The 52,992-nt window shown below is 38.7% G+C and carries 40 protein-coding genes; 24 read left to right on the top strand and 16 right to left on the bottom strand.

The annotated features are described in order from the left end of the window. The 6 genes from kdsB to KO495_RS02010 all read left to right on the top strand — a co-directional run. The coding region (gene kdsB / locus KO495_RS02035) for a 3-deoxy-manno-octulosonate cytidylyltransferase (protein ID WP_215978738.1) at positions 1-473 on the top strand (473 nt) is incomplete at its 5' end. Positions 474-537: 64 nt separating this feature from the next. Beyond that, the gene (locus tag KO495_RS02030) at positions 538-1,689 is read left to right on the top strand and encodes a cupin domain-containing protein (protein ID WP_215978737.1); all 1,152 of its coding nucleotides are present in this window, start codon (positions 538-540) and stop codon (positions 1,687-1,689) included. A 145-nt stretch (positions 1,690-1,834) separates the two neighbouring features. Next, positions 1,835-2,137: a hypothetical protein gene (locus KO495_RS02025; protein ID WP_215978736.1), complete on the top strand. Its 303-nt coding sequence runs from the start codon at positions 1,835-1,837 to the stop codon at positions 2,135-2,137. 98 nt (positions 2,138-2,235) lie between these two features. Beyond that, complete coding sequence (locus tag KO495_RS02020; protein ID WP_215978735.1) at positions 2,236-2,688, top strand: hypothetical protein; 453 nt, start codon at positions 2,236-2,238, stop codon at positions 2,686-2,688. Between the two features lie 115 nt (positions 2,689-2,803). After that, positions 2,804-3,367: a DUF4124 domain-containing protein gene (locus KO495_RS02015; protein ID WP_215978734.1), complete on the top strand. Its 564-nt coding sequence runs from the start codon at positions 2,804-2,806 to the stop codon at positions 3,365-3,367. A gap of 161 nt (positions 3,368-3,528) precedes the next feature. Further along, entirely contained in the window at positions 3,529-4,560 is a 1,032-nt protein-coding gene (locus tag KO495_RS02010; RefSeq protein ID WP_215978733.1) for a sel1 repeat family protein, read from the top strand. Positions 4,561-4,644: 84 nt separating this feature from the next. On the opposite strand, the gene KO495_RS02005 is transcribed toward KO495_RS02010, so the two are convergent. Next, a complete protein-coding gene (locus tag KO495_RS02005; RefSeq protein ID WP_215978732.1) occupies positions 4,645-7,833 on the bottom strand; it encodes an HD domain-containing phosphohydrolase in 3,189 nt (1,062 codons plus the stop codon). A 176-nt stretch (positions 7,834-8,009) separates the two neighbouring features. On the opposite strand from KO495_RS02005, the gene KO495_RS02000 reads away from it, so the two are divergent. Next, positions 8,010-8,723 carry a pseudouridine synthase gene (locus KO495_RS02000; RefSeq protein ID WP_215978731.1) on the top strand — a complete coding sequence of 238 codons (714 nt, stop codon included), beginning with the start codon at positions 8,010-8,012 and terminating at the stop codon, positions 8,721-8,723. Positions 8,724-8,757: 34 nt separating this feature from the next. On the opposite strand, the gene KO495_RS01995 is transcribed toward KO495_RS02000, so the two are convergent. The 3 genes from KO495_RS01995 to mfd are packed head-to-tail and all read right to left on the bottom strand — an operon-like array spanning position 8,758 to position 14,333. Continuing rightward, on the bottom strand, positions 8,758-9,054 hold the full coding sequence (locus KO495_RS01995) for a DUF1244 domain-containing protein (RefSeq protein ID WP_215978730.1): 297 nt from the start codon (positions 9,052-9,054) through the stop codon (positions 8,758-8,760). A gap of 50 nt (positions 9,055-9,104) precedes the next feature. Further along, positions 9,105-10,682, bottom strand: a complete 1,578-nt coding sequence (locus KO495_RS01990; RefSeq protein WP_215978729.1) for a CsiV family protein — start codon at positions 10,680-10,682, stop codon at positions 9,105-9,107. Between the two features lie 60 nt (positions 10,683-10,742). Further along, the gene (gene mfd / locus KO495_RS01985; RefSeq protein ID WP_215978728.1) at positions 10,743-14,333 is read right to left on the bottom strand and encodes a transcription-repair coupling factor; all 3,591 of its coding nucleotides are present in this window, start codon (positions 14,331-14,333) and stop codon (positions 10,743-10,745) included. Between the two features lie 195 nt (positions 14,334-14,528). Between mfd and KO495_RS01980 the strand changes: the two genes are divergently transcribed. From KO495_RS01980 to KO495_RS01950, 7 genes are all read left to right on the top strand, one after another. Continuing rightward, positions 14,529-14,918, top strand: coding sequence for a hypothetical protein (locus KO495_RS01980; protein WP_215978727.1), 390 nt, complete (start codon positions 14,529-14,531; stop codon positions 14,916-14,918). A 57-nt stretch (positions 14,919-14,975) separates the two neighbouring features. Continuing rightward, entirely contained in the window at positions 14,976-16,352 is a 1,377-nt protein-coding gene (locus tag KO495_RS01975; RefSeq protein WP_215978726.1) for a class II fumarate hydratase, read from the top strand. A 221-nt stretch (positions 16,353-16,573) separates the two neighbouring features. Continuing rightward, positions 16,574-18,274 (top strand): S41 family peptidase, encoded by a 1,701-nt coding sequence (locus KO495_RS01970; protein ID WP_215978725.1) that lies wholly within the window; start codon positions 16,574-16,576, stop codon positions 18,272-18,274. Then, positions 18,261-18,650, top strand: coding sequence for a hypothetical protein (locus tag KO495_RS01965; protein WP_215978724.1), 390 nt, complete (start codon positions 18,261-18,263; stop codon positions 18,648-18,650). Before KO495_RS01970 ends, KO495_RS01965 begins: the two co-directional genes overlap by 14 nt. 241 nt (positions 18,651-18,891) lie before the next feature. After that, complete coding sequence (locus tag KO495_RS01960; RefSeq protein WP_215978723.1) at positions 18,892-19,980, top strand: efflux RND transporter periplasmic adaptor subunit; 1,089 nt, start codon at positions 18,892-18,894, stop codon at positions 19,978-19,980. A gap of 9 nt (positions 19,981-19,989) precedes the next feature. Then, positions 19,990-23,094, top strand: coding sequence for an efflux RND transporter permease subunit (locus KO495_RS01955; protein WP_215978722.1), 3,105 nt, complete (start codon positions 19,990-19,992; stop codon positions 23,092-23,094). 79 nt (positions 23,095-23,173) lie between these two features. After that, entirely contained in the window at positions 23,174-23,752 is a 579-nt protein-coding gene (locus tag KO495_RS01950; protein ID WP_215978721.1) for a TlpA disulfide reductase family protein, read from the top strand. A gap of 174 nt (positions 23,753-23,926) precedes the next feature. On the opposite strand, the gene KO495_RS01945 is transcribed toward KO495_RS01950, so the two are convergent. Further along, complete coding sequence (locus tag KO495_RS01945; protein WP_215978720.1) at positions 23,927-26,836, bottom strand: Ig-like domain-containing protein; 2,910 nt, start codon at positions 26,834-26,836, stop codon at positions 23,927-23,929. Positions 26,837-27,029: 193 nt separating this feature from the next. After that, positions 27,030-27,320 carry a metal ABC transporter permease gene (locus KO495_RS01940; RefSeq protein WP_215978739.1) on the bottom strand — a complete coding sequence of 97 codons (291 nt, stop codon included), beginning with the start codon at positions 27,318-27,320 and terminating at the stop codon, positions 27,030-27,032. A 435-nt stretch (positions 27,321-27,755) separates the two neighbouring features. Here KO495_RS01940 and KO495_RS01935 point away from each other — a divergent pair, with 435 nt between their 5' ends. The 7 genes from KO495_RS01935 (at position 27,756) to galE (ending at position 35,477) form a co-directional block, all read left to right on the top strand. Beyond that, positions 27,756-28,103 carry a ComEA family DNA-binding protein gene (locus tag KO495_RS01935; RefSeq protein WP_215978719.1) on the top strand — a complete coding sequence of 116 codons (348 nt, stop codon included), beginning with the start codon at positions 27,756-27,758 and terminating at the stop codon, positions 28,101-28,103. Positions 28,104-28,344: 241 nt separating this feature from the next. Next, a complete protein-coding gene (cysD, locus tag KO495_RS01930) occupies positions 28,345-29,244 on the top strand; it encodes a sulfate adenylyltransferase subunit CysD (protein WP_215978718.1) in 900 nt (299 codons plus the stop codon). Positions 29,245-29,372: 128 nt separating this feature from the next. Next, positions 29,373-30,773, top strand: a complete 1,401-nt coding sequence (gene cysN / locus KO495_RS01925) for a sulfate adenylyltransferase subunit CysN (RefSeq protein ID WP_215978717.1) — start codon at positions 29,373-29,375, stop codon at positions 30,771-30,773. 124 nt (positions 30,774-30,897) lie between these two features. Then, positions 30,898-32,625 carry an SLC13 family permease gene (locus KO495_RS01920; RefSeq protein ID WP_215978716.1) on the top strand — a complete coding sequence of 576 codons (1,728 nt, stop codon included), beginning with the start codon at positions 30,898-30,900 and terminating at the stop codon, positions 32,623-32,625. 75 nt (positions 32,626-32,700) lie between these two features. Beyond that, positions 32,701-33,327: an adenylyl-sulfate kinase gene (cysC, locus tag KO495_RS01915; RefSeq protein WP_252738753.1), complete on the top strand. Its 627-nt coding sequence runs from the start codon at positions 32,701-32,703 to the stop codon at positions 33,325-33,327. 4 nt (positions 33,328-33,331) lie between these two features. Further along, complete coding sequence (locus tag KO495_RS01910; RefSeq protein WP_215978714.1) at positions 33,332-34,324, top strand: DHH family phosphoesterase; 993 nt, start codon at positions 33,332-33,334, stop codon at positions 34,322-34,324. Positions 34,325-34,466: 142 nt separating this feature from the next. Next, positions 34,467-35,477 carry a UDP-glucose 4-epimerase GalE gene (gene galE, locus KO495_RS01905; protein WP_215978713.1) on the top strand — a complete coding sequence of 337 codons (1,011 nt, stop codon included), beginning with the start codon at positions 34,467-34,469 and terminating at the stop codon, positions 35,475-35,477. Positions 35,478-35,611: 134 nt separating this feature from the next. On the opposite strand, the gene KO495_RS01900 is transcribed toward galE, so the two are convergent. Beyond that, positions 35,612-36,835 carry an HDOD domain-containing protein gene (locus KO495_RS01900; protein ID WP_215978712.1) on the bottom strand — a complete coding sequence of 408 codons (1,224 nt, stop codon included), beginning with the start codon at positions 36,833-36,835 and terminating at the stop codon, positions 35,612-35,614. 247 nt (positions 36,836-37,082) lie between these two features. Here KO495_RS01900 and putP point away from each other — a divergent pair, with 247 nt between their 5' ends. Next, positions 37,083-38,573, top strand: a complete 1,491-nt coding sequence (putP, locus tag KO495_RS01895) for a sodium/proline symporter PutP (protein WP_215978711.1) — start codon at positions 37,083-37,085, stop codon at positions 38,571-38,573. A gap of 227 nt (positions 38,574-38,800) precedes the next feature. Here the strand turns inward: putP and KO495_RS01890 are convergent, their stop codons facing one another. The 9 genes from KO495_RS01890 to KO495_RS01850 all read right to left on the bottom strand — a co-directional run bounded on the left by KO495_RS01890 (position 38,801) and on the right by KO495_RS01850 (position 48,923). Continuing rightward, a complete protein-coding gene (locus tag KO495_RS01890) occupies positions 38,801-39,421 on the bottom strand; it encodes a PEP-CTERM sorting domain-containing protein (protein ID WP_215978710.1) in 621 nt (206 codons plus the stop codon). Between the two features lie 384 nt (positions 39,422-39,805). Continuing rightward, the gene (locus KO495_RS01885; protein ID WP_215978709.1) at positions 39,806-40,531 is read right to left on the bottom strand and encodes a DUF3379 family protein; all 726 of its coding nucleotides are present in this window, start codon (positions 40,529-40,531) and stop codon (positions 39,806-39,808) included. Then, positions 40,524-41,039, bottom strand: a complete 516-nt coding sequence (locus KO495_RS01880; protein ID WP_215978708.1) for a sigma-70 family RNA polymerase sigma factor — start codon at positions 41,037-41,039, stop codon at positions 40,524-40,526. The genes KO495_RS01885 and KO495_RS01880 overlap by 8 nt, the downstream gene beginning before the upstream one ends. A gap of 295 nt (positions 41,040-41,334) precedes the next feature. Beyond that, positions 41,335-43,104 (bottom strand): BatD family protein, encoded by a 1,770-nt coding sequence (locus KO495_RS01875; RefSeq protein WP_215978707.1) that lies wholly within the window; start codon positions 43,102-43,104, stop codon positions 41,335-41,337. A 47-nt stretch (positions 43,105-43,151) separates the two neighbouring features. Further along, the gene (locus tag KO495_RS01870) at positions 43,152-45,293 is read right to left on the bottom strand and encodes a VWA domain-containing protein (RefSeq protein ID WP_215978706.1); all 2,142 of its coding nucleotides are present in this window, start codon (positions 45,291-45,293) and stop codon (positions 43,152-43,154) included. A gap of 2 nt (positions 45,294-45,295) precedes the next feature. Further along, positions 45,296-46,351: a VWA domain-containing protein gene (locus tag KO495_RS01865; RefSeq protein ID WP_215978705.1), complete on the bottom strand. Its 1,056-nt coding sequence runs from the start codon at positions 46,349-46,351 to the stop codon at positions 45,296-45,298. Beyond that, on the bottom strand, positions 46,348-46,896 hold the full coding sequence (locus KO495_RS01860; RefSeq protein WP_215978704.1) for a DUF4381 domain-containing protein: 549 nt from the start codon (positions 46,894-46,896) through the stop codon (positions 46,348-46,350). The genes KO495_RS01865 and KO495_RS01860 overlap by 4 nt, the downstream gene beginning before the upstream one ends. Further along, positions 46,896-47,906 carry a DUF58 domain-containing protein gene (locus KO495_RS01855; RefSeq protein ID WP_215978703.1) on the bottom strand — a complete coding sequence of 337 codons (1,011 nt, stop codon included), beginning with the start codon at positions 47,904-47,906 and terminating at the stop codon, positions 46,896-46,898. The genes KO495_RS01860 and KO495_RS01855 overlap by 1 nt, the downstream gene beginning before the upstream one ends. A 42-nt stretch (positions 47,907-47,948) precedes the next feature. Continuing rightward, a complete protein-coding gene (locus tag KO495_RS01850) occupies positions 47,949-48,923 on the bottom strand; it encodes a MoxR family ATPase (RefSeq protein WP_215978702.1) in 975 nt (324 codons plus the stop codon). Positions 48,924-49,232: 309 nt separating this feature from the next. Between KO495_RS01850 and fadI the strand changes: the two genes are divergently transcribed. Both fadI and fadJ read left to right on the top strand, forming a co-directional pair. Next, positions 49,233-50,540, top strand: a complete 1,308-nt coding sequence (gene fadI, locus KO495_RS01845) for an acetyl-CoA C-acyltransferase FadI (RefSeq protein ID WP_215978701.1) — start codon at positions 49,233-49,235, stop codon at positions 50,538-50,540. Next, positions 50,540-52,819 (top strand): fatty acid oxidation complex subunit alpha FadJ, encoded by a 2,280-nt coding sequence (gene fadJ / locus KO495_RS01840; RefSeq protein ID WP_215978700.1) that lies wholly within the window; start codon positions 50,540-50,542, stop codon positions 52,817-52,819. Before fadI ends, fadJ begins: the two co-directional genes overlap by 1 nt. Positions 52,820-52,992 lie beyond the last annotated feature (173 nt).

The following is a 52,992-nucleotide window of genomic DNA, read 5'->3' as shown; positions in this document are numbered from 1 at the left end:
TTGCTCAGGTTGCTAATAATTTAGCGAACCAAAAGCAAAGTGGACAAGTAGCACGCATGTCGACACTAGCGATTAATATTACTACGGTTGAAGAGGCGTTTAACCCTAATGCGGTTAAAGTGTTAACGGATAAAGACGGTTACGCTTTATATTTTTCACGTGCGACTATTCCTTATGATCGCGAGCGTTTTTTAACAAGTACGGCCAATACTAATAAAAATATCACAGCGATAGGCGATTTTTATCTACGTCATGTTGGTATTTATGCTTACCGCGCTGCTTTTATTAAAGATTATGTGAGTTGGCCTGCAAGTGCCTTAGAGCAAATCGAAGCGTTAGAGCAATTACGTGTGCTTTATCAAGGTGAAAAAATACATGTTGCCGTCGCTAATCGTCATGTTCCGGTAGAAGGCGTTGATACCCCTGAAGATTTAGCAAAAGCAAGAGCTTATGCTGCTACGTTAACGACATAACTGAGCGAAATCGCATAGCTAATTCCCGACAACATTTACCTGGCAATATTGATAAGAGAAAATTATGTACACAGTAAATTTAAATAACATGACTCAACAAGAGTTTCTAGACAAATACTGGCAAAAAAAACCAGTAATTATTCGCCAAGGCTTTAAGAACTTTCAAGATCCTATTTGCGCAGATGAAGTTGCAGGTTTAGCCATGGAAGCAGAGGTTGAGTCTCGCTTAGTACATAAAGAGGGCGATAAATGGCAAGCGGCTTTTGGCCCTTTTGAAAGCTATGAACACCTAGGCAGTGAAAATTGGTCTTTGGTTGTGCAAGCATTAGATAATTTCTCAGAAGAAGCGGCTGAAATGATTGAGGCTTTTCGCTTTTTACCGCATTGGCGCTTAGATGATTTAATGGCAAGTTTTGCCACTCCTGGTGGTAGTGTTGGTCCTCATATGGATAATTACGATGTATTTATTTGTCAAGGCTCAGGCAAGCGTCGCTGGCGTGTTGGCGATCGTGGTGAGCATGTTGAGTTTGCAGCACATGAATCATTGCTTCATGTAGAGCCTTTCGACGCCATTATTGATGAGGTGTTAGAAGCGGGTGATATCGTTTATATTCCGCCAGGTTTTCCTCATGAAGGTGTTTCACTAGACACCTCAATGAGCTTCTCAATAGGTTTTAGGGCTAATTCTGGCGTTAGCTTGATGAGCGCCTTTGCTGACCATTTAATTGATAATGATTTAGGTAAAGCGTTATTAACCGACCCAGATCGCCAAGTGGTAAAGCATAGCGGTGAAATATCGAATAACGATTTTGAAAGCCTTAAGGGACAGCTGCAAGGTTTGCTCGATAATAAAGATGTACTGAAAGGCTTTTTAGGTAACTTTTTAACGGCAGCTAAACACGAATTAGATATTATGCTACCTGATGAGCCGTTTGACTTAACTGAGGTAAGTAACTTATTAACAAGCCATGCGATTAAACGTCTTGGCGGTTTACGTGCTTTTTATTTTGAAGATACCGTTGAGCAAGGCACTTGCTATATTAATGGCACTGAACTTGAGTTTTGCCAAGATATTGCTCCAGGTGTCAAACTCTTGTGTAATCAAAGCATGATTTTTCCTGATGATTTAGGTGACATGGCATATAACGCGGCTTTTGTTGAATTAGTCGCATTATTGCTAAACCAAGGCTATTGGTATTTAGCCGAAGCAGAGTAGCTCAGGTTATTTAACCTATTTATTTAAAAATCAGGCTTTGGCCTGATTTTTTCTTTAAGGAATTTAGTTTATGCAGGTCTTTTATAATCTTTTTTTTTCTTGTAAGGTACTGTTGTTACTTAGCTTTATATTAGCTTCTTTTGATGTGAAATCTATTAATAACGAGCAAGATGTTGAAGTAAATAAAAAAGTAGAGTCAAAAACTCGCGATATTAGTCATCTTATGAGCAAAAGTGTTTTTATGTCTTACCAAGATGTTGCTGACTTTATTGAGCACTCGCCTAAAGTAACCGTTATTGTACCGGCAGCAGCGCAAGATAAAGCTGAATACGGCAACAATGTAATGAAATCATTAACGGGTACTGATTGTGATCGCGATGGAAAAATGGACGACAATAAAACTTGTAATGCAGTTTATTTAAAACTTTGGCTAAAGTATGGACGTTAATGAACTTATCATGCTCATTAACGTCAGAATCATCATTAAGTGATACTTGTACAATATAACTCAATAACTAATCCCTCTTTTAAGGTTAAGGAATAAAAATGAAAAGAACCACCACCGTTATTATGCTCATTGCTAGTTTATGTTTTGCGCCTTTGGCATCGGCTAATGCGCAAAACTCAGTTAATAACTTAGGTACTTGCATGATCGATAGCTTAAATGGCAAAGAGCGTAAGCAATTAGCACAGTGGATTTTCTTTGCGATGGCGGCTCATCCAGAAATCAAGACCTATTCAAATGTTAGTACGAAAGACTTAGCTGATAGTGATGAAAAAATAGGGGGCTTAATCACTCGTTTATTAACCGTTAATTGTCCAGAGCAATTAAAGTTAGCTAATGCGGCTGATCCACTAGCCTTACAAAAGTCGTTTGAATTAGTAGGGCAGGTTGCTATGCAAGAGCTCATGACCAATGCACAAGTTATGTCAGCACTCACCGGGTATACACAACATACCGATATTGAGAAAATTAACCAGGCGTTAATGAGTAACTAGTTTTAAGGAGCTAAGTTTTAAGTAACTAAGCTTTACCCAATAAGTTTTGGCTAAATTATAAAAAGGACTCTGGATAATTATGGGCGTTAATTTGTTTTGTATACGCAGTATCTTTATGGCGCTATTAGCCGTTATAGCGTTTAGCACCGAGGCACAATCAGTATTTAAGTGTACAGTTGATGGTGTAACCACATTTAGTCAAACCCCTTGTGATGACCAATATGAAACGATTGATGTTGATGTTTCTTCAGGTACTCCAGAGCATCAGAGTTCTTCTGCGCGCACCGAGCAACTATGTTTAGATGTTGTTTTAGCAAAAGTAGGTAGCATCCACCCAGAGTCGGCTCGAGTGACTAAAAGTGAAACGCAATGGCTGACGGATAAAAGTGGTGCTCGACAGGTTATGACTTTATATATTTATGATGAAGGCGAAGCACAGCAGTATTATCATGAGCAGGAAAGCCGCGCTAATACTGTCGCTGGGGTTGAAACAAATAATACCAGAGCAGTTAACCATGAAAATTCGACGAAAAGCCTGTCTTATTCTCCTGTTGCTAACCGTAAAAATAACAATGCAGAGCCGTTAGAAAATGAAAAGCGCTATAGCGCTAAACCATACCAATGTTTTCTTAATCACGATGGAACAGCACCCAGTAAAATTCAATACTTAGTGCTATAAACGATACGATAAACAGTACAATAAAGAACGCAACACACAATTCAATCAACAGTGTAGTAATTTTTAATTAACATACTGATTATATAAATAAAGCCATTGTTAATTTCTTAAATAAATTATAGGGTAGTAATACAAATAGTTGATATCAAGGATAGATCTCAATGCTTATAAAAAAATTACTGTCTTATTTTAGGAGTGAGCGCAACATTCCCCAGCATAGCGGCACTAGCCCCAATACAGAAGGGTCAGGTAATGAAAATATTTATCACCTTGGCTGTCAACAAAATAATATAGCGGCTAATGAGAGTGTTTGTGAGGGGGGGGTATCCAAGCACTCATTAACATCTCAACTGTTACTGTTATTTATTATTATTGGTATTAGTTATTTTGCTTACGTGAAATACTCTGCTTATCAAGATGAAAAAAAACAAACCCTCGCAGTGATAGCATCACCAAAAATAAATGATATCTACTTTATCGATTTTAGAAAACTAGGTGATGAAGTCAGTAGTCGACTTAGACCAACAGAAAAATATCGTATTGCGAAAGTGGTTGATATTACCGGTAATATTGTAACTCTCTTGTACGGTGTTTTTTATTACCAAAGACAGCACGCCGCCGTTAATAGTATTCATTATGGTCAACTACGTTATGCAGAATACTTTGAAACTAAGCGTTACGATATACCTCATCAAGAAATACTGGCTATGCATGAAAGTGAGGCCCTTTATTTAGCAAAAAGGCCTGTGCGAAATAAACTCTACGGTAACTTTGTTAGCCCCATAAAATATAAGTCCACTAACAGCTTATTTATACTTGGCAAAAAAGAAAATAGCCGAGGTGAAGGGTTTCTACAGCAAAGGTATGATGAACTCAGTGGCGAGAATGCTTTCGATGCTTTTCAACAATCCGCTAATTTGGGCTATCCACCAGGGCAAGTTAACTTAGCAACCATGTATATTAATGGTAATTTTGTTAAGCAAGACTTCACACAAGCGCTTTATTGGCTTAAAACCGCTTCATTACAGTCATACAAACCGGCTATTCTTAAATACGGTATTATTTGTAAGCAATTACCAAACTGTAATGTTTTTAATTTTTACCAAGATTTAGAGCGTTTTGGCGTTAATATTAAAGTAAGAGAGCTTGAGGTATCATCACAAAACTTAGTTAACTCGCCAAAAGATCATTAATAGCAGACTAATAGTTAACCCGAGTTTAGGTTAATTACTCCAATCAAAAGCACACGCAGCGAAATCTGGAATATAGACAATTATTTATCGTAAATACTTGTCTATATTCACCTCATCGATTTGTTCTGGCTCCATGAATTTATTAGCGTATTCTCTATAAACACCAGATGTTAAAAACAGCTCAAATAAGTCATGATCTATGTGTTGATCTAACGCAAACTTATGCAGTATATCAATTGAAACACTTAATGATTTGGCTTTTTTATAAGGTCTATCGGCTGCGGTGAGTGCCTCAAAAATATCAGCAATAACTAAAACACGCTCAGGAATCGATAAATCCTCAGCAGTCAGTTTTCTTGGATAACCAGTACCAATGAGAGTTTCATGATGGGTTGATGCATAACGAGGGACATTAGCTAGCTCTGGCGGGAAAGGTAGCTGTTCTAACATTTTAATAGTCCCAATAATATGTTCATTAATTTTATAACGATCTTCTGCAGTTAAAGTACCTCGTGAAATCGATAAGTTATATAACTCTCCTAAATTATACTGATTTTCAGGTACCGCCATTTTAATGCCTAAGTGCTTATCGTACGTTGGGGTAAGAGTTCTAGTCGTTATATGTTCAGCTTTGTCGTTAAGTAGATTTTCTCTCACGGGGAGTGTACTTTTAGCTCTTGGAGAAATTGTTGCTAAATGCTCTTCCTCAACGGGAGATAGCCCTATGCGATCATCAAAGTTTCGCTGCCAAGTGATAGTTGATAATTGCTTGAGCCGCTCAACTTTATCATCGCTCATAAACTCCCCACCAACATTTGATGTGGCAATAAAGGTAAAGTCGTTTTGTAGTGTATTTTGTTGCTCAAGCAACTTAGCATTGAGCTGCTCTTTATTGTCAGGGGACTCGATTAATGCTTGATAATAGCGTATTTCTGCATCTCGCCATAACACCTCAAAGCGCATTCTAACTTCATGAATACGATTGTATATACACTCAAGCTTTGAGCCTTTATCAACAATATGCTCAGGCGTTATTATTTTCCCGCAATCGTGTAACCAAGCGGCAATTTTAAATTCGCGATATTGTGCTGGTGTTTCAAAATTAAAGCTATTGAATACTGAGCCTGTATCAGCAGCTGCTGCGTCAGCAAGCATAAACCCTAGCTCAGGTACTCTATTACAGTGTCCGCCAGTATAAGGAGACTTTTCATCAATAGTATTAGCAATAAGTTGAATAAATGAGTCCATCAGCTCTTCTTGCTTTTTTTCGTGCTCTTTAATTGCGCTTGCCATATCCACTAATGAAAGTGCTAATGCATCAATCTCCTTAATATGACTAACCACACGATTAACCTGATCATATTGGCGATTTTTAATCTTGTCATTTTCAATGGCGAGTATTTTAATCGGGTGAACGATTGGACTAGAAAAAAACCAGCTAATAGGCAAAATCAACAATAAACACAGGGTAGTAATAATGATCGATACTTTTACTTTATCAATGCTTGAGGCAAAAATAGTAGTACTAGGTACTATAATCGCTAAAAATTCAGTTTCAGCCTGGTTAACCGGCATTAAATAAATAAAGCTATCAACCTCTTTAATTGTAATAGGTAATAGTTTGCCAAAAGTTTCAGGCTCTTTGGCTAATTGTAATAACTCAGCATAAGGCACAACCGCTAGTTCCGAGCTTGTTGAGTTAATGGCATCGAGACTGAGCCACTTCTGAGCGAGTGCTAATTTTTGTTCGGGTGTTATTGCTGCGATGGCGCGGTTGATAATGGCCATTAATGCTGTTTCAGAGTGTTTTAAAACAAAATGCAATGAGGGAGTTACCGTGGCAGGTAAAAAGTTAATATTCTGATGATATTGAATATTATTAATAAAGAATTGCTTTTGAATATAACGGAAAACGGCTTCGTTATCTAAGCCTGCGAACACCTCATTACGTGATACCGCATTTAACACTGCTTTAGTTGAAGGGTATAGAACAATTTCAATATTAGGGAAATACTGCTCTATCGTTCTGATAATTGACCAGCCATCTGGTATGGCTAATTTTTTGCCATTTAACTGCGCTATATTGTTAATTACAGCGTTGTTTTCTGATGTAATAATAGCAAAAGGAAGCTCAAGAAAACTTGAGGAGAGTAGTCCTTTTTTTTGGTTAATAGGGTTATTAAAAACAGGTTGTAATATATCAATACTACCACTTTCAAAGCCGTAGACTAATTCAGGCCAAGTAAAGCCATTAACATACTCAAAGTTTAAACCTGTCATTTGGTTTATTAAGGTTAAGGCGTCAATACTATAACCGTAAGGGGTTCCCGCTATAGAAAAATCGACAGGTGCCCAGTCAAATTCGTTAGAAACTTTTAAGGAGGGGGTATTGTTAATCAGTATTTTTTCTTCAGGAGTGAGTGTTATCTTAGGTGAATTTTTTAAAGCATTTTGTGTTTGTTTTTTTTGATTACTAGCGATTATCTCGCCCGTTTTTTGAAATAAATAAATTTCTTTATCGCTAACCCCTGTGTTATTGAGTCCTTGCTCAGTTAAGTACTCTTCAAACGACGACAGAGCAATATCTATGGCAAAGACTGTTTCTGTATTAGGGATCTTTGCTGAGTAAGTTTGCCCTGGAGCTTGCAAATTTTGAAATAAATATGGCTCTGTTTTTGATACTTTTCCCGTTTTTGCATCTTGATACCATAAACGAGATCTTACATCATAATCGCTTGGCTCCTCAGTGATGGCTCTAGAGCTTAAGTCGCTATGTAGATAGTTAAGTCGCCTTTTTCTTTGGTGATTAACATCTGAAACAGTAACGAGCACCCAACGATCTTCTGGTAGCGCATTAAATTGTGAGCGAATAATAGGGCTAGCGTTTAAATTAACCAACTCATAAAAGTCACCATTGCCAAAACCAAGGTACACCGCATAGAAAGTATTGTTATTTTTTAACATTTCGATGAACATTGAAAGAGTTGAACTACTCGCAGCGTTGCCATTTACTAAATCAGTAAATTGAGCAAACATTCGAGTAACATCTTCCGCTCTTTGGTCTACTGCATGTAAGTGCTGAGTAGTATTTTGACTGGTTAATGAAAAGAGCTGGCTCGCTGACTCGGTCGCCATATTTTTACTAAAATGATATTGCAAACTAATGGCAATGGTTGCTGTAACTATGGTGGCTAAGATAAAAATACTAACGACAGTGAATCTTATGGTGTGTTTTTGTATTCTCTTTAAGCGTGATAGCTTAAATAAACGCATAGTTAGTCCTTTATGTATAAGGTTAAATGCAGGCACATTAATAAGTTAGCCTACATAATCGATAATTAACAGTTTCCCTGAATATTATTTTGTGGTTTATTTTTGCCTTATTGTTGCTTGTTTGGCGTTATTACGGATAATGTCGGTTTATTCTTACTAGAGGGCAATGCAAACCTATGCGTCTTGATAAATTTATTTGTAAAAGCACTGAGTTAACAAGAACAGAAGCAAAAAAACTACTGAAAAGTGGTGAGGTGCGAGTAAATGGCGAGATTGCAAAAAATGCAGCAATGCAGGTTCATGAGAATAATACTATTACCATTGATGGCAATATACTAACCGCACGTAGCTCGCGTTATATTATGCTCCATAAAGTCGCGGATACTATTTGTTCAAATGTCGATGAGATTTACCCGTCTGTACTACATTATGTTGAAGTAGATAAAGCGTTTGATTTACATATTGCCGGACGTCTTGATGCTGATACTACAGGTTTAGTATTACTCACTGATGATGGACGCTGGTCACATAATGTGATTTCTCCAAAGAAAGATTGTCCGAAAACCTATCGAGTATGGCTAAGAAACCCAATCAGTGAGGAAAAGTACCCCGAATTGGTCGCGCACTTTACCCAAGGTATTCAGCTACAAGGTGAAGCTAATTTAACAAAGCCCGCTATTTTGCAATTAGTTAATGAGAATGAAACAGCACAAGAAGTTTTACTCACTATTACTGAAGGTAAGTACCACCAAGTAAAGCGAATGTTTGCAGCTGTTGGTAATCGTGTCGTTGGTTTGCATCGCGAACAAATTAGCTCACTAACCTTAGGTGATTTAGCGCCAGGGGAGTGGCGCTATTTAACCGCTGAAGAAGTTGCTTTATTCAGTTAACTTGAGCGTGGCTAACAAGCCTCTCTTATTCAGGTTATTTATTTTTTGGTGGATTTAAGGCGTTGAACTTAGCCATTTGCTCTTCAGTAGCAGGCAGTTGATGTTTTTCTTTCCATTGACTATAAGGCATTCCATAAACTTGCTCACGAGCAGTTTCTATATCTACATTTACGCCTAGTTTTTCAGCTTCTGCGACGGTCCACTTACTAAAGCAGTTACGACAAAAACCTGCTAAGTTCATTAGCTCAATATTTTGTACATCTTTTCTGCTATCTAAGTGTGCGAGTAAGCGGCGAAAAACGGCGGCTTGAATTTCAATTTCTTTATCCACAATATTACCTATATTAGTAGTTATTTTTTAGTGAGGCTGTTTTAGTTTTATTAGCGCACAGCTTGAGTAACCGCTTCTGCTTCGGGTTTAGTTGGATCAAAGCGCCTTATTTGCACAACCATACCAATATATGGGTGGTCAAAATAGTGTACTTCTCCAGTGATCACCCGTCTATCTTGACTAAAGTTAGTGACATACGCTTTGCTAAGAGAAGTATCTTGTTTGTTATATGCCGATAGGGTGTTGCTCTGACCGAGAATATTAAAATCAGCCGTAATATATAAGTAATGATCCAAATGTACTTTGAAAAAACCATCTAAAAACCAAGGCTGAAGCGGAGGTGTTACTAAGTTATTTTGCTCTTCAATGTTTAGCTGTTTGCTATTATGACTAGTTTTAGTGATTAAGCTTGAAATAGCCATGTTATCTACGGTATCTAGTTCCGCCATAATAGCGTTAAGTGCTTGGTTCACTTTAGCTTGTGCGAACGTTTGTTCATTAAACTGGCTTGGTTCGCCTTCAGCGTTTGGCTGGGGATTAACAGCAGTACTTAAGTTAACACTGTTAAGTTCATCTCGTGCTTGTTGGTAACGCATTTCGCTATATTTTTTCTGGTACGGCTGAGTTAAGTTTTCACCGGCATAAAACGTCATCGGGATAGAGCTATTGCGCGTAACTGCTATTTGTCGCCAGCCTAAATGCAGTAATGGTCTGAAATTTTTACTCCACCTTAAGCGTTGAGTTATATCGCCTAAACGTAATGCTTCTTTGTTGATTAAATAAGGAGTATCGCTATCGTGCGGGTGTATGCCATCAATTACTCTAGGTACGCTATCAACAGGAAAGCCGTTGTAGTTGAATGCTAGCAGCTGCTCAGCGGGTAATATTGTTTGAAAGTGACTTTGAGGAATTTGACAAAGCTGTTTATTGGTAAACCCTAAATACGAGGTATAGTTTTTAAAAACAGAATTATCAATATGTTGTTCGGCTTGAGCAACTAAGTCAGCCACTTTAGCTAACTCGGCTACTGTTAAGTTATCATCACTATTATTTGTGGTATCGTTAACTTCCGCTTCGTTAACTTCCACCTCGCTAACTTGAATCTTGTTTAAGGTGTCATTACTGGTAATAAAAGTATTGTTGTCTGTTTCCAGAGCACTGAGCGCTTCATCACCTTGGAATAAGCTTTCTTGCTGCTCAATATCTTTGAGTGATTTAATTGGCATTAATTCGGGCAATGTAATGGCTTGAGTAAGCGGCATTTGTTGGTTAATACTTTCACTTAACTTTAATGTGCTCAGCGCTGCATTTTGGTTAAACATTGATGATTGGCTAAGCGGTACATTATTTGAGTGGCAATAAGGAAGCTGTTGCTTTAAAGCGGATATATCTGGCTGTAAATAAGGCGTTAGTAAATCAAACGAACGTGCATAATTTGGTAGCTCAGTATTAACAAATTGCTCTTTAATTAAGCTTTTATCACCAAGTTGTTTAAATAAAATGACTTCTACTTCAAACCAACGTGGCGCTTTTTCACTTTGCGCATAGGCCGGTAAACCGATAGCGGTTAGCCCAGCGCTAAGCGCCAATGAAGCAAGGGCTGAATTTAGCGATAATTTAGTTTTCATTAAAAGTAGCACCTATTATGGTTAGTCAAAGTAAAGCTTATGTCGATTGCGTTGCACATATTAGCTTGATAGCTCACTGAGTATATTTGTCACTAATGTAAAGCGAGCTTGAGCGTCTTCATTCGCGCGAATGAACTTTAATTTATTTGCCCCTGCCATTTTATAAACCGCAGGCTGTTTTTGGATTAACGCGATAATTTTCATTGGCTCTACTTGCGTGTTATCACTAAATTCTATTGAGCCGCCACTAGCACTTGCTTCAATACGTGAAATACCAATATTTTGAGCTTTTAAGCGCAGTTTAGCAATATGTATTAAATTCTTTGTTGGTTGCGGCAATAAACCAAAGCGATCAATGAGTTCAACTTGAATGTCGTCTAACTCTCTTTTGCTCTTACAGCTAGCAATGCGCTTGTATAAGCTTAAGCGTAAACTAACATCAAAAATATAATCATCAGGTAATAATGCCGGTACTCGTAGCTCTATTTCGGTTTGTGCTGACATTACTTGGTCTAAGGTTAACTGTTTGCCTTCTTTTAAAGCTGCAACTGCTTGGTCAAGCATTTCCATGTATAAGCTAAAGCCTACTTGGCTCATGGAACCACTTTGGTCTTCACCCAGTAGCTCACCGGCACCACGAATTTCTAAATCGTGTGTGGCCAAGGTAAAGCCAGCGCCTAAATCTTCAAGGGAGGCAATAGCTTCTAAGCGCTTTTTCGCATCTTTGGTCATGCGCTTTTCATGCGGTGTCAGTAAATAAGCATAAGCCTGATGATGAGAGCGACCAACACGACCTCTAAGTTGATGTAATTGCGCCAAACCTAAATGATCGGCACGCTCCATAATAATGGTATTAGCATTGGGTACATCAATGCCTGTTTCAATAATAGTGGTACAAACGATGACATTAAAGCGTTGATGATAAAAATCACTCATAATGCGCTCGAGTTCACGTTCACGCATTTGGCCATGTGCCGTAACTACTCGTGCCTCAGGTACTAAGGTTTGAATCGCCGCGGCAGTTTTCTCAATGGTATCGACATTGTTATGTAAAAAATAAACTTGTCCGCCGCGTAAAGTCTCACGCAAAATAGCTTCACGAATAAGCGCTTCATCATGCTCTCTAACAAAGGTTTTTACCGCAAGACGTTTGGCTGGCGGTGTGGCAATAATAGATAGGTCGCGCATGCCGCCCATGGCCATATTTAAGGTTCGCGGTATCGGGGTCGCCGTTAGCGTTAAAATATCGACATTACTACGCAATTGTTTGATTTTTTCTTTTTGTTTAACACCAAAACGGTGTTCTTCATCAACGACTAATAATCCTAAATCTTTATATTTAATGCTATTTTGTAATAGCTTATGAGTGCCAATTAAAACGTCTACTTGTCCTGACTCAACGCGAGTTACAATTTCTTTTTGCTCTTTAGGCGTTTTAAAGCGAGAAAGCACTTCAATACTTACTGGCCAGTTGGCAAATCGGTCTTTAAAGTTTTCATAATGCTGCTGAGCAAGTAGGGTGGTTGGTACCAAAATAGCGACTTGCTTATTGTCGTTTACTGCCACAAAAGCTGCGCGCATTGCGACTTCTGTTTTACCAAAACCGACATCGCCACACACTAATCGGTCCATGGTTTTATGCGATAACATATCACTGACCACGGCGTTAATCGCTTGCTTTTGATCGAAAGTTTCTTCAAAACCAAAGCTATCACAAAATGCTTGGTAGTCTTGTTTATCACGTTTAAAGGTATAGCCATGGTTACTAGCACGTTTAGCATATATATCGAGCAATTCAGCGGCAACATCGCGTACTTTTTCTGCGGCTTTTTGTTTCGCCTTACTCCACGTATCAGTGCCAAGTTTATGTAAAGGAGCATTATCACTATCGCTACCCGAATAACGACCAATTAAGTGTAGGGAAGCTACCGGCACATAAAGTTTGGCTTCGCTGGCATAACTAAGTACTAAAAACTCGGTAGTAATGCCGCCATTTTCTATGGTTTGTAAACCTAAATAGCGGCCTATGCCGTGTTCAATATGAACAACAGGTTGTCCTATAGAAAGCTCGGCAAGATTTTTAAATAGTGCGTCTGCTTGTAAGTCTTGTGCTTTACTGCGGCGTCTAGCTTGTGATACATGATCGCCTAATAACTCTGCCTCAGTTACTAGCGCAATGGCATTTTTTACGCTGCTACCTTTTGCTTGAAAGGTAAAGCCTTGATTTAAGCGATTAACCGTGATGCCTAGGTTTTCATTAGAGTTAACAAAGTCATCAATAGAGTTAAACTGCGCGGGTTTAATGTTATCGCGCTCAAGTAACTCTAAAACACTTTCTCGTCGGCCTTGGCTTTGCGCGATAAAAAGCACTTTGCTGGGAGTTTCTTTGCTACTAATAAAGTGGTTAATGAGTTCAAATGGCTGTTTAAGTTTATGGTTAACGGTTAAGTCGGGCAGAGGAAGTACGTCAAAGCAAATATCGCTGCTTTTACTTTTACTCAGCTCAGCGTCAATATCAAGAGCAGCCTGTTTAGTAATGTTTTCAATGGTGATGCGATCAAAAGGTTTTAGCGCGCTATACAGATCGTCCGTATCTAAAAATAAATGTTTCGGAGGAAGTAACGGTCGCGTTGGATCATAACGCCTGTTTTCATAGCGATATTCAATGTCTAACCAGTACTGTGTTAATGCCGGCTCTATATCGCCACTGACCACAATTAAAGTGTTATCAGTTAAATAGTCACATAACGTACTGGTGCCATAGTCATTATTAGGGCCATTGTCGGTATTTTGGCTGAAAAATAGTGGCAGGTAATACTCAATACCGGGCGGTAAAATTCCATTGCTTACTTGATGATAAATTGATTCTTTGTGAATGTTACCGCTAAACTGTTCACGGTATTGACTACGAAATAGCGCAATACCAGCTTCATCAATTGGAAACTCGTGTGCAGGTAATAAATTGATGGCCGCAACTTTGTCTTTAGAGCGCTGGCTTTCGGGGTCAAATAAACGTATTTCTTCAATTTCGTCGTCAAAAAAGTCTAAACGAAATGGCGCATTGCTGCCCATAGGGTATAAATCTAGAATAGCACCACGGGCTGAAAATTCACCATGCTCCATGACTTGGTCAACACAGCGATAGCCACTAGCTTCAAGGTTTTGTCGTAATTGATGTAGGTCTTTTTTATCGCCTTGCTTCACTATTAAACTATTTTGTTCAATATAACTTTTAGGAGCAAGTTTTTGTACCAAAGTGGTCACGGGCACAATAATAATGCCTTTTTCCATACGTGATAACTGGTATAAGGTTGCTAAACGCTGTGAAATAATATCTTGGTGCGGTGAAAAGTTATCGTAAGGCAAAGTTTCCCAGTCAGGAAATAAATATACGGTTGGTTGACTGGTATCAAGCGCTTTTTTATTACGATCATTAGCATTACGTATTAGCGATTTTAGCTCTTGTTCAAAACGTAACGCTGAAGGCGTGTCATGGGTAATTAATAAAATAGGTGTAGTGGCTGTTTTAGCAGCTTGATAGAGCGCGAGGCTACTACTGCTACCGTAAAGATTTTTCCAATTCTTTTTATCAGGGGTTTTGCCTTTACGCTGCGCTATTATCGGGCTTAACAGGTTACTTACTTTACTCATGACATCCTTACGTTATGCTTAATTAATCGACGCTTTAGTACGATATTATTCGAAATTATCACTATTCTAATTAAGCTCACTGCAAAGCGCTAGTCACAATCGGCTTATTATTCAATTGCCTTATGAATACTATTAAGTTATCGTAATGATAATCATTATTAATGGGGTTTTGTTTTTAAGAGGATGATGGAAAATATGAGGGATAAATCATTCAAGACGCTAACAAGTAGTATCGTTTTTACCCAGTTTGCCGTTCAAACACCAGCAATCAATGCGCTTCGTGAAAAAGTTAGGTTTGCTAGTGATGCGAACAACCCGCAAGTTTTAATGTTTTGGTTAAATGCAGAGCAAGCGTTAGTAGTCAATGCAGATCATTCTTGTCGCCAGTTGTATCAAGCACAATTTTACTTATTACTTGACGCGATCAACGACACCTTATTGCCAGGTCATTGGCGTGCATTGTGCTTAGATAACATATATCAGCCATTATTAGCACTACAGCGCTTGAGTGATTGCACCGATACTAAAAAGCAGTTACGCCATTTATGGTTAGAGTTAAATATTACCCGTCACTATTTTTTATAGCCCATAATTTTATGAACATAATCAAATTATTAGTATTAAATAACATAAGAGAAATTTATGACAACACGTATTGAAAAAGACAGCATGGGTGAACTATTAGTGCCCAAATCCGCTTTGTATGGCGCACAAACACAAAGAGCTGTAAATAACTTCCCAGTGAGTGGTCAGCGTATGCCAGCAGAGTTTATTCGAGCATTATTATTGGTTAAGTCATCGGCAGCAGCGGCAAATATTACATTAGGCTTATTACCTGAGCATATCGGGCAAGCTATTATTGCCTCGGTGAAAAAGCTATTAGTTAGTGATGATTTACTTGAACATTTCCCGGTTGATGTTTTTCAAACTGGCTCTGGGACAAGTTCAAATATGAATGCGAATGAGGTGATTGCACATTTAGCCAGTGAACTCATTGGCGAACCCGTAGGGGCGAATGATCATGTTAACTTTGGTCAAAGCAGTAATGATGTCATTCCCAGCAGTATTCATATTAGTGCTGCAATTAGTGTTGAAAAAAAATTATTACCCGCATTAGAGCTGTTAAAGCAAACCATTGAAGTAAAAGCACAAGAGCTTGATTGTTATGTGAAAACGGGGCGAACTCATTTAATGGATGCTATGCCAGTACGCTTTAGTCAGAGTTTACTCAGTTGGGCTAGTCAAATAGAACAAAATATTAGCTTGTTACAGAGCTTACAACCCAAACTACAGTTGCTGGCGCAAGGCGGCACTGCGGTTGGTACCGGCATTAACGCTCATATTGAGTTTGCCGATGAATTTGCACGCCAGCTAAGCCGAAATACAGGCTTGCATTTTAGAGCTGCAGATAACTTTTTTGCTCTTATTGGCACGCAAGATACTGCGGTGGCTTTATCGGGGCAATTAAAAAATATTGCGGTGTCAATTATGAAAATTGCTAATGATTTGCGCTGGATGAATTCAGGTCCATTAGCAGGGTTAGGTGAAATAGAGTTAGAAGCACTACAACCAGGCTCGTCAATTATGCCGGGTAAAGTTAATCCGGTTATTCCTGAGGCAGCGGCTATGGTTGCAGCGCAGGTTATTGGTAATGATAGTGCTATTACTATTGGTGGTCAGTCGGGTAACTTTGAGCTGAATGTTATGCTACCGATGATAGCGAATAACTTACTCAGTAGTACTAAACTATTAACCAATATCAGCGTGCTCCTTGCCGAAAAAGCGATAGCGAGCTTTACCGTACGTCCTGAAAACCTCAATGCAGCTTTGGCTAAAAATCCTATTCTAGTGACCGCGCTTAACCCTTTAATCGGTTATGAAAAGGCAGCTGAAATAGCCAAGTTAGCTTATAAAGAAAATCGACCAATTATTGATGTTGCTGCTGAAAACACTGATATATCTCGATCAGAGTTAGCAGTATTGCTCGAACCAACTAAATTAACTTATGGCGGATTATAAGACGAGAAAAACTAAGACTGTAATGAAATGATGACAACGTATAAACGGGCTTTTAATTGGCACTACTTTTATTATTGTTAGTGAATTGTTAATGAATTACTATGAGGTTAATCAACTTGCATGTAGTAATAATATACAATGCTTAATAAGCTAACGGTTTGATTAGTTCAGGTTAGCTCAGTTAGTTATATTTAATTCGTTATTTAAAATGGAAAAAAAATATGTTGTTAAATCAATCACCTCATAGAAGTTCATTGGTACTTTCATTAGCTATATCGTTAGCTTTACTTAGTGGTTGTGGTGGCTCTGGTGGCGGCGAGAGTAACGCGGTAACCAATACCAAAACCACGGTAACAGAAACCACTTGGGTTAAAGGCAACTTTAACTCAGCAAGCTCCTTTGCTGCACGTTGTGAAAATCCGCGCTCTGGTGCTAGTCCAATTACTGGTGAAGCCTACCCCGATAAAGCGGGTAGCGAGTTATTAGAGAAATTTTGGCAACGTAGTTTTACCAATGAAACTTATCTTTGGTACCAAGATGTAATTGATCAAGATCCTAATAATTTCAGTTTAGTTGAGTACTTTGACCAATTAAAAACTATGGAAGTGACTGACTCAGGCGCGTTAAAAGATCAATTTCATTGGATGGAGCCTACCAGTGGTGTTGAAGAACGCTCACAACTTGGTGTTACTTACGGCTACGGCATTAGCTATGATAGACAGCAAACTCAAATTACCCCAAGGAAATGGGTCGTTAAAAATGTTACTCCAGAAACACAAGCGGCATTGCAAGGCGTTTCTCGTGGTTCTACCTTACTTGAAATTGACGGAGCTGACTTTGTTAACGGTACTTCAGAGGCTGAATTAGACGCCATCAATGCTGGCCTATCAAGTCAAGTTGAAGGTGAGGAACATACTTTTAAATTTGCTGATATAAACGGTAGTGAATATGAAGTGACTTTAGCTACAGCGGCTATTAGTGGCATACCTGTGCAAATTGCGAAAACCATTGACACCCCACAAGGCAAAGTCGGTTACTTCCTATTTAATACCTTTGGTAATGCCACTGCTGAAAAAGATCTATTTGATAGTTTTACCCAGTTTAAAGAGGATAATATCACTGACCTAGTGGTTGATTTACGCTATAACGGCGGCGGCTTCTTAGCACTATCTTCACAACTTGCCTATATGGTTGCGGGTAAAGAGGCAACTCAAGGAAAAACCTACGATAGACTCATTTATAACGATAAGTTATCAGCTGATAATAGAAATATTGGTTTTTATGATACCACTATTGATTTAAGACGCTTAATTGGCGGTGATAGCATTATTAGCGCTAACCAACCGTTACCAACTTTAGATTTATCACGTGTTTACGTATTAACTACCGGTTCATCGTGTTCGGCAAGCGAATCTTTTATGAATTCATTAAGAGGTATTGATGTTGAAGTGATTCAAATTGGTGAAACTACCTGTGGTAAGCCTTATGGTTTCGTTAGTGAAGACAACTGTGGTTCAACCTACTTTACCGTGCAGTTTAGAGGTGAAAACCATAAAGGTTTTGGTGACTACGCTGATGGTTTTATACCTGCTACTCTTCCTGAAGCAGGAAAGCTAGCCCAAGTGCAAGGTTGTCCTATTAAAGAAGATTATTTACATGCGCTAGGTGATGAGCAAGAGCTGTTATTATCAAGTGCGCTTTATTATCAAGTAAATAATACCTGTCCAGAAATAATTGAGAGTGTATCGTTACATACGGGAAGTTTGCATGGTGTTGGTGTTTACAATAAGTCACAACAAGTTATTGAAAACTCTGCGGAGCAACGCATTAAGGTTCGCTCACCATTACAAAACGCCATTATTGATGATATCTACTATGATAAATTCCGTAATGTAGGAGCTAAAGCAAATGCTGAAAAATAAAAGCTTACTTTCTAGTGCGGTGTTGGTAGCAGGGTTATCTGCGTGTAGTTCAAACGCGGTTGAGCCAGTACCTGCCATTTTACCTGCCGATAGCAGTGAAGCTCGTGCTGAAATCATTGAGATTGTCAGTAACGCTTTAGGCGGTAAAAAAGTATCTATTGCTCAAGATGTTTTTCAAGAGTCGAGCCGCTTATTACTTGGTCCTAAGCCAGTAACAGCACCAAACGGTGTCACGGTTTATAATTCAAACCCAGCACCCGCGTTAGTGTTTGAATTAATCAAACGAGGTGATAACTGTTTAATCAGACGTCTTGATACCATGGAAACGTGGCCGTTAACTACTCAGTTATGCGTTAAACGCCAAGCTATTAAGTAACTAGTTAACAGAAACAGTGTAAGCTTTTTTTAGTTTACTCTAACAGCAAAAGTCCAAAATATACTGCGTGGCAATGGTGCGCGTTAATGGTTTTGGACTTTTTTTTGTGTATAAATAACTGTTTAAAAAATGTAAGAAGTGATGTTGTTCGCTTGGTGATTGGTTAAATAACTGTCATGATAATAAGCGACTTGAAGAGCATTTTTTATTGAATATTATCAGCTAATTAAAAGGAATAATTATGGCGGCATCAGCTTCGTCTTCGCTTACGTTTATTATTGCATTTTGGGCAATTTCTCAAACCGCTTTAGCAATGTCATCGGGCGACCAACTAACTGACAACAGTCAAAAGGTAACAGTCGCTCAGGCTAGCTCTTTATTATTTTACCCTGAGAAAAAGGCGACAGCCTTGGTTAGTAGTATTAATCATGCAAAAGTTCCAGCACAAATTGCAGCGCAGGTGCTTAGTGTTAATGTGCAGTTAGGTAGCTCAGTTAATCAAGGGCAAGTATTAGTTAACTTAGACTGCCAAGATAAAACTATTTATCTGGCTAAACAAAAATCACAACTTGCAACAACACAAGCTCAGCTACAATTGGCAAAACGTAACTTTGAACGTTCAGTACAGCTGAAAAAAGATGGTCATATTGGCGAAGCAGAGCTAGATGAAAGTGAAATAAAAGTTACTGTTACTCAAGAGCAAGTTAACCAAGTAATACAAGAAAAAAAATCTGCAGAGCTTGCAGTACAACGTTGTCAAGTTGTAGCGCCTTTTAATGGTATGGTTACTGAACGTATGGTCAATGAAGGGGATTATGTCAATACAGGAGACCCCTTAGTTAAAGTGCTCGAGCAAGACAACCTTGAAATAGCAGCGCAAATACCAATTGACCAAATGAAAAGTCTTGCTCAAGCAGGCGCCTATTACTTTATTAACAATGAGAGCAAATACCCGATAAACATTAAGCATGTTGTTAATTTTGTTGCCAGCAATAGCCGCTCGCAAGTGGTTACCTTTACCATAAGCCCGAAAGAGCATGAAGCGATTCTAGCCGGAATGAATGGTATGGTTAGTTGGCAAAGTAAGCGCAGTTACCTACCTGCACACTTGTTGACTCAACGCCATGGTCAATACGGTATTTTTGTGGTTACTAAAAAAGCAGGAACTGAAGTTAATACCGCTAAGTTTATTGCCCTACCTAATGCTCAAGAGGGGCGACCTTTTGAGTTAGTACTTGATAATAATCAAACCGTAATTGTAGATGGCAGACATCGTGTTAATGACGGTATGGCTGTTACTTTTAATAATGCTAAGCAACAGCTTAAGTGAGAATAAAACATGCTAATTCGTTTAATTAAAAATCATGTTTTTACTAACTTAACCTTCGCGTTAGTATTATTAGTTGGCTTTGTTAGTTACCAAAATTTACCACGTGAGCAAGACCCTACGGTGAATTTTAATTGGATTCAAATAACTACTATTCTCCCTGGCGCCTCTGCTGAAGATGTTGAACAAAAAGTAACGTTGCCAATGGAAGAGGCGATAGAAAAGTTACAAGATATGAAGTTTGTCTCGAGTAACTCGCGCGAGAGTATTTCAAGTATTCTTATTCGCTTTCAAGATGTTGGTGATCGTGTTTTTGATAAACGTGTTTCTGACTTACGCCGTGAAATTCAAAATGTTGAAGACAAACTGCCCGTGGAGGTTGAGCGACCACTAATTTTTGAAGTCACCTCATCGAATGCATTCCCCAGTGCAACTGTATTAGTGCATGGCGCAGCAAATGATGAAAATTTACGTGAAAAAGCTCGGGGGGTTGAGCGAGATTTAGCGCGTATTAAAGGGGTAGACCGAGTACAGCCTACCGCGCTTTATGAGCCTGAACTACAAATACGCTTTGATGTAGACAAGCTACAAGCACTTGGCGTTTCCCCTATTGATATTACCGATACCATCCGTTTATTTTTTCAAGATATTTCAGCAGGCTCAGCTAATATAGCTGCTGAACGCTGGCTAGTTAGGGTTGATGGAACGACAGTAGATCCTAATGTTATAGCGCAGCTTCCTATTATTAGTAGCCATTTAACGCAACGAGTGCGTATTGGTGATGTGGCTAATGTTGCTCGCGCTCGAGCAAAAGCTGATAAACTGGTGAGCTATCAAGGCAGACCAGCGGTTATGCTTGCTATTATGAAGCGTGAGAAATCAAATACGTTGGAATTAGTTGAGCGTATTAATACTTATATTACTGAAAAAAACAAAAATGCAGATGGCTTAGCCGTTATTGTCACGTTAGCAGACGATCAAACCCTAATTACTAAAAATGCCTTAAACATCATGCAAACTAACGCTATTTTTGGCTTGCTATTTGTTATGTTAATTACCTGGTTATTTTTAGGTAGCAAAATCTCAATACTTATTACTATCGGTATACCGTTTACATTAGCCGGTACATTTTTTGCCCTCGACCTTTTAGGACAAACTCTTAATACTTCAGTATTTTTAGGTATTGTAATTGCCCTAGGGATGTTAGTTGATGATGCCGTAGTAGTGGTAGAGTCTATTTATAATCGATTGCGCCACGGTGGCAGCAACGCCTTTAAAGCCATTCATGATGGTTTATTTGAAGTCATTGGCCCTGTAACGGCTTCAGTATTAACGACTATGGCGGCTTTTTTACCTTTAATGTTACTGCCGGGTATTTTAGGGCAGTTTATGATGGTAATTCCTATGGTGGTCACCTTGGCACTTGCCATTAGCTTAATTGAAGCTTTTTGGATGTTACCAGGACACATCATGGCAACTAAAATTAACTTTGTTAAGCCTTCAAAAGTACAATTATTACGTCATCAATTTACCCACTGGCTGCGCATTAAATACTGTAAAGGTTTACTTAAAGTCTTACGTAAACCACTGCGCGCTATAATGATGTTGGTATTACTTTTTGTGATGGCTATTGGCGCATTAGTCGCGGGTATGATCAAAGTCGACTTTTTTGCCTCAGATCAACTTCGCCTGTTTTATGTCAACATTGCCATGCCCACTAGTACTTCATTACAAGGTACGCTCAATAAAGTATTAACCATTGAAGATATTGTTAATAAGCACGTGAAAGAAAGTGAAGTTAGAACTGTTGTGAGTTACGCCGGGCAGCAATACACCGAAATGGAACCTTTGTTTGGCGATCATTACGGGCAAATATTAGTGAGCCTTAATCCTGCAGAAAGTGATGATCGCACCGTCGATGAAATTATTGAGTCGATGCGCGCAGAGGTTACCTCAGTTGCCGGTCCAATGAATATAGCCTTTCTAACACTTGCAGGGGGGCCGCCAACGAGTAAGCCGATTAGCGTTAAAGTTAGAGGTAATGACTATAGTGAATTACGACAAGCAACTGATGAACTCGCCAGTTTTATGCGTAAAAATCCTAATTTTATGGATATTAGCGATGATGATAGCGCGGGTCGTTATGGTTTAACGTTAAAGCTTAATAACGATGCTATTTATCGTACCGGAATTCGTCCTGATGTGGTTATGCGCACTATTAAATCGTTAGTTGATGGTGAAATTGCCAGCCAAATTCAACACCAAGGTGACCAAGTGTCAGTGCGAGTTCAATCAGCGAAAGCCCTTAACCATAGCTTTGACAACATTGAAGATGTTTTAGCAATGCAACTGCCCTTAGCTAATGGTAATAAAGTGCCATTAGGTGAGTTGGTTGACATTACTACGGCACAAGTAAAAGGTAACCTACGGCACTATAACTTTAAACGTACTATTACCTTAGAGTCTGATATCAATAAAGCTGAATTAAATACCGTTGCTGCTAATAAGCTATTACAAGATCATTGGCCAACTATTATGGCAAAGTACCCTAATGTTGACTTAGACTTTTCAGGAGAGCTTGATGATATTCAAGAAAGTATGGATGCTATTGGCGTGCTATTCTTATTCGGCTTAGCGTTAATGTACTTAATTTTAGCAACGCAGTTTAGTAGTTATTTTCAGCCGTTAATGATTTTAGCAACAGTGCCAATGGCATTTACGGGCGTAATATTAGGGCTAATTGTTACCAGCAACCCCTTAAGTTTATTTACTATGTATGGCATTGTTGCCTTAGCGGGTATTGCTGTTAATTCGGCTATTGTACTTATTTCAAAAGCCAACAGTAATATAGAGCAGGGGATGAGTTTACTTCATGCCACATTTTACGCGGCAAGAAGACGGATGTTACCTATTATTATTACCACTTTTACCACCGTCGCTGGGCTGTTTTCTCTAGCGACAGGTCTAGGGGGAAGTTCGCTTATTTGGGCGCCAGTTGCCACCTCTATTGTCTGGGGGTTAATGTTCTCAGCGGTACTCTCAATGTTTATCGTGCCAGCGATATATTTACTGTCAATGAAAAAGTCTCATGGTAAGCGACAAGTTAAGGCGGCCTAGGTTGCCTTGGTTTAACGTTTGATAAATTGTATTGAATTGATACTATTAAAAATAATAATAAAATAAGTTGAGTGTAGTGATGAAAACCACCTATAAATTGCTTTGTGTCTTAAGTGCTACGGTACTGTTATCGGCATGCCAAAGTACAGCGCAAGATAACGCGCAGCAAGCTAGCAAGCATGAAGCGACTTCAGCTCAAGCTGATAATCCTTTTATTATTAGCCAGCCTAAAAAGAGTACTAGTAAATACCCTGAGTTTGTCCATTCGGGTGATATTTTGCCGATTCGAGAAATTACCAGCCTCGAGGGAAAAACAATAAGCTTACAACAGGTAGGTAAAAAGAAATTAGTGATTTTATTTGCCTCATGGTGTTCTGACTCAAATCGCTTATTAAAAGCGCTAAATAACTCCCCGCTATTAGCTGACGATACTATTGAAGTGATAGCAATTGCGCGAGAAGAGAATAAGGCAACCGTTAAAGCTTGGCAGCAAGCACATAATATTAAAACGCCATTGGCTGTAGATATTGATCGCGCTATTTATAAAAAGTTCGCCTCGGGCGGCATTCCGCGCATTATTACGGTTGCTGAAAACAACCAAATTATTGAAATGAATTTAGCTGAGGGGAATGAGCAGTTAAGTCAAATTGTTTGGTAACAACATGTTCTTATAACGATTACTTTTAGGTACTGGTATTTATGACGCGTTGTATCTAATGGTTCGTACTTGTATTGGTTGAACTATTAAAACATCTGTTAAGTTTCAAGACTAACAGCTTACTTACCCAATAAGCTGTTAGTCTTTTATTTTCTATAACTTAAAAGGTTCTAACTAATCAGGCTTAACTGAATCAGGAGTAAAGTTATACAAATAATAAATTTTATTACCAGTACTATATGACCGACTACCATCGTTGTTATAAATAATCCCCTTGTATTTTGCCGCGTACCTGCCATTAACTTCACCAATAATTTCAAATACATATTCCGATGACAAAAAGCAATTACTCTGTTGAACATCACAGTAACTAACAGTCATATCGTTTAGTTTGTAGTACTTGAAAATATAGCTGTTACCTTCTAGACTCCAACTGAACTCAGCACCTGTGCTGGAATACCCATCTCTTGTAAATACCTCGTAACCAGTATTATCGTTTTTAAATACTAAAGACCAGTCATAATTTAATTCCAAATCGGCTATTTTAGCGGTGTTATTAGAGAACGTACCTGCATTGTGTTGCCATTGTGGCGGTTTATCGGCGACAAGGTAACTAGAAGACTGAATAAGAATTTCATTATTTTCTACATAGAATGTATCTAGCCCTTGAAATCCTGTAGGAGTAAACGTTTGATAAAATAACACACTAAAATTATCGTCGTAATCTAGTCTTAAGTGATCTTTTTCAAGAGCCCAGTTACCGGTTAAGATTCTATCTAGATCGTCAATATCGGTATCGGTAAATGAGTTATCTTCACTAAGTTTTATTTTGGAGCTTCGCAAAGTAGCGTAACTAGTTTCTGCAATAAAAGTTGGTGTATTCAATAACATCTCTTTGTGTTCAAGTATAAACTCTTGAGGGTGATAATGACGTACCATGTGGTATCGTGCATCATCAGCAGAGTTACACAGAGTATTGTCGACCTCTTGCTTGATCTTGCTTTTTTGTAGATAAACATCATACTGCGGGGTTGAATAAACACGAGTTAAGCTCAGTTTTTTAAGCATGTATCTACTTCGTGTTTTTGTGCCATTAGCACAGTAGTTGTACTCTCTTACAGGAAAAAGATCATCTAGATCATTTGAAGATATTGCTTGTAATGTGATGTCAATACCATTTTCAGTGTGAGTTAGTTCAGTAATCTGTTGTGAGTCATTGTAATCCAAATATCTTCCTTGATTATTTTCACTTAACGTTAATAAAACATTATTATCAAAGCCGATATTGCCCGAGACAGCAAGTCGGTGGCTACCTTGCGTTAGTCTTTTCGGGTAGTGACTTAGTTCCGTATTGTTCATTAGTAAGTTAAAGGCTTGGTGGTATAAATCTGTACTATTTTCACGCCACTTTGCCATTTGTTTACCCATGTCAGGCATTGATTTACTGAATTGATTTACAGTGTTAAAACCAGCAGGCAAAGTTAAACCGTTATCTTGATTAATCAGCTCCATGGTTATTGCCATTTGCAATTGAAAGTGACTATTTGCTTCAAGTTGCGCGGCAGTTAACTCGTTTAACGTGGTTGCTTGTACGCCTTCAAGTACTAAGTCGATTAACTCATATTCAGCAGTCGTTAAGTTAGTAATATGTTGGTTACTAATAACAAGGTTATTGTTACCTGTGGTTTTTTTAAGTGTGCCGCCATCACCTAAATAAGCATACATAGTGAAATTTGGCGCTGCGTCCTCAACTTTAGCAGTAATGATATCTTCATCTTTAAGTGCTGGAAGAGAGACAGTATATTCACCTTGAGTATTAGTGGTTGCATTATATTCATTATCGCCAGAATATACGGTAACGGTTAACCCTGCTTTTTCGTAACCGATAACTTTACCTTCAACGGTAATATCAGCGGAAACGTTAATGGCAATAAAGGCAGAGTCTGAGGCGCCATGAGTATCAACAATCGTATAGCCGAAGCTATCACTTCCTACATAATCAGTGGTTGGTTGATAAACGACTTTTCCATCAACAATGGCAGCGCTACCATGAAGTGGTGATGAAAGTGATTGAATGGTGAAAATGTCACCAACAACATCTTCATCGTTACTTAAAATATCAAGGGTTACTGACTCATTTTTTAATACAACACCATTATCATCATTCGCAATTGGCGGGGTATTGGTAATATCTATAGTTATTGTTGCTTGGCTTGAAGCACCATAAGCATCAATTATCGTGTAGTTAAGAGTTTCTGTGCCAGCAAAGCCGTCGTTAGGGTTATAAACTACCGTATTCTCTTCTATGCTAGCGATGCCATGGCTAGCAGCGTCGAGGCTGGTGACTGATAAATCATCACCAACAGCATCAACATCGTTGGCTAGCACATCAATGCTTACAGCTGTGTTTTGCTGTGAGCTTATTGAATCATCATTAGCGATAGGCTTAACGTTTTCGATTGTTACACCAACAGAGGCGGTTGATTCATCACCAAAGGAGTCACGGACAACATAAGTAAAGGTATCGTTTCCTGAAAAGCCGTTATTTGGCGTGTAAGTTAAGAGCTTACCATCGTGGTTTATTATGCCGTTGCTTGCCGATGATGCACTGGCAATGGTTAATTGATGCCCGCTGATGGAAACGTCGTTAGCTAAAATATCAATAATAACGGCTTTGCTTTGCACTGTTGTCACAACGTCATTTTCAGCCGTTGGCGCTATGCTAGCAATATCTAGGGTTACAGTTGCAGATGAACTTTGTCCTTGGGTATCGGTAATGGTGTAAGTGAAACTGTCATTGCCGATGTAACCTGAATTTGGGGTGTAAGTAATATTGGTTTGGTTATTTTTTATTGCACCGCTTGTTGGAGAACTAACCTCAGTGACGCTAAAGTTATCGCCGTCGGTGTCATTAACGAGAACATCAAGCTCGGTCGAGGCATTCATCGCGACGTTAAAGCTGTCATTGTTGGCTACAGGAGGATTGTTTACTTTAGTTGTAGAGGCTGGTGAAGAGTCACCTCCTCCTCCACAGGCGGCTAACAAGAAAAAACAGCTGAGCGAAAAAATACACTTTAATTTCATGCAGAAATCCATTTATGATAATCAATTATTAGGAGGGCTAACTTTAGGGGGGGCAGCATAACACACAAGGAATATGTTTGTTAATTAAATGTAAATTACTATCTGAAATATTTACAAGTTGTTGGCTTTTGGGTTTCGATACTTAGTAAAAACTTATTCTACTCATTCATAAAAAGCGAACTGTAATAATAGATCATAAGTATGGTTGCGCTTTGCCTCGTTTTCTTTCTAATTGTTTAACAATGAAAGTAACCACAAAAATAAACGTCATTACCATGATGATTGTTGGAGCAGGGGCTCTATCTAGAAAGAAGCTTAAGTAAACACCTACCAGTGCGCTAAAGATCGCGACAATAATCGAGATAAAGAGCATCGTAGAAAAGTGTTTTGTTAATAAAAACGCGATGGCGCCTGGCGCTATAAGTAAAGAGATGACTAAGATTATGCCAACTAACTTCAATGAGGCACAATAGTGAAAGACAATAAGGCGAGTTGTTGCTTAAATGGGGTTACTGCATCACCAGCCACATTTTTTGCTATGTAAGCAATGATGGTAAATGTTGTAACTACAATGATTTTATTCAGCTATATTTGCTTGCACAGAAAAAGTCAGAGAGTTAAATAGAATAAACAAATAAATTAAGCGCAGCATAAGTAGTTGATGGCAATAAGTTGTGGTAGTTCAATTAATGCTAGCATTAAATAAATATAACTTCAGTACAAACGGTAATCATTATTATTTGATGTGATTTAGGCCGTCGACGTTATTTGACAAAATTAATTATCAGCACTAAACCTTAGTAGTGCATTTGATTTTTAGTAAGGTTTTTTAATCATTAAAAACGTATGATTTTTTGTTGAATTAACCAACTTCTCTATTTAAATCAAATGAATTCAAATACTTTAGAAGGAATTAAAGATGAATACTTCATTAAAAGCTTTACTCGCGATTACATTCACAGCGGCTGTTTCTTTCGCTACTCATTATAGCTACGCTCAATCATTAACCGAAACACCACAAAAACAATTAACGAGTAGTGCTGCCACTCAAGCTAAGGGGGCTGAGCATAAAATTCAGGTAGTATCGTTGAACAAGTCGACTTTAGAACAGTTAACTACGCTCAAAGGGGTTGGGCAGAAAAAAGCCCAAGCTATTATTACTTATAGAAAGCAGACTGGTAAGTTTAAGTCTGTAGATGATTTACTTAATGTGAAGGGAATTGGCGCTAAGGTGATAGCTGATAATAAATCACGCTTGAAAGTCTAATTTCCTAGTATATCCAGAATAAACGTGAGCCTATAATAGAACAAATATAAATGTTTATGGGCGCTTTTTAAAACCAGCATTATGCTGGTTTTTTATTTGCGTAATAGATTAAAACAAAAACAGCGCTACTGTTATTTTTATATTCCATTTGGTTATATTGAAGCTGTTTATTATATGGAAACTGTTGCGACAGTGTGGCATTATCTCATCATAAATTTTTAACCATAGTTTGTATTAGCAAATGAATTTAACCCATTTAAAAAAGCTAGAAGCTGAGTCTATTCATATTTTCCGTGAAGTTGCTGCAGAGTTTGATAACCCTGTTATGTTGTATTCGGTTGGTAAAGATTCTGCTGTTTTATTACACCTTGCCCGTAAAGCTTTTGCCCCAGGTAAGATCCCATTCCCATTGCTTCATGTTGACACAGACTGGAAGTTTAAAGAAATGATTGCCTTTCGTGATCAAATGGCGAAAGACTACGGCTTTGAATTATTAGTACATAAAAACCCAGAAGGCATTGCCATGGGGATGGGACCATTCACTCACGGTAGTGCTACACATACCGATGTTATGAAAACCCAAGGTTTGAAGCAAGCACTAAACAAATATGGTTTTGATGCTGCATTTGGTGGCGCACGTCGCGATGAAGAAAAATCTCGTGCTAAAGAGCGTGTTTATTCATTCCGTGATGATAACCACCGTTGGGATCCAAAAAGCCAACGTCCAGAGTTATGGAATATTTACAACGGTAAAGTTAATAAAGGTGAGAGTATTCGTGTATTCCCATTATCTAACTGGACTGAGCTTGATATCTGGCAGTACATTTATTTAGAAAGTATTCCAATTGTTCCTTTGTATTTATCAGAAAAACGTCCGGTTGTTGAACGTGACGGCACCTTAATTATGGTTGATGATGATCGTATGCCAATTGGTGAAGATGAAGAAGTTCAAATGAAAGACGTACGCTTTAGAACCTTAGGCTGTTATCCGTTAACGGGTGCGGTTGAGTCGACAGCAAAAACGTTGCCTGAAATTATTCAAGAAATGTTATTAACGAAAACATCTGAGCGCCAAGGTCGGGTAATTGATCATGACTCGGCAGGTTCAATGGAGAAGAAGAAAATGGAAGGTTATTTCTAACCAACTGTTGACTGACGTTACATAATAACAATGAAATTTTGCTCGTGATTTATTGATACCATTGATGTATCTGTGATGAGCAAAGTATTTATATTGAGATAATCGCGTAATTAGCGAAGGAAAAAACAATGAGTCACCAATCAGACTTAATCGAAGAAGATATTCAAGCTTACTTACAGCAACATGAAAATAAAGAGCTAGTACGCTTTTTAACTTGTGGTAGCGTTGATGACGGTAAAAGTACTTTAATCGGTCGCTTACTTCATGACTCGAAAATGATCTTTGAAGATCAACTAGCGGCTATTGAAAAGGACTCGAAAAAATCGGGTACCACAGGCGAAACCGTTGATTTAGCACTTTTAGTTGATGGTTTACAGTCAGAGCGTGAGCAAGGTATTACCATTGATGTTGCTTATCGTTATTTCTCTACTGATAAACGTAAATTTATTATTGCGGACACTCCTGGTCATGAGCAATATACGCGTAACATGGCAACAGGTGCTTCAACGTGTGATTTAGCGATTATCTTGATTGATGCGCGTTATGGCGTACAAGTACAAACACGTCGTCATTCATTTATTTGTTCTTTACTTGGCCTTAAACACATTGTTGTTGCGGTTAACAAAATGGACTTAGTGGATTATTCACAAGACCGTTATCAAGAAATTAAGAAAGAATATCGTGAATTTGCAGAATCATTAAATTTCTCAGATGTACGTTTTGTTCCTATGTCAGCGCTTAATGGCGATAACGTGGTAGAAGAAAGCGAAAACATGCCTTGGTATCCGGGCGCAACATTAATGAAGCTATTAAATACCATTGATGTTAGAGACAAAAATGAATACACACAGTTTCGTTTACAGGTGCAATATGTAAATCGTCCTAACTTAGACTTCCGTGGTTTTGCTGGCACTATTGCTTCAGGTCACGTATTAGTTGGCGATACTATTGTGGCATTACCGTCAGGTAAAGAAAGTACGGTAAAAGAAATTGTCACTTTTGATGGCAATATTGAACGTGCTGATAAGGGGATGGCAATTACCCTAACATTAGACGATGAAATTGATATCAGTCGCGGCGAAATTATTGTTAAAAAAGATTGTTTACCAAACTCAGCTAAAGAGCTAAATGCAACGGTTGTTTGGATGCATGAAAACGAACTTGAACCAGGTCGTGAATACTTCATTAAACATGGTAGCAAAATGACCACAGGTCATGCGCAAAGCATTGTTCACAAGTTTGATGTGAACACCATGGAAAAACTTGATGCAGCGCAGCTTGCGGTGAATGAAATTGGCTCGGTTAATTTTGAAGTAAGTGAAACCTTACATTTTGATGCTTATCAAGACAATAAAGGTACAGGTGCTTTTATTATTATTGATAGGTTAACCAACGTAACCGTTGGTGCTGGTATGATTAATCATGCGATTGACGATACAGTGCACGAATATAGCGAATTTGAATTAGAGTTTAATACTTTAGTACGCAAACATTTCCCACATTGGGGTGCGCGCGACATTACTAAGTAAGTATCGTAGTAACGATTAGTTAATCGTTACTTAATATAGATACGTTAATAATCTAGTGACTTCACTTTAGGGTAAGGTTGCTAGATTATTTTGTTTATATCACCTGAGTTTTTAAGGCAAGTTAATGACAATAGAGCAGTGGTTAATGATAGCGGTATTTATCGCGACCTTTGCCAGCTTAGTAAAGTATCAGCAAGTACCAGAGCGAGTATTCTCTGTGACGGTATTACTGTGCTTAGCGCTCTCTTTTGTAAGCGTTGACGATATTCTTGCCAATGCAGTTAACCCAGGTTTAGTAACGTTGGTGTTATTAGTTATTTGCTCCTTTGCGTTTGAGCGAACTAGTATATTACGGCGTTTGTCTGCGCGCGTATTTAACGGCTCAAAAATTAAATCTACATTAAGACTACTTGTTGGTACTGCACTTTCATCGGCATTAATGAGTAACACCGCTGTTGTGGCGACGTTAATTAGCACCATTAAAAATAATCAGCTGATTAACCCCGGAAAATTATTATTACCGCTTTCTTTTGCTGCCATTCTTGGTGGTACGTTAACCTTAGTTGGCACATCAACTAACCTGATTGTTAACAGCCTTTTAATCAAGCAAGGTTATGCTGGTTTTGGCTTTTTTGACTTCACCTTAATTGGCTTGGTCGCGTTTGTATTATGTTTAACGGTTATTATTATTCGTAGCCCTAGCTTGCCTGAAATGCAACAAGACACACATGAGTCTAATCAATACTTATTAGAAGCTGCGGTATCTAGCTCTTCAAGTTTAATTGGTAAGAGCATTGAAGAGAATGGCTTGAGAAACTTAGACTCACTGTTTTTAGTTGAAATTGTTCGTGCCGGGCGTTTAATATCGCCAGTGACACCCGATGAAAGTGTGCAAGCACGCGATAAGCTGATTTTCAGTGGTGATATTTCTAAAGTTTTAACGTTACAGCAGTTTGATGGTTTAACCTTATATGCTGAGCAAGATGACTTGCTGCGCGATAACTTAACCGAAGTGTTAGTTAAAGCTGACTCGGCAATTGCAGGTAAAACGCTCAAAAAAGCAGGATTTAGAGCACGTTTCGATGCGGCGGTTGTCGCTGTTCGTCGTGAAGGTTGTGCATTGTCAGGAAAGTTAGGCGATATTGTTTTGCAATCAGGTGACTTTCTTGTGCTAGCGGTTGGGCAAGATTTCTCAACTCGTACTAACTTATCGAAAAACTTTTATATCTTATCAGGGCACCAAGCCGACAATATGCTCAGTGGCTGGCGTGATCATATTACTGTTTGGGGCTTCATTGGTGCTATTTTAGTGTCAGTGCTTACGCCCTTGCCATTATTAAGCTGTTTATTTGTTTATTTAGCGGTACTTATTTTTAGTGGTGCATTAACGGTGGACGAAATAAAGCGTCGCTTTCCTTTAGAAATATGGATGATAGTGCTAGGCGCGTTAACCTTAGCTACCTCTATTGAAAATACTGGCATCGCGACCATGCTTGCCGATAACATTGAAGGCTTTTTACATGGTCATAGTGTTTATTTAGCGTTTGTGGTTATTTTTGTTTTAACACTCGTTATGACCGAATTAATTACTAACAGTGCAGCAGCAGCACTGGCGTTTCCTATTGCTTATAATATTGCGTTGGGGTTAGGTGTAGATCCTATGCCGTTTGTGATGGCGGTAGCATTTGCAGCCAGTGGCAGTTTTATCAGTCCGTATGGTTATCAAACCAATGTAATGGTGTATAACGCGGGCAATTATCAGCTAAGTGATTTTATTCGCTTTGGTTTACCTATATCGATAATATACAGCGTTACAGTGATTTTAATGATCCCAATTGTTTTTCCATTTTAAGTAAAAATTAGCTTATTTAATCCTTCGATTTTTCAACGCTAATTTAATGAAACATAAAGAATAATGAGACCGATAATGAAAACAGAAAATACCGTTTGGCATGAACAGCATATTAGTAAAGAGCAACGCGCAGCATTAAAAAAGCAAACCCCCTGTTTGTTATGGTACACAGGTTTAAGTGGCTCAGGTAAGTCGACCGTGGCGAATGCGGTTGATGCATTATTGTTTAAGCTGGGCTGTCATAGTTATTTACTTGACGGTGATAATGTTCGTCATGGTTTAAATGGTGATTTAGGTTTTAGCGATGAAGAGCGCATTGAAAATATTCGTCGTATTTCTGAAGTTGCAAAGTTATTTATTGATGCAGGACTTATTGTTTCAACCGCATTTATTTCGCCTTTTGCCAGCGATAGAGCACTAGCTAAAGAGAAGTTAGCGTCAGGTGAGTTTATTGAAGTGTTTATTGATACCCCTATAAGTATCTGTGAGCAACGTGATCCTAAAGGTTTATATAAAAAAGCACGTGCTGGCGAAATTAAAGACTTTACTGGTATCGACTCAAGCTATGATGTACCTCAAGCACCACAAATTCACGTAAAAACGGCTGAACAATCTATTGAGCAGTGTGCACAGCAAATCGTTAACCATTTAATAGCGCAAGGTTTTATACCTGCAAGCTGTATAGAACAATTGGAAGGTTAATTAGATGCATTATGATGTTTTTAATGGTGATGCAGACGGTATTATCGCTTTATTACAGTTACGTTTAGCGCAGCCGAAAGAGTCAAAGTTAATCACAGGTGTTAAACGCGATATTAGCTTACTTAAACAAGTATGTGCTGTCTCTAAAGCAGATAAAGCAAGCTCTGTGACTGTGTTAGATATCTCGTTAGAAAAAAATATTGATGCATTAACCACTTTGCTTAATGATGGTGTTGAAGTGTTTTATGCTGATCATCATCGAACGGGTGATATTCCACAAGCAGCACTGTTTACGGGGCTTTTTGATACCGATGCCAATGTTTGTACAAGCTTAATTGTTAATCAGTACTTAGATAATCGCTACGTTTTTTGGGCCATAGCAGCCGCTTTTGGCGATAATATGCAGTCATCAGCTCGTACCTTAGCTAAAAAATACGGGTTAAGTGATGAAGAGCAATTACAGTTAAATGAGTTGGGGATTTACATTAACTACAATGGTTATGGTAGCTCAACCGATGATTTACATTTTCATCCAGCTAATTTGTTTAAAGCGTTACTAAAATACCCCAATCCTTTTGATTTAATTAATGAAAAAGGCTCGGTATTCTCACAATTGAAAAATGCTTATTTAGCGGATATGGCCAAGGCTAAGTCAGCTAAAGTAATTGTTGATGAACCTGCAGTTAAAGCAGTATTGCTTGACGATGAGCCATGGGCAAGACGGGTCAGTGGTGTTTTTGGTAATGAGCTGGCGAACCAATCACCGGGACGTGCACATGCGGTGTTAACGTTAAATAAGCCGTCATCAGAAAATCCGCTCAATGAAAAGAGCTACACCGTGAGTTTACGCGCGCCTTTAAATAACAAGCAGGGCGCAGGTGATGTTTGTGCTAAGTTCCCTACCGGTGGTGGTAGAGCGGCAGCAGCAGGAGTAAATGAGTTACCAGAAGCGCAACTTGAAGCTTTTATTGCCAGTGTGGCTGAGTACTATCAGTAACTCACATTAATAACATTACTAATAGTTAAGTATTGATAATAAATACTTAACGCAAAATAGCATTAATACAGCACGTTATGATTTACAATAGGGTAAGTGCATTATAAAGCGGCTCATAAGCTAGAGTGAAAAAGGGAATAACATGAGTTTATTAATTACCGGTGGTACTGGTTATATTGGTAGTCATACCGTTGTTGAGTTACTGCAACAGCAAACAGCACAAGATATTATTATTGTTGATAATTTATCTAATTCATCAACTAAAGTACTCGATAGAATTTCGGCAATTACAGATAAGTCTGTGACTTTTGTTGAAGGGGATATTTGCGATGAAGAAGCCATGGAAGCATTATTTACCCAATATACAGTTGATGCCGTTATTCATTTTGCCGGTTTAAAAGCGGTTGGTGAGTCGAGTGAAATCCCATTAGCGTATTATCAAAATAATGTAGCAGGCACCTTAACGCTATTGAAAGTTATGGCTAAGCATAAGGTGAAAAACCTTGTCTTTAGCTCGTCAGCAACGGTTTATGGTAATAATGCCTCACCGCTTGATGAAAGCATGTCAACTTCTGCAACCAATCCTTATGGGCAAACCAAGTTAATGGTTGAAGAAATTCTTTTTGATTTGGCAAAAAGTGACAGCGACTGGTCTATTGCTTGTTTACGCTATTTTAATCCTATTGGTGCTCATGCATCAGGGTTAATTGGTGAAAACCCTAATGGTATTCCGAATAATTTATTACCTTATGTAGCGCAAGTTGCTGTAGGTAGGTTACCTGAATTACAAATTTTTGGTGACGATTATCCAACTAAAGATGGCACCGGCGTTAGAGATTATATTCATGTGGTTGATTTAGCACAAGGGCATGTCAAAGCGTTGTTGAACTTAGACAAAATTAATGGATGTCAGGCAATTAACTTAGGTACAGGTAACGGCACTTCAGTACTTGATATTGTGAATACCTTTGCACAAATTAGTGGTCAAGAAATACCCTATAAAGTAGTGCCGCGCAGAGCAGGGGACTTAGCGACAGTTTTTGCTGATGCTAGCTTAGCCTCAACATTATTGAATTGGCAAGCCAAACTGGACTTAACGGCGATGATTTCCGATACATGGCGTTGGCAGTCTGAAAACCCTAATGGCTTTTAGCTTATGGTTTGATTAAAGTTACTGTACTCATGTTACTGTATTCATGTAAATGTGTTAATGCAAAGGTATGAATGTAAAAGCCCAACTGTTGTTGGGCTTTTTATTGTTACTGCGTAATTTAATTAGCTGTGACGTTACTCACTAATTGCTTGGGTTTGCTCATCAGCCCAAATTAGTGATTGATTATATAGCTCAATTACCTTGTCTTTATCTAAAGTTAATTTTTCAATAATATCATTAGTATTATCCCAGTTGGCGCGCTCAATACAGGCTACGAGTTTAATGACATCAGCCATTAAGCCTTCCTTGGTCAGTAGAGGCTCTTTAATATCTTGCGAAAGCGGAAGCTTTTCTAAAACAATTGACATTTCTTCATCTAAAATGGCATCAATCATTGATAATAAACCGGTTAGAAATGCAATAGATACATCAAACTTGCTAGGAAGCTCTTGTGCTACAAACTCACAAAATTTAGCGCGAGTCATCGCAAGATTAATTAACTCTGACGGCTTATCTGGATTGGCATTTACAGCAAACATTAAGCCAATAAAGCGTTTTAACTCTGCAGAGCCTAAAATAACTAAGGCTTGCTTTATTGTTGAAATTTCACTGCGACGCCTAAAAATAGCTGAATTAGCGTAACGCAATAGTTTATAAGACAGTGATACATCACGCTCAAATACACCGGTAATGTTGTTTAAATCAAGCTCTGTTTTTGATGTTTCGTATAGTAACTCAGCCATAGCCATTTGAGAGGGCGATAAGCTTTTTGTTTTCATCATTTCAGGCTTTGCAAAAAAATAGCCCTGAAAATACTCAAAACCTAGGTTGAGCATTTGGTTATACTCTTCGTAAGTTTCAACTTTCTCCGCTAATAACTTAATATGTGGAAAAGCACTAATAGCGCCGATAACTTGTTTTATTTCAGCTAAGTCACTTTGTTGTATATCAATTTTTATAATGCTGATGAATGGGTAAAAATGCGCCCAGACACTTTGATGCTCGTAATCATCTAAGGCAAGGGTATAACCCTTTTGGTGAAGATCTTTACAAAGTGCCAGTAACCTTTTTCCTGGCTTTACTGTTTCAAGAATTTCTATTACCACTTCTTCAGTGGTGAGCATCTCAGGATACCCTTGACTTAGTGTTTCTAGTGTAAAATTAATAAAGGCGGGTTTATTACCCGTTAACTCACTGATCCCCATCGTAAATTGACTTGCTTCAATCATTTTACTAGTTGCTTCATCTCCATCAATATCGGGAAATACGTTATCTAAGCTGTCTCGGAAAAGGAGCTCATAAGCAAAGAGTTTTTTGTGCTTATCTAAAATGGGCTGTCTGGCGGCGTAAAAATGCATATTGTTTATAGGCTATGTTATTTTAAGGAGAGTATGATTATTAAATATATGGCAAAGTTACCAGCTTGTCATTTTATTTTGTACTTGTGTTCGTTTTCTTACAGCGACAAAACATCGATTTTCAAGCAGACCTATATTTTTACGGCTATTTTTGTTAGTTTAACGAATATTATTTTAAAATATATACAGTTAATTGTGTTTTGCTAAATTTTTAGCTGGTTATTGTTAACTCAGAAGAGGAAATACTTTGGAATTTGCCACGCTACTCTCACTATCACTTTACTTTATCGTTATGCTAGGTATTGGTTTATACGCCTATCGTAAGTCAACCAGCGATGTTTCAGGTTACATGTTAGGTGGGCGTAATTTATCGCCAGGGGTTGCAGCATTGTCAGCAGGTGCCTCGGATATGAGTGGTTGGATGCTGATGGGCTTACCTGGTGCCATGTATATTTCAGGGTTGAGTAGTTTATGGATAGCTGTTGGTTTAGTGATTGGTGCTTTTTTAAATTATCTCATTGTTGCGCCGCGTTTACGTACTTATACAGAAATAGCTAATGACTCGATAACCTTACCAGATTTTTTTGAAAACCGTTTTAATGACAAAGCACATTTGTTGCGCATTGTTTCTTCTGTCGTAATTGTTATTTTCTTTACCTTATATACCTCAAGTGGCATTGTTGCAGGCGGTAAACTATTTGAAAGCTCTTTTGGTTTAAATTACGAAGCAGGCTTGTATATTACCGCTGGTGTTGTTGTTGCTTATACCTTATTCGGCGGTTTTTTAGCCGTAAGTTTAACCGATTTTGTGCAAGGCTGTATTATGTTTATTGCTTTGGTACTAGTACCTGTTGTTGCTATTTCTGAGGTGGGTGGCGTTTCGGCAATGAATGAGATTGTCACTCAGCAAAATCCTGACTTATTAAATATGCTCAGTGGTGTTAGTGCCTTAGGCATTATTTCGGCGATGGCATGGGGCTTAGGATATTTTGGGCAACCGCACATCATTGTTCGTTTCATGGCAATTCGCAGCGTTAAAGATATGCCAACAGCTCGTCGTATTGGTATGAGCTGGATGATCGTTGCAATTATTGGTGCGATGGCCACCGGTTTTTCTGGTATTGCTTATGTAAATCAAACGGGGATGGCGTTAAAAGACCCGGAAACTATTTTTATCGTTTTATCGCAACTGTTGTTTAACCCATTAGTGGCAGGCTTTTTATTAGCGGCTATCTTAGCGGCTATTATGAGTACTATTTCATCACAATTATTGGTTACTTCAAGCTCATTAACCGGTGATTTTTATCAGATATTTTTAAATAGAGGCGCTAGCGAAAAACAGTTAGTGCGAGTTGGTCGTATCTCTGTGTTTTTAGTGGCTTTAGTGGCTATTTATTTAGCTTATGATCGCGATAGTAGTATTTTAAGCTTAGTGAGTAATGCTTGGGCTGGTTTCGGTGCCGCCTTTGGCCCAGTTGTTATTGCTTCTTTATACTGGAAAGAAACTACGCGTAATGGCGCTTTAGCAGGTATGATTGTTGGCGCAGTTACAGTACTCTTCTGGATTTATGCTCCTGTTACTGTTAATGGCCAGCCGTTAGGTGCACTGATGTATGAGATTGTACCTGGCTTTATCGCTTGTTCATTAACTATTTATTTTGTAAGTAAGTCTTCTGGAACAGTCGATGAAAGTATGCGCGTTAAATTTGATGAAATGCTAAGCCTTCATCAAAAGTAAATCATTGTATTGTATTTTGACTACACTTAGGTGGGCTTTGTTTAAACCAATCAAAGCCGCTTAGCTGCCTTTGGCATTATGATGAGTATTTTATTAAAGTTAAAATACTCATCATTTGTAGCTACCGCTTATTAGCGGTTAATCAGCAAAGGTACTGACTTTAATGGTTACAAAAACAAAAAAGCACCAATAAAGGTGCTTTAATTTTATTTGTTGCTTGATAAATTTTATTTTTTCTTAAGTCTACGAGCAGCTAAGCCCATAAAGCTTAATGCGAAGATAGCAAGGGTAGATGGCTCTGGCACTTGAGTGAGATTATAGGATAGTGATCCAGCTAAAGCTCTAGAGTTATATTGATTGCCAAAAGCATAAGAGCGACCTAAACCAGCATAAACAGATAGGTTCTGATCCCCACCAACAAGTTCATTTAACGTAACTGAGTCATTATAGTGTATTCCACCACCAGAGGTATTAGTGAAATATAGCCCGTAGGTTGTATTTGAGTTTAAGTATAAGTTTTTAAAGCTCCATGTTGCGGTAGCTCCCTCTCCATAACCGGTAAAGCCAGTAATCGAGTCGTGTAATGTCCAAGCACCAGCGTTAGACTCATTACCTGAAAGCCCACCTTCAATGAAGTAAAGCTCATAAGTTGATGTGGCGTTATAAAAGAATGTAGATATCTCAGCTAAGTTAACTGCACTTGTCCCTGTCATAACGTCAAACATTATACCTCTTTGTCCATTATTTGAAGTATCAAGAGAGTTTACAGTGATTAAACTTGCGTTAACAAAACTACTTAGAGATAAAACTAAACCAGCAACCGCTGCTTTTAACATTTTCATATTCATCTTATTTTCCTTGTAATACTTTCATCAAAGAAAGTGTGTATTTATTAAAATCTTTAAATTAAGAGCAAGTATAATGCCTAAACCTTAAAGAGATTAATTATCAGTGAGTTACCTTCTCCGGTAAGTTATTTTAAGGTTATGTGTAAAATTATTAGACAGGTTAATTAAAATATTGGTAGGTTAGTTAATATTTATAGGTAGAAGAGGGCGTAGAAGTAAGCTTGAGTGTAACCTACTGCTTTTATAACTTTTCTAGCGAATTACTTTGCAAGCCTGAAGTAATGTTTTTACTCTTACCAAGTAATATTAAAACCTCAAAAAACAAAACGCTTTTGGCTGATGCTTAAAAGCGTTTTAGGGTTTAAGAACGTTATTTAGTTACGGTTATATCGTCCAATTAATATTTTTACTGAGTTTATCTTGCCATTGATTTAGCGATTCGCTTTTATCACCCACCACAATAACATTAGCTTGATTAAAAGCAGCAGACTCTCCAAAGAGGTGTTGGTCGCTAAATTTATCAATAAAGGTCATTTGATCATCTTTAGGTACAATGAACACGTTCACAGGGCTAGTCTTTCCTTGATAAACCAAATGTAGGCTCTTCATTCCACCAAAACGACAATAGTCGGCAAAAATCAGCTTGCCTAATACATCTGTGAAGTTACCGTTAAATGTTGCCATTTTACTATTTAATGACGCTAGCGAAATCAAACGACTATTTGCATTAGCCCCGTTATCGGCGAAATGCTCTGCTTCGTGATAAACGTGTGCTAAGGAGTAATCACCCAAGTTGTTGTAGGCACTATTAAATTGTAAGTAGTTAATAAATAACGCACCTAAAATAGCGACTGAAGCTGCCATTGCTAAATGTAGCCGCTTTTTACGTTTATGTTGCTGATGGGTTGCCAATGTTTGGCGTAATATCAATTTATTACATAAATCATCAGGTACAGGCACTTGTAATGCCTGCTTAATTTTTTCATCTAGCAGTGACATGTCATGTGCTATCTTTTGCCTATTTGGAGCCTTATCCATTGCCGCGAGTAACTCTTCGTCTTGGCTTTTGGGATCACTGTAAATGGCGCGTCTGAATTGTAAGTCATCCATTATATAAACCTCGTTTTGCTGGCTCAGACTCTAAAATGTCTTTTAGTTGGTTACGTGCTCGAAATAGCCGAGTCATGACAGTATTTTTATTGAGATCTAACATCACCGCGATTTCTTCACCACTAAAGCCGCCAAGCACTTGTAATACCAACGGCTCAGAGTATTCATTAGGTAACTGAGCAATTTTATCTCTTAGCCAATGGCTTTCCATTGTTTGTTCATGTGAGGCTGATTGTGTGTCAGTGATAGTTGACTCTTCATACTCACTCATATCAAAACGCTTACGTTCAAAACGTCGAGCGTTTTCTCGTCTGAGGATCGTTATTAACCAAGACTTAGCGGCTTTTTCGTCTTTTAAAGAGTCAAGAGCACGCCAAGCACGTAAAAAGGTTTCTTGCACTAGGTCTTCTGCCACTTGCTTTTCATGGCATAACCAATAAGCATAACGGTATAAATCCCCGTGTAGCGCTTTTACGAGCGCCTCATATCTAACTTGTTTTGTCATCATGAATTAATAGACCTAGCAGGAGATAATTTACTTTCAAAATTTTTCAGTAATTTCACACAAAGAGCATTTTTTATTGAGGTTATTTCTAGTGAAGCTTTCATTGAAACTATAAAGAGCATAGTTCAATAATACCGTCGGACAAGGGTAGGCGAGGACAGTATTACATTCCCTTAATGGTGCTTTAGTTGAAATTAGTTGAAATTAGTTGAGATTAGTTGAGATTAGCTAAAATCAGCCGTGCTGATGGGGCAAGTCTCCCACCTATTACTCAATAGGATAGGAGACTGTTATGGCGCTAAGGGTTAAGCTGCCACGGTTGATTGCTTTTGTCGCTGTTTGGCTTTTGATTTATTTGTGTAATTACCGCTAATAAAGCGATGCCATGCCATGATGGCGCACCATTTGTGGCACTTTTTCCGTATAAATGCTGCTGCAAATCATTAAGGGCTGTGGCAAATGCTTGCTCATTAATAAGCGTTGGAACTTCGGCAATATTAGTCACCAATTTATTCTCGTTGTTACTATCTTTTGAGGTGATGATGTCGCTCTCAATAAGTTGATTTAGCCAAGGAATAATTAAGCTAAGTGCTGTGGTAGCGTCATTTTTCTTACAAGCATTAACTAATTGCTGATAAGCGTTGCCAGTGGTTAAGCTTGTCGGTTTATTCGTTACTTGGCGTTTGGGAGCTGCGCTATATTGTCGTTTTAAATAGATAACATGGACTAACCATAAGATTAGGGTTAATAGCCATAACCCCAAAAACAACCACTGCATAGTGTTATCTGACGTTGCAACAACCGTGGTAGCAGAGCCTTGAACGTTATTTTGAGCACTCTGACTTGACTGAATAGTGTTTAAGCCGTTGTTTTGCTGATTAGTTTGAGCGCTATTTTGATTGTTAGCTAAATTATTCGCTAATGTATTTTCACCGGCAACTACCGTAATCTCTTTTGCTGGTAATGTGGCTTGTTCTGTTTTATTGGTAACGGTATTAAACCAAGTCACCGTTAACTCGGGTAGGGTGAATGTACCTGCTTGACTTGGAACTATGGCAAAATTTTGAACTTTTTGGCTCACCAAGCGATCCGTTGTCATGTTGGTGTGAAGCTGTGCTTGATCTGGGTATACCTTAAAACCTTTACTATGTTCCATTACTATTTCAGGTAGTTGTGCTTTTGAAAGCCCTGCTGCTGTTAAGGTAATTGTTCGAGTAATAGGCTCTCCAACTGTAAACTCACCTTCATTGGCAGGCCATTCTTGATGTAAGGTTAATATCTCAGTAGGCAACCAAGGTGTGTTTGGTGGATAGCTCAGCGGAATAGGGAGCACTTTAATACTTTGTGGCTCACCAACCACGCTAACGGGTTTGGTTTCGGCAAAACTTAAGAAGCTAGAGCGCCCACGGCTGGCGACCATAATATCCCCTGAAAAAACTGGGGCATCAATAGTAAACTCACCACTTTCTTGTGGGGTGATTGCGTAGGTTTGTTCAATAACGCGATAACGCTTGCCATTAATAATTGTACTGGTTTGTTGGTCTTGTCCTATTTTTTCAATTGCAGCGCCAGGGAATGATGGTTCACTTAAATTACCGCTTTTAAGCTCTACGGCAAAATGTAGCTTTAAAGTTAAGGTGAAAAGTTGCTGAACATAGGTTTGGCTGCTCGACAGTGTAGAGGTGACAAAAATATCTTGTTGATCAGCATCTTTATCACTTTTTTCCAGTACGACTAAACTAATAGGAGCCGTTTTTTGACTGTTAACCGTTAATGCTGGAATAGTGTGTTTACCTGTTCGTCTCGCAATAAGCACGATTTGCCACTGCGAGGTTAACGTTGTTTTAAAGTTGATGCTACTTGAGTAAGACCTAAATGATGTTCTACCAACAATAAAGTCAGCTAACAAAGGTGAAGTATCAAGTGCGCGTTGATCAACGTCATCATCTGCAATAACGGTAAGTACAATAGACTCATTAACCATCACCGGATTTTTATCAACCGACGCAGTTACTTGTGAAAGCGCGTAGCTTGGCAAGCACAGGAAAAAACTACTCAATAAGCTCATGGTGAGGGCTGCTTTTACCAATGACCCTTTAAGCGATGACAATATTTTTACCACTTTTTATTTACTCCTTTAGCCTTACTATCATGTCGGCGTTTTTGGTACTCTAACCGCATTTTGTTGCGTAATAATAAATAAGGATCGTCGGTGACTTTATTTATTGTTTGTTGATATTTTTGGTTTTCTTCTTGCGCTTTTTTATCGCTTGCTTGTTGCGCAGGTGTTTTTTCACCGTCTTTATCTTCTTCGCCGTCTACTGCTTGAGCTGCTTTTTCTTCGGCTGATTTTTCTTGCTGCCCTTTATCTTGCTCAGCTTGTGCGCTATCACTTTTTTTATCGTTAGCATCATCACTTTGCTCACCGTTTTGTTGTTGTTCTTGCTGCTCACTTTGTGATGACTGTTGCTCAGAGCTTTGTTGTTCATCACTCTGCTGCTCTTTATTTTGCTGATCTTGGCCTTGCTGTTTATCACCCTTTTGTTGATCTTGCTCGTTCTCGTTTTTGTCGCCGTTTTGTTGATCAGACTGTTGCTGCTGTTGCTGTTTTTCTTGAGCGGCTTTGGCTTGTTTAACTGTTTCTAGGTTTTTTTTGGCGTCTGCTAAATCAGGGTCTTGCTTGAGTGCCTGTTGATAGCGCTCAATTGCTTCATCATATTGTTGCATTTGTGCAAGGGAGTTCCCTTGGTTATAGAGCCCATTAGCACTATTGTCTTGCTCAAAAGCCTTCAATGCTTGCGGATAATTTCCGGCTTTGTAATGTGCGCTACCTTGCCATTGAGGGTGCTCAAATTGCTCAGCAGCATTATTGTATTGCTGTTGGTTAAATTGCTGCTGTGCTTGTTGATCTTTAGTTTTCCATAAATTTTGCCAAATACTGTTTTTTTGCTGCGATTGTGACTGTGTTAGCGCATTGCTAGTATCAGTGTTGTTGACTGTGCTATTTACAGTACTATTCACACTACTATTCTCTGTATTACTAGACTCTGCTTGGTTTGCATAGCTAGGTGATGGGGCACCACTAAGTAAGATAAGTAAAGATAATGGCGCGATAAAACCGAGTGATAATACGCCAGCACCACGTCTAAAATAAGTTAGAAGTAACGGCAGAGCAATCAATAATAACCAAGGGCCTTCTTCTTGGTATTGATCACCTTGCATATTTTGTTCTTCATTGGCTGTATTGTTCTCGTTTGAGGTGCTATTGCTTTCTTTTTGATTATTTAAATCGCTGTGTAAATGCTGAGTCAGTGTTTTTATATCTGCATCATTACTGGTGATAGTGCTGTAGTAACCATTACCTCGTTGCGCTAAACCTGCCAGTTTACTGCTGGGTAGTTTAGGTATGACAATGGCACCGCTATTATCTTTTAATAACTCACCTGTACTGAGTTTTATTGGAGCACCGTCAGTGGTTCCAACACCTAATATATTTAAACGATGGCCGTATTCGTTAGACCACGCATAAATATCAGCTAATTCTTCGTTATCAATATCATCGGTAAACCAATAAATATCGCCTTGAACATGACCCGAATTTTTTAGGGTTTGATGGGCTAATGTTAAAGCAGCTAAGGCATTAGCGCCAAGAGTTGGCATAATATCAGGTGATAAAGATGGTAGTAAAAGCTCAATGTTTTTAATGTCTTGAGTAAGTGGACTAATAGTGAAAGCATCACCAGCATAAGCAATTAAGCCAATTTCACCTTCGTTAATTGCCGTTAACAAGTCATTCGCTTTATAACGAGCACGAGTTAGCCGGTTAGGCTTTATGTCGGTAGCATACATAGAATAAGACATATCCATTATTAATACCGAACCACGTTCTACTTGATAAACTGGCTGTGGTAACTTCTGCCATGCTGGGCCCGCAAGCGCAATAATAACTAAGCTGCCAATAATGAATGGTTTACACCAAAAGCAAGCGCTTTTATTGACGCTGCTTTGTTGACTGACCTTTGGTTGAGCTGATTTACTTTCATTTGCTAACAGTACTTTCGTTAAATGTTGCGGGAGAAAGTGTTGCCAAGGAGACTGAAAAACACGAGCTTTTTTAAGTAAGTACAAGGCTAAAAAAAGTGCGAAAAAAGCAAGTAACCACCAAGGTCGGATAAAGTGAAAATGGCTAAGTATTTCATTATTCAACATATCACTATTGATAAGCTGAGAAATAAAAGATGTATTTGGCAAGGACATAATTAGTGCTGACCTTTTGTTGTTGTAGAATTAACGCTATTGTGCTGATGGGTAAGCTGCTTACGGATAAAGAGTAATGACAGTAGGCTAAAATTCATACTCACTAAATATAAAAAAGCGAGTAATGCTGCAATGGCTAATGGCCAATAAAATAAAGCGCTAAGAGGGCGCATTTGTTGCTGGTCTTGCTCTATTGGTTCAAGTGAGTCGAGTAGCGCATAAATATCACTCATACTTTGGCTATCTCGTGCTCTAAAATATTGACCGCCTGTTTGTTCAGCAATTTGGGTCAAACTGGTTTCATCTAAATCACTTGATGGGTTGATGCGCTGAGCGCCCCAAAGAGATTGTTGCATCATGACATCAGCACCAATACCTATAGTATAAATAGTGATCCCTTTGTTTACGGCTAAGGCTAGCGCTTCTTCAGGAGAGATTTTTCCTGAAGTATTTTGTCCATCGGTTAAGAGAAGCAATACTTTATTTGACTCTTTTTTGGCATCAAAACGTTTTACCGCAAGCCCTATCGCATCACCAATAGCCGTTTTTCTGCCCACTAAACCTAGCTCACTTTCATGGAGCATTTGTTTAACTGTTTTTCTGTCAAAGGTCATTGGTGTTTGCATGTAAGCATCGTCAGCAAAAAGAATTAAACCAAGGCGGTCACCAACGCGGCGCTCAATAAAGTCACCTAGAACCACTTTTAACATTTGTAGGCGGTTAACATTGCGGCCATTAAGGCTCATATCTTCAATGTCCATACTGCCAGATAAGTCGACAGCTAACATCATTTCACGACCTTGTGTCGGAATATCAACCGGCTCACCTAACCATTGCGGTTGTGCAAGTGCGGTTATAAAAAATAACCAACATAAAGAAAGTACAACTAAAGGTGACTTTTTTTGCTTATCACTTTGTTCAACACTGCTGGTGGTTTGGATTAATAACGGTACTTTTAGCGCGTTATTTTTAGGGGCTCTTTTTTTAGCCGGTAACCAATAAATAATAATAGGTAAAGGTATTAAGGCTAATAACCAAGGCCAAGCAAAACTGATCATGGTTTATTTTCCTCAAGTTGTGTTGTATTGATAATATTTAGAGCTTTTATTGGTAGCGCATTTTGTAACCACAGTTTTACTGCGGCTTTACAGTGCTTATCAATACTTTCTTGATTGTTACTGTTAGCACAATCACTTGGTTGATATTGCACCTCAAAAGCGGGTGTTGATAACGCTATAAACTGACTATGATATTTTGACGGTAATTGTGCGACTAAAAAATGTTGAAAGTTATAACCATAAAGCTTGGCAATATCAGCTCTATTAGCGTATTGCATAACGGCCCATTTGAGTAAGTTAAGGCTTTCATTAGCGTTAATGTTTTTATGGGTGTTAAGTTGTTGCAAAGCATGATTTTTTGCGGCATTCAAACGTTTGTTCTGCCGATAATACTTAGAAAATAACAACAGTGAAATAATAATGATGATTGCTAGTAACCACCAACCAAAAGCGATAGGTAGACTACTAATTTGCTCAGGCAAATGAATATCGTTTAAAGGTAATGTTGGCGGTTGCTGTGGCCCAAGGGCTTGATTTGTTGTCATTATAAAAGCGCTCCAGCATTTTTTAGTTGCTGTTCAAGGGTTTGTCCCGCGCTAAATTCAATAATACGAGCGCCAGTTTCTTGTAAACGCTGTCGCTTTTGAGTGTGCATTAGGCTTGCTTGTTGTTGGTAACTTATCTCGGTGTTTTTATGGCCCAAGGTCAATTGTTGCTTATCAATGCCATCCGTTAACGTTACGGTTAATTTTCGGGTACTGGCGGGGAGGGTAAACTCAAGCGAGTCGTTAATTAAACAAACGACTAATTCACAGTGTTGGCTTATTTGTGCTAAATGACGCAGCGCATGTTGTTGATTATCATCGTAATTAATAAATGCTTGCCCGTCGGTAATTAAATACACTAATGAGCCTGGTTTGGCGAGGTGGCGTAAACGAGCACAATGTGAATCAAAATCTTCAGGGTGCTGTTCAGTATTATTAGGTTTTGCTAATAACGTTAAGGCATGTAGGTAATGTAATACCCCAGCTTTGCGGCTACGGGGCTTTAACTCAACATGTTTATCATTATTAAACACTAAACCGCCAAGTCGATCGCCTCGGCTTTTCGCATGCCAAGCCACTAACGAGGCTAAATGTGCGGCTTGAACCGATTTAAATAACAGCTGACTGCCAAAATGCATACTGGTACTTAAATCGGTTGCGATTAGAACAGGGCGCTCTATTTCTTCACGAAATAGTTTAGTGTGAGTAGTACCTGTTCTAGCAGTAACTCGCCAATCAATCGCGCGGATATCGTCACCGGTTTGATAATGTCGCACTTCATCAAACTCCATACCGCGACCTTTACTGCGCGATAAGTAATTACCTGACTGCTTTCCTTGAACATTTTTTCGCGCAACTAAGTTAATTAATGCACATTTATTTTGATAACGCATTAACTCTGTTAGTGATAACTCAACCCCATTGCTGGCAATACTTGCCAGTAATGATTCGCACGAATGTTCTACAGAGTTATCAGTACCTTGATTTTTTTCTTTACGGGCAAACCACATAAAATTACTCATTCATTAAGAAAAACACGTTGCACGAGTTAATTAGGCTACTGCCACTAATGTGAGTAAATGATCAAGCACCTGATTGGCGGTAATACCTTCGGCTTCAGCTTGGTAACTCAGTAATATTCTATGGCGTAAAACATTATGAAATACTGCTTGAATATCTTCAGGGCTAACAAAGTCACGGTTATGTAACCAAGCGCGAGCGCGAGCACAGCGGTCAAGCGCAATGGTTGCCCGAGGACTGGCCCCAAACGCTAACCAAGCCTTAAGTTGTTCATCGTATTTTTCAGGTTGGCGTGTCGCAATAATTAAATCGACTAAGTACTTTTCTAATGCTGGCGCCATATGAATTTGTAAAACTTGCTCGCGAGCCGAAAAAATTTCAGCTTGGCTAAGCACGCGTAAATCAGCTTTTGACTTTTCAGTAGCATGACTTGAGGTTAGTGCCTCACCACGATTTAGCTTTAATATTTCAAGCTCGCTTTGTGCGTCAGGATAATCAATTTCAATGTGCATTAAAAAACGATCAAGTTGTGCTTCGGGTAGTGGATAAGTCCCTTCTTGTTCAATAGGGTTTTGCGTTGCCATCACTAAAAAAAGCTCAGGTAAGTCGTAGGTTTTTCTACCGACGGTAATTTGTCCTTCTGCCATGGCCTCTAATAAAGCCGACTGCACTTTGGCTGGTGCACGGTTAATTTCATCGGCAAGTACTAAATTTTGAAATAAAGGACCTTCTTGGAAAACAAAAGTACCGTCTTCTGGACGATAAATATCAGTACCTGTTAAATCTGCAGGAAGTAAATCGGGGGTAAACTGAATACGGTGAAAGTCGGCCTCTAAACCGTTAGCTAACGCATTAACGGCACGGGTTTTAGCTAACCCCGGAGGACCTTCAACAATTAAGTGCCCATTCGCTAACAATGCAATAAGTAGGTTTTCAACAAGAGATTCTTGACCAATAATTTGTGAAGACAAGTGCTTTTTTAGAGTAGAAAAATGTTCAATAGCCATGGCGGTTTCTTTTAAATTTCTTATAGTTAGTTAAGCGATAACGGATGTTAAGGTTTATTTACTATTTTATATAGGGCTATTGCTAAATAAAACAAGAGATTCGTAACAAAATTTTAAATTGCTTTAGGTAAAACTGCATTACCTAAGCTTTGAGGTAAATAGCCTAGGATTGGCATAGTTAACCCTACGATATCGCTTTAAGTAAAAATAAGCTTTTTTGATGAAATTTTTGCTTAGTTGATTAAAATCAATTAACTTAGAGGTCTGACCTCTATCTCTCTAGCTTAAAAAGCACTATTGGAGTAATAAATGACAACAAAAAAATTAATAACCTCAAGTGGTGAACGTATCGCCATTGTTGCGGGGCTACGCACCCCCTTTGCTAAGCAAGCAACAGCCTTTCATGGTGTGCCTGCGGTAGATTTAGGTAAAGTGGTCGTTAATGAACTTTTGCAAAAACATGATGTTGATCCCGCTATTGTTGACCAACTTGTCTTTGGACAAGTAGTACAAATGCCCGAAGCGCCAAATATTGCACGTGAAATTGTGCTCGGTACTGGTATGAAAGTACAAACCGATGCTTATAGTGTTTCTCGTGCTTGTGCGACTAGCTTTCAATCAACAGTTAATGTTGCTGAGTCTATTATGGCTGGCACGGTTGATGTGGGTATTGCAGGTGGCGCAGATTCTTCATCGGTTGCTCCTATTGGTGTTTCTAAAAACCTTGCACGTGCCTTAGTTGATTTAACTAAAACCAAAACACTCGGCCAAAAGCTGGCGGTCATTCGACGATTAGGCTTTAAAGATTTGCTACCGGTATCACCTGCGGTTGCTGAGTACTCAACAGGAATATCGATGGGGCAAACAGCCGAGCAAATGGCAAAAACCTATCAAATATCACGACAAGATCAAGATGCATTAGCGCATCGCTCTCATACCTTAGCAAGTCAAAGTTGGCAAAACGGTTTATTAGATGGCGAAGTAATGAGCGCACATGCTGAGCCTTACAAAGGCTTTATTGAGAAAGATAATTGTATTCGTGATAATTCAGTGCTTGAAAGTTATGCGAAATTACGCCCAGTATTTGACCGTAAACACGGTACAGTTACCGCAGCGACGAGTACGCCATTAACAGATGGTGGTGCCGCCATATTATTAATGAGAGAAGGGCGAGCTAAAGAGCTTGGCTACCAGCCATTAGGCTATATTCGCAGTTATGCTTTTTCAGCTATTGATGTTTGGCAGGATATGCTCATGGGACCAAGTTATGCGACTCCACTTGCGTTACAACGTGCAGGAATGGAGCTTGCTGATTTAGACTTAATTGAAATGCATGAAGCTTTTGCCGCTCAAGCGTTAGCCAATATGAAAATGTTTGCCAGTAATAAGTTTGCCAAAGAGCAGCTTGGGCGCTCAAAAGCCATTGGCGATATTGACATGAATAAATTTAATGTCATGGGGGGCTCACTTGCTTACGGCCACCCGTTTGCGGCAACAGGCGCTCGTTTAATAACGCAAACATTAAATGAATTGAAACGCAGAGGCGGCGGTGTTGGTTTAACAACAGCTTGTGCAGCAGGTGGTTTAGGTGCAGCTATGATAGTGGAGACAGACTAATGAGTAACGACAAGGTAGAAAACAGCAAGGTAAAAGACTGTGCTGACAAAGACGGCGCTGTTGATAATCAAGCAGCAGAAAGTCACACAGCAACTCACGCTGCAAGCCCGAACAGTGCCTTTTCACTCGTAAAACATGATAATGGTATTGCCCATTTAGTGATGGATGTTGCCGATGAAAGTATGAATACGCTAAAAGCGGAATTTGCTGAGCAAATAACGCAGGTGCTTGCTCAAATTAAAGCCGACACCAGCATTATTGGTATTGTGTTATGTAGTGGTAAGCCTGACTCTTTTGTTGCTGGCGCAGATATTAACATGCTAAATGCTTGTCAAACTAAAGAAGAAGTGGTCGCGTTATCACGTCAAGGGCAAATGATTTTTGCTCAGCTTGAACAATTAACAATACCTATTGTTGCTGCGATTAATGGTCCTTGTTTGGGGGGCGGTCTAGAATTAGCAATGGCGTGTCACGGCCGTATTTGTAGTGACAATGCTAAAACAGCATTAGGCTTACCTGAAGTACAATTAGGGCTATTACCCGGTAGTGGTGGCACTCAGCGTTTACCTAAGTTAGTTGGGCTACAGAAGTCTCTTGATATGATGCTAACGGGTAAACAGTTGCGTGCTAAACAAGCACTAAAATCAGGCTTAGTCGATGATGTTGTACCTAACAGTATTCTTATTAGCGCGGCAGAAAATTTAGTACTATCATTTAGCACTAAAGGTAAGCATTACCATAAATCACAGCGAAAAATTGGCTTAGTTGAAAAGCTACTCGCCAATAAAGCAGGTCGAAATATTGTTTATCAACAGGCTGAAAAAAGCGTGTTGTCAAAAACCCAAGGTAATTATCCTGCCCCATTAAAAATCATTGATTGTGTTCGTACTGGACTTGAAGCCTCATCAACCCAAGGCTACCAAGTTGAAGCTGAGCACTTTGCTGATTTAGTTATGAGCAGCGAATCGCAGCAGTTACGCCATTTATTTTTTGCTACTACTGAAATGAAAAAAGAGCAGGGCGTAGCCGATGTTAAAGCTGAAGCTATTTTAAAGGCTGGCGTGTTAGGTGGTGGTTTAATGGGAGGCGGTATTGCTTTTGTTACGGCGACCAAAGCCAATGTACCAGTACGTATTAAAGATATTAATCATAAAGGTATTAATTCTGCTTTAAAGTACAGCTACGATTTATTGAATAAAAAAGTAAAGCGCCGTTTTATTTTGAAGAGTGAAATGCAAAAACAGCTCGCGATGATCACGGGTACTGTTAATTTTACTGGCTTTAAATCAGTTGATATTGTAGTTGAAGCGGTATTTGAAGACCTAGCGCTTAAACAAGAAATGGTAGTTGCTGTTGAAGAGCACACTCAAGAGCAGACTATTTTTGCGAGTAATACTTCAAGCTTACCTATTCATAAAATTGCTGCTCAGGCTAAACGACCAGAAAATGTTATTGGTTTACATTACTTTTCACCGGTTGACAAAATGCCTTTAGTGGAAATAATTCCACATGAAAACACCTCAGACAAAACCATTTCAACCACAGTAGCTTTTGCTAAAAAACAAGGCAAAACGCCTATTGTTGTTAAAGATAAAGCGGGCTTTTATGTCAATCGAATTTTAGCGCCTTATATGAATGAAGCCGCTATTTTGTTGCTTGCGGGCGAGCCTGTCGACAAAATAGATAACGCCTTAGTGAAGTTTGGTTTCCCCGTTGGTCCAATGCAGTTACTTGATGAAGTAGGCATTGATGTTGGTGCTAAAATAGGCCCTATTTTACAAGCAGATTTGGGTGAACGTTTTGCCGCGCCAGCGGCTTTTGACAAGTTAATTGATGATGGCCGTTTAGGAAAAAAAGTGAATAAAGGCTTATACCTTTATAAACAACCTAAAAAAGGGCTGGTTGCTAAATTAACAGGGTTAATCAAACCATTACCAAGTAAACCAGTAGATGAGAGTATTTACCCATTATTAGGCATTACTCCTAAAGGTAAGCTAAGTGCTGAAACTATTGCTAAACGGTGTCTTTATATGATGCTTAATGAAGCAGCACGCTGTGTTGATGAAGGTATTGTGCGAAATGCTCGAGATGGTGATATTGGCGCTATTTTTGGTATCGGTTTCCCGCCATTTTTAGGTGGTCCACTGCGTTATATTGATAGTGTTGGGGCTAAATCTGTTGTTGCCCAACTAAGTCAATGGGCGGAGCAATATGGTGAGCGTTATAGCCCTTGTCAGGCTTTAATAACCATGGCTGAGAATGAGCAGAGTTATTACTAAATAACCTGAGCTCGGTAGTAAGCCATTAAACGTCAACTTTATGTGGTTTAATGTTTTATTGTTACTGAGTAGTTAATATGATGTTAGGAAATTATTTCCCTATTGGTGGCAATATATTGACAGAGAAGAGGGCAAGCTATTGCCCTTTTTTATTCATACGTTATTCATAAGTT

It is taken from the genome of Colwellia sp. D2M02 (assembly GCF_018860755.1).
Taxonomy (GTDB): domain Bacteria; phylum Pseudomonadota; class Gammaproteobacteria; order Enterobacterales; family Alteromonadaceae; genus Colwellia; species Colwellia asteriadis.
Note: the sequence above shows the minus strand (reverse complement) of the source record. Positions and strands in the feature narration are given on the sequence as shown.

What these genes read in the sequence shown, in the direction of transcription:
- KO495_RS02030 (WP_215978737.1), top strand. Translation starts at nt 538, where the DNA reads ATGTACACAGTAAATTTAAATAACATGACTCAACAAGAGTTTCTAGAC.
- KO495_RS02020 (WP_215978735.1), top strand. Translation starts at nt 2,236, where the DNA reads ATGAAAAGAACCACCACCGTTATTATGCTCATTGCTAGTTTATGTTTT.
- KO495_RS02015 (WP_215978734.1), top strand. Translation starts at nt 2,804, where the DNA reads ATGGCGCTATTAGCCGTTATAGCGTTTAGCACCGAGGCACAATCAGTA.
- KO495_RS02010 (WP_215978733.1), top strand. Translation starts at nt 3,529, where the DNA reads ATGCTTATAAAAAAATTACTGTCTTATTTTAGGAGTGAGCGCAACATT.
- KO495_RS02005 (WP_215978732.1), bottom strand. Translation starts at nt 7,833, where the DNA reads ATGCGTTTATTTAAGCTATCACGCTTAAAGAGAATACAAAAACACACC.
- KO495_RS02000 (WP_215978731.1), top strand. Translation starts at nt 8,010, where the DNA reads ATGCGTCTTGATAAATTTATTTGTAAAAGCACTGAGTTAACAAGAACA.
- KO495_RS01990 (WP_215978729.1), bottom strand. Translation starts at nt 10,682, where the DNA reads ATGAAAACTAAATTATCGCTAAATTCAGCCCTTGCTTCATTGGCGCTT.
- mfd (WP_215978728.1), bottom strand. Translation starts at nt 14,333, where the DNA reads ATGAGTAAAGTAAGTAACCTGTTAAGCCCGATAATAGCGCAGCGTAAA.
- KO495_RS01980 (WP_215978727.1), top strand. Translation starts at nt 14,529, where the DNA reads ATGAGGGATAAATCATTCAAGACGCTAACAAGTAGTATCGTTTTTACC.
- KO495_RS01975 (WP_215978726.1), top strand. Translation starts at nt 14,976, where the DNA reads ATGACAACACGTATTGAAAAAGACAGCATGGGTGAACTATTAGTGCCC.
- KO495_RS01970 (WP_215978725.1), top strand. Translation starts at nt 16,574, where the DNA reads ATGTTGTTAAATCAATCACCTCATAGAAGTTCATTGGTACTTTCATTA.
- KO495_RS01965 (WP_215978724.1), top strand. Translation starts at nt 18,261, where the DNA reads ATGCTGAAAAATAAAAGCTTACTTTCTAGTGCGGTGTTGGTAGCAGGG.
- KO495_RS01960 (WP_215978723.1), top strand. Translation starts at nt 18,892, where the DNA reads ATGGCGGCATCAGCTTCGTCTTCGCTTACGTTTATTATTGCATTTTGG.
- KO495_RS01955 (WP_215978722.1), top strand. Translation starts at nt 19,990, where the DNA reads ATGCTAATTCGTTTAATTAAAAATCATGTTTTTACTAACTTAACCTTC.
- KO495_RS01950 (WP_215978721.1), top strand. Translation starts at nt 23,174, where the DNA reads ATGAAAACCACCTATAAATTGCTTTGTGTCTTAAGTGCTACGGTACTG.
- KO495_RS01945 (WP_215978720.1), bottom strand. Translation starts at nt 26,836, where the DNA reads ATGAAATTAAAGTGTATTTTTTCGCTCAGCTGTTTTTTCTTGTTAGCC.
- KO495_RS01935 (WP_215978719.1), top strand. Translation starts at nt 27,756, where the DNA reads ATGAATACTTCATTAAAAGCTTTACTCGCGATTACATTCACAGCGGCT.
- cysD (WP_215978718.1), top strand. Translation starts at nt 28,345, where the DNA reads ATGAATTTAACCCATTTAAAAAAGCTAGAAGCTGAGTCTATTCATATT.
- cysN (WP_215978717.1), top strand. Translation starts at nt 29,373, where the DNA reads ATGAGTCACCAATCAGACTTAATCGAAGAAGATATTCAAGCTTACTTA.
- KO495_RS01920 (WP_215978716.1), top strand. Translation starts at nt 30,898, where the DNA reads ATGACAATAGAGCAGTGGTTAATGATAGCGGTATTTATCGCGACCTTT.
- cysC (WP_252738753.1), top strand. Translation starts at nt 32,701, where the DNA reads ATGAAAACAGAAAATACCGTTTGGCATGAACAGCATATTAGTAAAGAG.
- KO495_RS01910 (WP_215978714.1), top strand. Translation starts at nt 33,332, where the DNA reads ATGCATTATGATGTTTTTAATGGTGATGCAGACGGTATTATCGCTTTA.
- galE (WP_215978713.1), top strand. Translation starts at nt 34,467, where the DNA reads ATGAGTTTATTAATTACCGGTGGTACTGGTTATATTGGTAGTCATACC.
- KO495_RS01900 (WP_215978712.1), bottom strand. Translation starts at nt 36,835, where the DNA reads ATGCATTTTTACGCCGCCAGACAGCCCATTTTAGATAAGCACAAAAAA.
- KO495_RS01890 (WP_215978710.1), bottom strand. Translation starts at nt 39,421, where the DNA reads ATGAATATGAAAATGTTAAAAGCAGCGGTTGCTGGTTTAGTTTTATCT.
- KO495_RS01885 (WP_215978709.1), bottom strand. Translation starts at nt 40,531, where the DNA reads ATGGATGACTTACAATTCAGACGCGCCATTTACAGTGATCCCAAAAGC.
- KO495_RS01880 (WP_215978708.1), bottom strand. Translation starts at nt 41,039, where the DNA reads ATGATGACAAAACAAGTTAGATATGAGGCGCTCGTAAAAGCGCTACAC.
- KO495_RS01875 (WP_215978707.1), bottom strand. Translation starts at nt 43,104, where the DNA reads ATGAGCTTATTGAGTAGTTTTTTCCTGTGCTTGCCAAGCTACGCGCTT.
- KO495_RS01870 (WP_215978706.1), bottom strand. Translation starts at nt 45,293, where the DNA reads ATGTCCTTGCCAAATACATCTTTTATTTCTCAGCTTATCAATAGTGAT.
- KO495_RS01865 (WP_215978705.1), bottom strand. Translation starts at nt 46,351, where the DNA reads ATGATCAGTTTTGCTTGGCCTTGGTTATTAGCCTTAATACCTTTACCT.
- KO495_RS01860 (WP_215978704.1), bottom strand. Translation starts at nt 46,896, where the DNA reads ATGACAACAAATCAAGCCCTTGGGCCACAGCAACCGCCAACATTACCT.
- KO495_RS01855 (WP_215978703.1), bottom strand. Translation starts at nt 47,906, where the DNA reads ATGTGGTTTGCCCGTAAAGAAAAAAATCAAGGTACTGATAACTCTGTA.
- KO495_RS01850 (WP_215978702.1), bottom strand. Translation starts at nt 48,923, where the DNA reads ATGGCTATTGAACATTTTTCTACTCTAAAAAAGCACTTGTCTTCACAA.
- fadI (WP_215978701.1), top strand. Translation starts at nt 49,233, where the DNA reads ATGACAACAAAAAAATTAATAACCTCAAGTGGTGAACGTATCGCCATT.
- fadJ (WP_215978700.1), top strand. Translation starts at nt 50,540, where the DNA reads ATGAGTAACGACAAGGTAGAAAACAGCAAGGTAAAAGACTGTGCTGAC.